This window comes from Roseovarius sp. SK2 (assembly GCF_028807495.1).
GTDB lineage: Bacteria > Pseudomonadota > Alphaproteobacteria > Rhodobacterales > Rhodobacteraceae > Roseovarius > Roseovarius confluentis.
This window is the reverse complement of record NZ_JARAMK010000005.1, coordinates 164,609-220,506: the sequence shown is the minus strand read 5'-3', so window position 1 is coordinate 220,506 and position 55,898 is coordinate 164,609. Positions and strand designations below refer to the sequence as shown.

Annotated in this window: 56 protein-coding genes and 1 riboswitch (2 of these 57 running past the window's edge); of the genes, 21 read left to right on the top strand and 35 right to left on the bottom strand. The window is 63.2% G+C overall.

Going from position 1 to position 55,898, the window contains the following annotated elements:
* From PVV74_RS12255 to PVV74_RS12240, 4 genes are all read right to left on the bottom strand, one after another.
* Positions 1-18 carry the start of a hypothetical protein gene (locus PVV74_RS12255; protein WP_170067231.1) on the bottom strand. Its footprint begins 129 nt before the window's first position, so only the first 18 of its 147 coding nucleotides appear in the window; its start codon is at positions 16-18; the stop codon falls past the left edge of the window.
* A gap of 214 nt (positions 19-232) precedes the next feature.
* On the bottom strand, positions 233-637 hold the full coding sequence (locus tag PVV74_RS12250) for a DUF6497 family protein (protein ID WP_103764087.1): 405 nt from the start codon (positions 635-637) through the stop codon (positions 233-235).
* Positions 634-966 (bottom strand): hypothetical protein, encoded by a 333-nt coding sequence (locus PVV74_RS12245; protein WP_274593396.1) that lies wholly within the window; start codon positions 964-966, stop codon positions 634-636. The genes PVV74_RS12250 and PVV74_RS12245 overlap by 4 nt, the downstream gene beginning before the upstream one ends.
* A gap of 87 nt (positions 967-1,053) precedes the next feature.
* Positions 1,054-2,586: an acyl-CoA carboxylase subunit beta gene (locus tag PVV74_RS12240; RefSeq protein ID WP_274593395.1), complete on the bottom strand. Its 1,533-nt coding sequence runs from the start codon at positions 2,584-2,586 to the stop codon at positions 1,054-1,056.
* 294 nt (positions 2,587-2,880) lie between these two features.
* Between PVV74_RS12240 and PVV74_RS12235 the strand changes: the two genes are divergently transcribed.
* From PVV74_RS12235 to PVV74_RS12225, 3 genes are all read left to right on the top strand, one after another.
* Positions 2,881-3,180 (top strand): hypothetical protein, encoded by a 300-nt coding sequence (locus tag PVV74_RS12235; protein WP_274593394.1) that lies wholly within the window; start codon positions 2,881-2,883, stop codon positions 3,178-3,180.
* A gap of 107 nt (positions 3,181-3,287) precedes the next feature.
* Positions 3,288-4,502 (top strand): multidrug effflux MFS transporter, encoded by a 1,215-nt coding sequence (locus tag PVV74_RS12230; protein WP_274593393.1) that lies wholly within the window; start codon positions 3,288-3,290, stop codon positions 4,500-4,502.
* Between the two features lie 71 nt (positions 4,503-4,573).
* On the top strand, positions 4,574-5,974 hold the full coding sequence (locus PVV74_RS12225) for a helix-turn-helix domain-containing protein (RefSeq protein WP_274593392.1): 1,401 nt from the start codon (positions 4,574-4,576) through the stop codon (positions 5,972-5,974).
* A 143-nt stretch (positions 5,975-6,117) separates the two neighbouring features.
* Here the strand turns inward: PVV74_RS12225 and PVV74_RS12220 are convergent, their stop codons facing one another.
* Positions 6,118-7,674 carry an ABC transporter substrate-binding protein gene (locus tag PVV74_RS12220; RefSeq protein WP_103764088.1) on the bottom strand — a complete coding sequence of 519 codons (1,557 nt, stop codon included), beginning with the start codon at positions 7,672-7,674 and terminating at the stop codon, positions 6,118-6,120.
* Positions 7,675-7,977: 303 nt separating this feature from the next.
* Between PVV74_RS12220 and betI the strand changes: the two genes are divergently transcribed.
* From betI to PVV74_RS12195, 5 genes are all read left to right on the top strand, one after another.
* Positions 7,978-8,568 carry a transcriptional regulator BetI gene (gene betI / locus PVV74_RS12215; protein ID WP_170067232.1) on the top strand — a complete coding sequence of 197 codons (591 nt, stop codon included), beginning with the start codon at positions 7,978-7,980 and terminating at the stop codon, positions 8,566-8,568.
* Complete coding sequence (betC, locus tag PVV74_RS12210; protein WP_274593391.1) at positions 8,565-10,079, top strand: choline-sulfatase; 1,515 nt, start codon at positions 8,565-8,567, stop codon at positions 10,077-10,079. The genes betI and betC overlap by 4 nt, the downstream gene beginning before the upstream one ends.
* Positions 10,076-10,726 (top strand): glutathione S-transferase family protein, encoded by a 651-nt coding sequence (locus PVV74_RS12205; protein WP_245890505.1) that lies wholly within the window; start codon positions 10,076-10,078, stop codon positions 10,724-10,726. Before betC ends, PVV74_RS12205 begins: the two co-directional genes overlap by 4 nt.
* 82 nt (positions 10,727-10,808) lie before the next feature.
* Positions 10,809-12,464, top strand: a complete 1,656-nt coding sequence (betA, locus tag PVV74_RS12200; RefSeq protein ID WP_103763953.1) for a choline dehydrogenase — start codon at positions 10,809-10,811, stop codon at positions 12,462-12,464.
* Between the two features lie 90 nt (positions 12,465-12,554).
* Complete coding sequence (locus tag PVV74_RS12195) at positions 12,555-12,791, top strand: YdcH family protein (protein ID WP_103763954.1); 237 nt, start codon at positions 12,555-12,557, stop codon at positions 12,789-12,791.
* Positions 12,792-12,938: 147 nt separating this feature from the next.
* Here PVV74_RS12195 and PVV74_RS12190 read toward each other — a convergent pair whose 3' ends face one another.
* From PVV74_RS12190 to PVV74_RS12170, 5 genes are all read right to left on the bottom strand, one after another.
* Positions 12,939-13,844 (bottom strand): DMT family transporter, encoded by a 906-nt coding sequence (locus PVV74_RS12190; RefSeq protein WP_274593390.1) that lies wholly within the window; start codon positions 13,842-13,844, stop codon positions 12,939-12,941.
* A gap of 158 nt (positions 13,845-14,002) precedes the next feature.
* Positions 14,003-15,232: an acyl-CoA dehydrogenase family protein gene (locus PVV74_RS12185; protein ID WP_274593389.1), complete on the bottom strand. Its 1,230-nt coding sequence runs from the start codon at positions 15,230-15,232 to the stop codon at positions 14,003-14,005.
* Between the two features lie 183 nt (positions 15,233-15,415).
* Positions 15,416-15,865 carry a CAP domain-containing protein gene (locus tag PVV74_RS12180; protein WP_103763957.1) on the bottom strand — a complete coding sequence of 150 codons (450 nt, stop codon included), beginning with the start codon at positions 15,863-15,865 and terminating at the stop codon, positions 15,416-15,418.
* A gap of 41 nt (positions 15,866-15,906) precedes the next feature.
* On the bottom strand, positions 15,907-16,707 hold the full coding sequence (hisN, locus tag PVV74_RS12175) for a histidinol-phosphatase (RefSeq protein WP_103763958.1): 801 nt from the start codon (positions 16,705-16,707) through the stop codon (positions 15,907-15,909).
* 52 nt (positions 16,708-16,759) lie between these two features.
* Positions 16,760-17,131 carry a helix-turn-helix domain-containing protein gene (locus PVV74_RS12170; protein ID WP_103763959.1) on the bottom strand — a complete coding sequence of 124 codons (372 nt, stop codon included), beginning with the start codon at positions 17,129-17,131 and terminating at the stop codon, positions 16,760-16,762.
* 302 nt (positions 17,132-17,433) lie between these two features.
* Between PVV74_RS12170 and PVV74_RS12165 the strand changes: the two genes are divergently transcribed.
* Positions 17,434-18,396 (top strand): NADPH:quinone oxidoreductase family protein, encoded by a 963-nt coding sequence (locus tag PVV74_RS12165; protein WP_274593388.1) that lies wholly within the window; start codon positions 17,434-17,436, stop codon positions 18,394-18,396.
* Positions 18,397-18,406: 10 nt separating this feature from the next.
* On the opposite strand, the gene PVV74_RS12160 is transcribed toward PVV74_RS12165, so the two are convergent.
* Positions 18,407-19,279, bottom strand: coding sequence for a LysR family transcriptional regulator (locus PVV74_RS12160; protein ID WP_103763961.1), 873 nt, complete (start codon positions 19,277-19,279; stop codon positions 18,407-18,409).
* 124 nt (positions 19,280-19,403) lie between these two features.
* On the opposite strand from PVV74_RS12160, the gene PVV74_RS12155 reads away from it, so the two are divergent.
* Together PVV74_RS12155 and PVV74_RS12150 are read left to right on the top strand one after the other, a co-directional pair.
* Complete coding sequence (locus tag PVV74_RS12155) at positions 19,404-19,601, top strand: DUF1127 domain-containing protein (protein WP_103763962.1); 198 nt, start codon at positions 19,404-19,406, stop codon at positions 19,599-19,601.
* Between the two features lie 123 nt (positions 19,602-19,724).
* The gene (locus PVV74_RS12150) at positions 19,725-20,444 is read left to right on the top strand and encodes a Bax inhibitor-1/YccA family protein (protein WP_103763963.1); all 720 of its coding nucleotides are present in this window, start codon (positions 19,725-19,727) and stop codon (positions 20,442-20,444) included.
* Positions 20,445-20,666: 222 nt separating this feature from the next.
* Here the strand turns inward: PVV74_RS12150 and rpmG are convergent, their stop codons facing one another.
* The 7 genes from rpmG to PVV74_RS12115 form a co-directional block, all read right to left on the bottom strand.
* Positions 20,667-20,834 (bottom strand): 50S ribosomal protein L33, encoded by a 168-nt coding sequence (gene rpmG, locus PVV74_RS12145; RefSeq protein ID WP_050927593.1) that lies wholly within the window; start codon positions 20,832-20,834, stop codon positions 20,667-20,669.
* Between the two features lie 102 nt (positions 20,835-20,936).
* On the bottom strand, positions 20,937-21,545 hold the full coding sequence (locus PVV74_RS12140; protein ID WP_245890507.1) for a cell wall hydrolase: 609 nt from the start codon (positions 21,543-21,545) through the stop codon (positions 20,937-20,939).
* 168 nt (positions 21,546-21,713) lie between these two features.
* Complete coding sequence (locus tag PVV74_RS12135) at positions 21,714-24,254, bottom strand: putative PEP-binding protein (protein ID WP_103763965.1); 2,541 nt, start codon at positions 24,252-24,254, stop codon at positions 21,714-21,716.
* Positions 24,255-24,339: 85 nt separating this feature from the next.
* Positions 24,340-26,592: a glycine--tRNA ligase subunit beta gene (glyS, locus tag PVV74_RS12130; RefSeq protein WP_274593387.1), complete on the bottom strand. Its 2,253-nt coding sequence runs from the start codon at positions 26,590-26,592 to the stop codon at positions 24,340-24,342.
* A 78-nt stretch (positions 26,593-26,670) separates the two neighbouring features.
* Entirely contained in the window at positions 26,671-27,543 is an 873-nt protein-coding gene (locus PVV74_RS12125; RefSeq protein WP_274593386.1) for a DUF1206 domain-containing protein, read from the bottom strand.
* A gap of 62 nt (positions 27,544-27,605) precedes the next feature.
* A complete protein-coding gene (locus PVV74_RS12120) occupies positions 27,606-28,136 on the bottom strand; it encodes a DUF6446 family protein (RefSeq protein ID WP_274593385.1) in 531 nt (176 codons plus the stop codon).
* A 22-nt stretch (positions 28,137-28,158) separates the two neighbouring features.
* Positions 28,159-29,088 (bottom strand): glycine--tRNA ligase subunit alpha, encoded by a 930-nt coding sequence (locus PVV74_RS12115; protein ID WP_103763968.1) that lies wholly within the window; start codon positions 29,086-29,088, stop codon positions 28,159-28,161.
* Between the two features lie 164 nt (positions 29,089-29,252).
* On the opposite strand from PVV74_RS12115, the gene PVV74_RS12110 reads away from it, so the two are divergent.
* Positions 29,253-31,025: a serine protease gene (locus PVV74_RS12110; protein WP_103763969.1), complete on the top strand. Its 1,773-nt coding sequence runs from the start codon at positions 29,253-29,255 to the stop codon at positions 31,023-31,025.
* A gap of 168 nt (positions 31,026-31,193) precedes the next feature.
* On the opposite strand, the gene PVV74_RS12105 is transcribed toward PVV74_RS12110, so the two are convergent.
* The 7 genes from PVV74_RS12105 to metZ all read right to left on the bottom strand — a co-directional run bounded on the left by PVV74_RS12105 (position 31,194) and on the right by metZ (position 38,524).
* Positions 31,194-32,777: a 5-guanidino-2-oxopentanoate decarboxylase gene (locus PVV74_RS12105; RefSeq protein ID WP_103763970.1), complete on the bottom strand. Its 1,584-nt coding sequence runs from the start codon at positions 32,775-32,777 to the stop codon at positions 31,194-31,196.
* On the bottom strand, positions 32,777-34,222 hold the full coding sequence (locus PVV74_RS12100; RefSeq protein ID WP_103763971.1) for a TrkH family potassium uptake protein: 1,446 nt from the start codon (positions 34,220-34,222) through the stop codon (positions 32,777-32,779). Before PVV74_RS12100 ends, PVV74_RS12105 begins: the two co-directional genes overlap by 1 nt.
* A gap of 90 nt (positions 34,223-34,312) precedes the next feature.
* Positions 34,313-34,525, bottom strand: a complete 213-nt coding sequence (locus tag PVV74_RS12095) for a hypothetical protein (RefSeq protein ID WP_103763972.1) — start codon at positions 34,523-34,525, stop codon at positions 34,313-34,315.
* A 456-nt stretch (positions 34,526-34,981) separates the two neighbouring features.
* Positions 34,982-35,110: a hypothetical protein gene (locus tag PVV74_RS12090; protein WP_274593384.1), complete on the bottom strand. Its 129-nt coding sequence runs from the start codon at positions 35,108-35,110 to the stop codon at positions 34,982-34,984.
* 237 nt (positions 35,111-35,347) lie between these two features.
* On the bottom strand, positions 35,348-35,965 hold the full coding sequence (locus tag PVV74_RS12085; RefSeq protein WP_274593383.1) for a hypothetical protein: 618 nt from the start codon (positions 35,963-35,965) through the stop codon (positions 35,348-35,350).
* Positions 35,966-36,135: 170 nt separating this feature from the next.
* On the bottom strand, positions 36,136-37,236 hold the full coding sequence (folE2, locus tag PVV74_RS12080) for a GTP cyclohydrolase FolE2 (protein WP_274593382.1): 1,101 nt from the start codon (positions 37,234-37,236) through the stop codon (positions 36,136-36,138).
* Between the two features lie 97 nt (positions 37,237-37,333).
* Positions 37,334-38,524, bottom strand: coding sequence for an O-succinylhomoserine sulfhydrylase (gene metZ, locus PVV74_RS12075; RefSeq protein WP_274593381.1), 1,191 nt, complete (start codon positions 38,522-38,524; stop codon positions 37,334-37,336).
* A 60-nt stretch (positions 38,525-38,584) separates the two neighbouring features.
* Positions 38,585-38,663, bottom strand: a riboswitch (SAM riboswitch).
* 150 nt (positions 38,664-38,813) lie between these two features.
* On the opposite strand from metZ, the gene PVV74_RS12070 reads away from it, so the two are divergent.
* Complete coding sequence (locus PVV74_RS12070; RefSeq protein ID WP_274593380.1) at positions 38,814-39,806, top strand: alpha/beta hydrolase; 993 nt, start codon at positions 38,814-38,816, stop codon at positions 39,804-39,806.
* Here PVV74_RS12070 and PVV74_RS12065 read toward each other — a convergent pair.
* The 4 genes from PVV74_RS12065 to PVV74_RS12050 all read right to left on the bottom strand — a co-directional run bounded on the left by PVV74_RS12065 (position 39,755) and on the right by PVV74_RS12050 (position 42,533).
* Entirely contained in the window at positions 39,755-40,357 is a 603-nt protein-coding gene (locus PVV74_RS12065; protein WP_103763975.1) for a hypothetical protein, read from the bottom strand. The genes PVV74_RS12070 and PVV74_RS12065 overlap by 52 nt on opposite strands.
* 86 nt (positions 40,358-40,443) lie before the next feature.
* Positions 40,444-41,049 carry an inner membrane-spanning protein YciB gene (locus PVV74_RS12060; protein ID WP_103763976.1) on the bottom strand — a complete coding sequence of 202 codons (606 nt, stop codon included), beginning with the start codon at positions 41,047-41,049 and terminating at the stop codon, positions 40,444-40,446.
* A gap of 17 nt (positions 41,050-41,066) precedes the next feature.
* Positions 41,067-41,969, bottom strand: coding sequence for a DMT family transporter (locus PVV74_RS12055; RefSeq protein WP_274593379.1), 903 nt, complete (start codon positions 41,967-41,969; stop codon positions 41,067-41,069).
* Between the two features lie 39 nt (positions 41,970-42,008).
* Positions 42,009-42,533, bottom strand: coding sequence for a peroxiredoxin-like family protein (locus tag PVV74_RS12050; protein WP_103763978.1), 525 nt, complete (start codon positions 42,531-42,533; stop codon positions 42,009-42,011).
* Between the two features lie 172 nt (positions 42,534-42,705).
* Here PVV74_RS12050 and PVV74_RS12045 point away from each other — a divergent pair, with 172 nt between their 5' ends.
* Positions 42,706-43,212, top strand: a complete 507-nt coding sequence (locus tag PVV74_RS12045; RefSeq protein ID WP_245890508.1) for an MgtC/SapB family protein — start codon at positions 42,706-42,708, stop codon at positions 43,210-43,212.
* 22 nt (positions 43,213-43,234) lie between these two features.
* Here the strand turns inward: PVV74_RS12045 and PVV74_RS12040 are convergent, their stop codons facing one another.
* Together PVV74_RS12040 and ftsY are read right to left on the bottom strand one after the other, a co-directional pair.
* Positions 43,235-43,819 carry a hypothetical protein gene (locus tag PVV74_RS12040; RefSeq protein WP_103763979.1) on the bottom strand — a complete coding sequence of 195 codons (585 nt, stop codon included), beginning with the start codon at positions 43,817-43,819 and terminating at the stop codon, positions 43,235-43,237.
* Positions 43,816-45,297 (bottom strand): signal recognition particle-docking protein FtsY, encoded by a 1,482-nt coding sequence (gene ftsY, locus PVV74_RS12035; RefSeq protein WP_274593378.1) that lies wholly within the window; start codon positions 45,295-45,297, stop codon positions 43,816-43,818. Before ftsY ends, PVV74_RS12040 begins: the two co-directional genes overlap by 4 nt.
* A gap of 97 nt (positions 45,298-45,394) precedes the next feature.
* Here ftsY and PVV74_RS12030 point away from each other — a divergent pair, with 97 nt between their 5' ends.
* From PVV74_RS12030 to PVV74_RS12020, 3 genes are all read left to right on the top strand, one after another.
* Complete coding sequence (locus tag PVV74_RS12030) at positions 45,395-46,282, top strand: lytic transglycosylase domain-containing protein (RefSeq protein WP_274593377.1); 888 nt, start codon at positions 45,395-45,397, stop codon at positions 46,280-46,282.
* Between the two features lie 225 nt (positions 46,283-46,507).
* Complete coding sequence (locus PVV74_RS12025) at positions 46,508-47,572, top strand: alkane 1-monooxygenase (protein ID WP_338020422.1); 1,065 nt, start codon at positions 46,508-46,510, stop codon at positions 47,570-47,572.
* 40 nt (positions 47,573-47,612) lie between these two features.
* A complete protein-coding gene (locus PVV74_RS12020) occupies positions 47,613-48,008 on the top strand; it encodes a hypothetical protein (protein ID WP_274593376.1) in 396 nt (131 codons plus the stop codon).
* Positions 48,009-48,015: 7 nt separating this feature from the next.
* Here PVV74_RS12020 and xseA read toward each other — a convergent pair whose 3' ends face one another.
* Both xseA and PVV74_RS12010 read right to left on the bottom strand, forming a co-directional pair.
* Complete coding sequence (gene xseA / locus PVV74_RS12015) at positions 48,016-49,539, bottom strand: exodeoxyribonuclease VII large subunit (RefSeq protein WP_274593375.1); 1,524 nt, start codon at positions 49,537-49,539, stop codon at positions 48,016-48,018.
* A gap of 38 nt (positions 49,540-49,577) precedes the next feature.
* Complete coding sequence (locus PVV74_RS12010; protein ID WP_103763984.1) at positions 49,578-50,138, bottom strand: type 1 glutamine amidotransferase domain-containing protein; 561 nt, start codon at positions 50,136-50,138, stop codon at positions 49,578-49,580.
* Positions 50,139-50,275: 137 nt separating this feature from the next.
* Between PVV74_RS12010 and purD the strand changes: the two genes are divergently transcribed.
* The gene (gene purD / locus PVV74_RS12005; RefSeq protein ID WP_274593374.1) at positions 50,276-51,541 is read left to right on the top strand and encodes a phosphoribosylamine--glycine ligase; all 1,266 of its coding nucleotides are present in this window, start codon (positions 50,276-50,278) and stop codon (positions 51,539-51,541) included.
* A gap of 117 nt (positions 51,542-51,658) precedes the next feature.
* Here purD and PVV74_RS12000 read toward each other — a convergent pair whose 3' ends face one another.
* On the bottom strand, positions 51,659-51,982 hold the full coding sequence (locus PVV74_RS12000) for a 2Fe-2S iron-sulfur cluster-binding protein (RefSeq protein WP_057793755.1): 324 nt from the start codon (positions 51,980-51,982) through the stop codon (positions 51,659-51,661).
* Between the two features lie 128 nt (positions 51,983-52,110).
* Here PVV74_RS12000 and PVV74_RS11995 point away from each other — a divergent pair, with 128 nt between their 5' ends.
* Genes PVV74_RS11995 through PVV74_RS11985 form a run of 3 tightly spaced genes read left to right on the top strand, consistent with a single transcriptional unit; the run spans position 52,111 to position 53,790 of the window.
* On the top strand, positions 52,111-52,506 hold the full coding sequence (locus PVV74_RS11995) for an OB-fold nucleic acid binding domain-containing protein (RefSeq protein WP_103763986.1): 396 nt from the start codon (positions 52,111-52,113) through the stop codon (positions 52,504-52,506).
* A 35-nt stretch (positions 52,507-52,541) separates the two neighbouring features.
* Positions 52,542-53,069, top strand: a complete 528-nt coding sequence (locus tag PVV74_RS11990) for a peptidoglycan-binding domain-containing protein (protein ID WP_274593373.1) — start codon at positions 52,542-52,544, stop codon at positions 53,067-53,069.
* A 58-nt stretch (positions 53,070-53,127) separates the two neighbouring features.
* Complete coding sequence (locus PVV74_RS11985; RefSeq protein WP_274593372.1) at positions 53,128-53,790, top strand: hypothetical protein; 663 nt, start codon at positions 53,128-53,130, stop codon at positions 53,788-53,790.
* 25 nt (positions 53,791-53,815) lie between these two features.
* Here the strand turns inward: PVV74_RS11985 and PVV74_RS11980 are convergent, their stop codons facing one another.
* On the bottom strand, positions 53,816-55,898 hold the 3' portion of the coding sequence (locus tag PVV74_RS11980) for a glycosyl hydrolase family 28-related protein (RefSeq protein WP_274593371.1). It continues 212 nt past the right edge of the window; 2,083 of the gene's 2,295 nt are visible here — the last part of the coding sequence; its start codon lies off the right edge, out of view — the gene reads right to left on this strand; the stop codon is at positions 53,816-53,818.

Genomic DNA, 55,898 nt, shown 5'->3' with positions numbered 1-55,898 from the left:
CTTGATGCTGTTCGACATTTTTGTCTCCTGTCTCTGTACTCCAACAGGTGACGCGCATAACGCCCCACCTGCCCCTCGTTCAAGGGATGGGTCACGGGTTTGTAACCGAGTGTGAACATAGCGGAATCCATCCGATTTTCATACGTGGCCGGCGCAATCCCGCCCGCCTGTGTCTGGAAAGCCTCAAACCGGCGAGGGCCTGCGCTTTGACCCGCAAGATATAGTGCTTCCATCAGAACAGCTCCAAGATACAGGCGGCGTCCGCGACCGAGAAGCTCTCGAAAATCTGCGCCACATCGGGGTCGAATTGCCCGAATTGCGAGGGCCTGTCGGCCAGCGAGATCACGATGCGATCCGGGGTCGTTTCGCTCATGTCGATCCGCTCCAGCGCATACCCGTTGCACAGGTATTCCAGGTCGGCGGCCTGGGTCTCGAAATCCTCCGTGCCGGTAAAGCCCTCGGCTATGAAGCGAAAGCGCACCGTCAGCCCCATCGCCGCCTCGCCGGTGATGACCTCCTGCAATTCCGCCTCCAGCCCCGACGGCAGGACAAGGCGCTCCTCCTCTTGCGCCTCGCCCTGCTCTGGGGCGGCCAGCGCGATCAGCGCGGCCAGCGTCCCTGCACATATCCCCTTCATCGCGCCCACCTCGTCCAGCGCGCCACATGGCGCGGATCGGCCAAAAGCGTCGCGATGCTCTCCTCCAGCCGGGCGCGGTCGTGCCGCCCCTCGACCTGCCCGCCCGCGGTCACGGTGACGCCACCGCCGGCCTCGGCAACCCGCACCACCGGCGCAAACCCCCGCACCTGCCGCAAGGCGCGCCACAGGTCCTGCCGCACCTGCTGCGCCAGCGCCAGCTTGCGCACAGGGCCAAAGCGCGCCTCGGCGCTCACGTCGAACCGCACCGGCACCCGCCGCGCCACGGTCACGGCATCCGCCTCACGCAGGATATGAAACCCCTTGCTCATTCTTGCTCGCACCCTCGACCGTCCTCGTAGGGTGGGTGAAAACCCACCATCCGCGCCGCGTGGGCTTTCGCCCACCCTACACCGCCCTCAAAGCGGAATATTGTCGTGCTTCTTCCACGGCAGCTTGCGCTTCTTGTGGCGCAGCGCGGCAAAGGCCCGGCTCACCCGCTTGCGCGTGCTGCGCGGCTGGATCACCTCGTCGATGAACCCCCGCTCGGCGGCCACGAAGGGGTTGGCGAAACGCGCCTCGTAATCCGCCGTGTGCTTGGCGATCTTCTCGTCATCGCCCAGGTCAGCGCGGTGGATGATCTCCGTCGCGCCCTTGGCGCCCATCACCGCGATCTCGGACGTGGGCCAGGCATAGTTGATGTCCCCCCGCAGGTGCTTGGAAGACATCACCACGTAAGCCCCGCCATAGGCCTTGCGCGTGATCACCGTCACCTTCGGCACCGTCGCCTCGCCATAGGCAAACAACAGCTTCGCGCCGTGCTTGATCACCCCGTTATGCTCCTGGCTTGTACCGGGCAAAAAGCCCGGCACATCCACGAAAGTCAGGATCGGGATCTCGAAACAATCGCAGAACCGCACGAACCGCGCCGCCTTGCGGCTGCTGTCGATGTCCAGACACCCGGCCAGCACCATCGGCTGGTTCGCCACGACTCCCACCGTGCGCCCTTCCAGACGAATGAACCCGGTGACCATGTTCTTCGCGAAATCCTCCTGGATCTCGTAGAAATCGCCCTCGTCGGCGATCTTCACGATCAACTCCTTCATGTCGTAGGGCATGTTGGGGTTGTCGGGGATCAGCGTATCCAGGCTGGTCTCGGCGCGGTTCACATCGTCGAAGAACGGGCGCACCGGCACAGGCTCACGGTTGTTCAGCGGCAGGAAGTCCACCAGCCGCCGCACCTCGGCCATCGCCTCCACGTCGTTCTCGAAGGCCGCATCGGCGACCGAGGACTTTTTCGTATGGGTCGAGGCCCCGCCCAGTTCCTCGGCCGTGACCTGCTCGTTGGTGACGGTCTTCACCACGTCGGGGCCGGTCACGAACATGTAGGAACTGTTGCGCACCATGAAGATGAAGTCGGTCATCGCGGGGCTATACACCGCCCCACCCGCGCAGGGCCCGGTGATCACGCTGATCTGCGGCACCACGCCCGACGCCTCGATATTGCGCTGGAACACCTCGCCATAGCCCGCAAGGCTGTCCACGCCTTCCTGGATCCGCGCACCGCCCGAGTCGTTGATGCCGATGACCGGCGCGCCATTCTGCATCGCCATGTCCATGATCTTGCAGATCTTCATTGCGTGCGTATGCGACACCGATCCGCCCAGCACGGTGAAATCCTGGCTGAAGACGTACACCTGACGCCCGTTGATCGTGCCCCAGCCGGTCACCACGCCATCGCCGTAGGGCCGGTTCTTCTCCATCCCGAAATCGGTACAGCGATGGGCGACGAACATGTCGAACTCTTCGAAACTGTCCTCGTCCAGCAGAAGGTCGATCCGCTCCCGCGCGGTCAGCTTGCCCTTCTCGTGCTGGCCGTCGATACGTTTCTGCCCGCCGCCCAGCCGCGCGTTGCCGCGGCGCGTGTCCAGTTCCTGCAGGATATCTTTCATGCTGTCCCCCTCGTTGACTGGCGCGACCCTACTGGTTGCGCGCGGGCCATCCAAGAAAATTTCCGCAAATTTGCCAAATCTGGCGAAGCGGTGCTTGCTAACTTGCAAATCTGCAAATTTACCCTCTTGGCGCCGCTCTCGGATGACACGAAGCCCTCCGAACAATCACCAGCCAACAGAAAACGGAAGGCCACTCCCCAACTGCAGGGCGCACCGACGCCGGACACGACCCGTATCACGCAAAGACCGGCGTACAGAACTGTGCTATACCTTGGATTAGCGGAGGACGAACCGATGAGTTTTGTTTCAATCACGACATGGAGAATGGTGGGGGAGACCGAGACCCTCGCGCATGTGAAGGATCTGATGGAGCGAAAATACTTTCCGGGGCTTCTTGCCCTGGGCGCCGAACATTCGATGCTCGTCGATACCGACCTGGACCGGTTCGCCATTCTGACGGTCTACCCCTCCCGCGAGGTGCGCGATCAGACCTTCGCACGCATATCGGCGCTTCGCAGTGAAGGCGCGGAAGAATTCGGCGCAGAACTGATGGATGCCTACGCCGGAGATATGCTGGCCGCGTCCGGGAACTGAAGCCATTCGCCTGAGGCCCGAGGCGTCAGCAAGGGGCAAAACGCCGACAGCATTCCGCTCACCGCCCCATCTGGACATCCCCCGCACTCCGGGATAGCGCCTTTGCCATGCCCACCGTCCGCTTCCTCGACCGCAGCACACCGCCGCATATCTTCACCCTGATCGTGCTGGCAGGGATCTCGACGCTGGCGCTCAACATCTTCCTGCCTTCCCTGCCCGGCATGACCGCCTATTTCGAGACCGATTACGGCGTGATGCAACTTGCCGTCGCGGGCTACCTCGGGATCAACGCCATCTTGCAACTGCTGATCGGCCCGATCTCCGACCGGGTCGGGCGCCGCCCGGTGATCCTTGGCGGGCTGGTGATCTTTCTGCTCGCAACGCTTGGCTGCCTGCTGTCGACTAACATCTGGATCTTCCTGATCTTCCGCATGTTCCAGGGCGGCATCGTCGCCGCGATGGTCCTGTCGCGCGCCGTGGTGCGCGACATGGTCCCGGCCGACCGGGCCGCCTCGATGATCGGCTATGTCACCATGGGCATGTCGGTCGTGCCCATGATCGGCCCCGCCATCGGCGGTGCGCTGGATGCCGCCTTCGGCTGGCACGGCAGCTTCTGGGCGCTTTTCGCCATGGCCGCGGCCGTCCTCTGGCTGGTCTGGAACGACCTCGGCGAAACCGCCCCGCTCGAAGGCCGCACGTTCCGCGACCAGTTCGTCGAATACCCCGAACTTTTCACTTCCTACCGCTTCTGGGGCTACGCGCTGGCCGCCGCGCTCTCCTCCGGCGCCTTCTTCGCCTACCTGGGCGGCGCGCCCTTCGTGGGCACAGAGGTTTTCGGACTCAGCCCGTCGGAACTCGGCCTCTTCTTCGGCGCCCCCGCCGTTGGCTATTTCACCGGCAACTTCCTGTCGGGCCGCTTCTCCACCCGGATCGGCATCAACCGCATGGTCTTCTACGGCGCGCTCGCCAACGCCATCGGCCACGGCATCAACCTCGCCACACTCTATGCCGGGATCAGCACGCCGGTCACCTTCTTCGGCCTGATGACATTGATGGGCCTCGGCAACGGCATGACCATTCCCAACGCCACCGCCGGCGCGCTGTCCGTCCGCCCCAGCCTCGCGGGCACCGCCAGCGGCCTTGCCGGCTTCCTGATGATCGGCGGCGGCGCCGGGCTTTCGGCTCTGGCCGGTGCCCTGCTGGGCCCCGGCACCGGGGCCTTCCCGCTGGTGTGGCTGATGCTGCTGACGGCCATTGGCGGCATCCTCGCCATTACACTCGTCATCCTGCGCGAACGGCAGTTGCGCGCGCCCTCTATCTGAACCCTGCCCTTGCGCACACGGCTTTGCAAATCTAAACCTTCGCTTACGCAAACCTGCAAAGCGAGCCCCCCATGGCCACCCAGAAACTCTATGCCGGCGCCAAGCTGCGCGAGACGCGCCAGCGCCTCGCCCTGACGCAAAAGGATTTCGCCGCCAAGCTCGGCGTCTCCCTGCCCTACCTGAACCAGATGGAGAACAACAATCGCCCGGTCTCCACCACGGTCATCCTCGCCCTGGCGCAGGAATTCGGCTTCGACGTCACGGAACTGGCGACCGGCGACGCAGAACGGCTGGTGACGGACATGCGCGAGGCGATGGCCGATGCCGTCTTCGCCGACGACACGCCCAGCCTCAGCGACCTGCGCCTGACCGCCTCCAACGCCCCCGCCATGGCCCGCGCCTTTCTCGAACTGCACCGCGCCTACCGCGACACCCACGAACGCCTCGCCTCCCTCGACGAGGCGCTGGGGCGCGAGGATGCCCGCCCCCAGACCTCTCCCTGGGATGAGGTGCGCGACTTCTTCCATTACTGCGACAACTACATCGACGCCGTCGACCGCGCAGCGGAACATTTCGCCGGCCCCGCCTCCGGTCCCCGCCGCATCACCGACCTGGCCGAGGCGCGGCTGGATGCGCTCGGCATCAAGGTCGTGGACAGCGACGACCCGAGGATGCGCCACTACGACCGCGACGCGCGCATCCTGTACCTCTCGAACCACGCCGAGCCCGAGACCCGCCGCTTTCAGATCCTCCTGCAAGTGGCTCTGCTGACACAGGAAAAGCTGATCGAGGCCACGCTCGACTTCGCCCGGTTCCAGTCCGACGCGGCGCGCGACATCGCCAAGATCGGCCTTGCGAACTACTTCGCCGGGGCGGCGCTGATGCCCTACACGGCGTTCCTTCAGGCGGCGCAAGACCACCGGCACGACCTCGAACGCCTCGCCACCCGCTTCGGCGCGTCCATCGAACAAGTCTGCCATCGCCTCTCGACCCTGCAACGCCCCGGCGCCAAGGGTGTGCCCTTCTTCTTCGTCCGGGTCGACCAGGCTGGTACGATCACCAAACGCCACTCCGCCACGCGGCTGCAATTCGCCCGCTTCGGCGGCGCCTGCCCGCTCTGGAACGTCCACCGCGCGTTCGAGACCCCCGGCCGCTTCCTGCGCCAGCTGGCCGAAACCCCCGACGGCGTGCGCTACATCAGCCTTGCCCGCGACGTCTCCAAGCGCGGCGGGCACTTTGGCGCCCCCGTCCGCCGCTTCGCCATCGCCCTCGGCTGCGAGGTGAAACACGCCGACGCCCTGGTCTACGCCGACGACCTCGACCTGACGCTCTCACAAGCCTACGAGCCCATCGGCATCTCCTGCCGCATCTGCGAGCGCACGCACTGTCACCAGCGCTCGGTCCCGCCCCTGGAACGCCGTCTGCAAGTCACCCCCGACGAACGCGGCGTTCTGCCCTACAAGGTAGGATAGCCGCGCGGCAGCCCTTGAACCCACCCGTCCCGGACTTGATCCGGGACCTCTTGCGTAGGGTGGGTTTCCAACCCACCACCCCCAAAAAAGAAAACCCCCGGCCAAACCGGGGGTCCTCCAATGCTCACGGATAAAGCCTGAAATCAGGCCATCCACCAGCGCTCCATCCAGCGCTCGCCGTCCATTTCCCAGTTCGACGCCATTTCGCCGTGCGCGACCTTGTCGCCGACCGCGAAGACATAGTTGGCAAACATCGGGATCACGACGCCGCCCTGGTTGGCCACCAGGTCCTGCATCTCGTAATACATCTCCCGGCGCTTGTCCTCGTCCAGCTCGGCGCGGGCCTTGACCAGCAGCTCCTCGAACCGGTCATTGCACCAGAAGCTGTCATTCCACGCCGCCCCGCACTGGTAGGCGGTGGCGAACATCTGGTCCTCGACCGGACGGCCGCCCCAGTAGACGGCGGTGAACGGCTTCTTCATCCACACGTCCGACCAGTAGCCGTCCTTGGGTTCGCGCACCACGTTGATGTTGATGCCCGCTTCCTTGGCCGAGGCCTGGTACAAAATTGCCGCATCCACCGCGCCGCTGAACGCCGCATCCGACGACGACAGGTTGATGTCGATGCTGTCCAGACCGGCTTCCTTGAGGTGGAACTTCGCCTTGTCGGGGTCGTACGTCTTCTGCTCCATCTCGGAGTTATGATAGCGCTGACCCTCGCCGATGGGATGGTCATTCCCGACCGAGCCATAACCGAACAGGATCTTCTCGACCATTTCCTCGCGGTTGATCCCCCATTTCAGGGCCTGACGGATGTTGTTGTCCGTGTAAGGATCGGTGTTGGTGGACATCGCGAAGGTGTAATGCTGCGTGCCCGCGACCGACTCGATGCTCACGCCGGGGTTGCGGCCCAGCAGGTTCGCGGCCTTCAGGTCGACCCGGTCGATCGCATGCACGTCGCCCGAGACCAGCGCCGTGGTCCGCGCGTTCTGGTCCACCACGCACAGCATCTCGATCGTGTCGAACCACGCCACGTCGTCGCGCCAGTGGTTCGGGTTGCGCTCGAACTGGCTGCTCACCCCGGCGTCGAAATTCTTCAGGATGTAGCTGCCGCAGCCATTGCCGGACTGCCAGTCGATACCGTCTTCCGTCGCCGGGCAGACCACCAGGTGATAATCCGACAGGATGAACGGGAAGTCGGCGTTGCCGCCATCCAGCGTGAAGACGACCGTGTCGTCGCCCTCGGTGGTGATGTCGGCGATCGGCGCCACGATCGGCCCCGCGGCCGAGGTCGAATTCTCGCCCCGGTGATGGTTGATCGACGCCACCACGTCCTCCACGGTCAGCGACTTGCCGTCATGGAACGTCACGCCCTGGCGGATCTTGAAGCGCCACTCGCTGGCATCCTCCGACGCTTCCCAGCTTTCGGCCAGTTCCGGCACCAGCGAGCCGTCGGGGGCAACTTCGGTCAGACGCCCGTGAACGCCAAAGCCCAGCGCCAGCATGTAACCGTTCTCCCACTGGCCCGGGTCCAGCGTATCCGTCGTCTGGCCGTGACCCTTGGCCACGCGCAGGTCACCGCCGCGTTTCGGCGTGCTCTGGGCGAAGGCGCCCATCGGCAGGGCCGCCGCGGCACCCGCCGCGACCGTGGTTTTCAGAAATCCGCGACGGTCCAGAAGTCCGCCTTTGATCAATGACATGTCATGTTCTCCCTTGTTGACACGATACTGTTTTATGCTCTGCGCATGACGCGCATATGTCTCGGATGGTCCGATGCGTCCCGGCGCGCGCTTGTCGTACACGCAGCGCCTCGCGTCGGTCCGGAATGTCCGGAAACGACATTGCGGCAACCTTAGACGCCACGCACGACCACGTGCAACGCGAAAGCTACGGACATCCCATCCTTACTCCCCAGCCTTCTGTTGGTGCCGACAATACGTTTATTGATTGACGAGTCAATCAAAACTCAATACCGACTCCCGTTATCACCTTCGGAGGACGAATTGCCCAAGATCGGAATGGAACCGCTTCGGCGCTCGGCGCTGGTCGAGGCCACGATCCACGAGATCGGCGCGCGCGGCTCGCTCGACGTGACCGTCAGCCAGATCGCCCGCCGCGCCGGCATGTCCTCGGCGCTGGCGCATCACTATTTCGGCTCCAAGGAACAGATCTTCGCCGCCGCCATGCGCCATATCCTCACCCTCTACGGGGCCGAGGTGCGCGGCGCGCTCATCATGGCCAGGACGCCCCGCCAGCGGCTCGAGGCCATCGTCCGCGCCAGCTTCGCCCCCGGCCAGTTCCGCGACGAGATGATCGCCGCCTGGCTCAACTTCTACGTCCAGGCCCAGAAATCCGACGAGGCGCGCCGCCTTCTGCATGTCTACCACCGCCGCCTGCGCTCCAATTTGCACCACGCCTTCCGCCAGCTTGCCCCGGCGGAGGAGGCCCGCACCCTCACGCGCGGTCTGGCCGCGATGATCGACGGTCTTTATATCCGGCAGGCGCTGCACAGCGCACCGCTCTCGGGCGAAACCGCCATCGGTGTGCTGCTGCACTACATCGACACCTCACTCCCGGAAGGCGCCCCCACATGACACGTCCCAATATCCTCATCTTCATGGTCGACCAGCTGAACGGAAAATTCTTTCCCGACGGCCCCGCCGACTGGCTGCACGCGCCCAACCTCAAGGCACTCGCCGCCCGCTCGACCCGGTTCAAGAACGCCTACACCGCGTCGCCGCTCTGCGCCCCGGGCCGCGCCAGCTACATGTCCGGCCTCCTGCCCTCGCGCTCCCGCGTCTATGACAACGCCGCCGAATTCTCCGCCGACATTCCCACCTACGCGCACCACCTGCGCCGCGCGGGCTACCAGACCTGCCTGTCGGGCAAGATGCACTTCGTCGGCCCCGACCAGCTTCACGGCTTCGAGGAACGCCTGACCACCGACATCTACCCCGCCGATTTCGGCTGGACGCCCGATTACCGCAAACCGGGCGAGCGGATCGACTGGTGGTACCACAACATGGGCTCGGTCACCGGCTCCGGCGTGGCCGAGATTTCCAACCAGATGGAATATGACGACGAGGTCGCCTATAACGCCACCCGCAAGGTCTATGATTACGGGCGCGGCAAGGACGACCGCCCGTGGTGCCTGACGGTCAGCTTCACCCACCCGCACGATCCATACGTCGCGCGCAAGAAATACTGGGACCTCTACGAAGACTGCGAGCACCTCCTGCCCGAAGTGCCCGCGATGGATTACGAGGATCACGACCCCCACTCCCAGCGCATCTTCGACGCCAACGACTGGCGCAGCTTCGATATCACCGAAGAGGACATCCGCCGCTCCCGCCGCGCCTATTTCGCCAACATCTCCTATCTCGACGACAAGATCGGCGAGGTGATGGAGGCCCTGCGCGGCACGCGGCAAGAGGACGACACGATCATCCTCTTCGTTTCCGACCACGGCGACATGCTGGGCGAGCGCGGCCTGTGGTTCAAGATGTCCTTCTTCGAGGGCTCGTCGCGGGTGCCACTCATGATCTCCGCCCCGTCGATGAAACCCGGCCTCGTCACCGAGCCGGTCAGCAACATCGACGTCTGCCCCACCCTGTGCGACCTCGCCGGCGTGGACATGTCCGAGGTCATGCCTTGGGTCGCCGGCGAAAGCCTCGTGCCGACGGGACAGGGCTCAGCCCGCAAAAGCCCCGTCGCCATGGAATACGCCGCCGAGGCCTCCTATTCGCCTCTCGTCGCCCTGCGGCACGGACGCTGGAAATACACCAACTGCGCGCTCGACCCCGAACAGCTCTTCGACCTGGACGCCGACCCGTACGAGCTCACCAACCTGGCCGAAGACCCCGCGCACAAGGCCACCCTCGAACGCTTCCGCGTCGAGGCCGCCGCCCGCTGGGACCTAGAGGCGTTCGATGCCCAGGTCCGCGAAAGCCAGGCCCGCCGCTGGGTCGTCTATGAGGCGCTGCGCCAGGGCGGCTACTACCCGTGGGACTACCAGCCGCTGCAAAAGGCCTCTGAGCGCTACATGCGCAACCACATGGACCTCAACGTGGTCGAGGAAAACGCCCGCTACCCGAGGGGCGAATGATGCTCACCGTCTATGGCCGCGCCACCTCCTCCAACGTGCAACTGGTCATGTGGACCCTCGCCGAGCTTGGCCTCGACTGCGAGCGGCTCGACTATGGCCACGCCCATGGCGGCCTCGACACGCCCGAATTCGGGTCGATGAACCCGCACCGCAAGGTCCCCGTCTTGCGCGACGGCGACCTCGTGGTCTGGGAAAGCACCGCCATCCTGCGCTACCTCGCGTCGCGCTACGGCGACGGCGGCGCCTTCTGGCCCGCCGATCCTGCCTTGCGCGCGCCCGTCGACATGTGGGCCGAATGGGCCAAGAGCACGCTGGTCGCAGGCTTCACCCACCCCATATTCTGGCCCCGCGTCCGCACACCCGCCGCCGACCGCGACGAGGCCCGCCTCGCCGCCGCCATCACCGCTTTCGACGGCCACCTCGCGCGCCTCGCCGACCAGCTCGACGCACAGCCCTACATCTGCGGCGACCACTTCACCGCCGCCGACATCGTCGCGGGTCACCTGCTTTTCCGCTGGTTCACCATCGACGTCCCCCGCGCCGCCAACCCGACGGTCGAGGCCTATTACAACCGCCTCACCCAGCGCCCCGCCTACCAGACCCACGTCATGGTCCCCTACGACGCGCTGCGGGTGGAGGGCGCCTGATGCGTCTTCCTCTGGCCATAAATATCCGCGGGGGTTGGGGGCTGCCCCCCAATCCGAGCCCACCATCCAAGCGAGGTTCCTGATGCAAGCCGATTACGTCATCGTCGGGGCCGGCAGCGCCGGGTGCGCCATGGCCTACCGCCTGTCCGAGGCGGGCCATTCCGTGCTCGTGATCGAACATGGCGGCACCGATGCCGGCCCCTTCATCCAGATGCCCGGCGCGCTCAGCTACCCGATGAACATGAAGATGTACGATTGGGGCTACCGTACCGAACCCGAACCGCATCTTGGGGGTCGCCGCCTCGCCGCCCCGCGCGGCAAGGTCATCGGCGGGTCCTCCTCGATCAACGGCATGGTCTACGTGCGCGGCCACGCCCGCGACTTCGACCACTGGCGCGACGAAGGCGCCACCGGCTGGGGCTATGCCGACGTCCTGCCCTACTACAAGCGCCTGGAAAACTGGACCGATGCCGGCCATGGCGGCGACCCCGACTGGCGCGGTTCCGACGGCCCGCTGCACGTCACCCGCGGCCAGATGGCCAACCCCCTCACCCGCGCCTTCATCGAGGCCGGCGAACAGGCCGGCTATCCCGTCACCCCCGACTATAACGGCGAACAGCAGGAAGGCTTTGCGCCCTTCGAGATGACCGTCCACAAGGGCCAGCGCTGGTCTGCCGCCAACGCCTACCTCAAGCCTGCCCTGAAGACCGGCAAATGTGACGTCGTCCGCGGCCTCGCCGCCCGCGTCGTGTTCGAGGACGGCCGCGCGGTTGGCGTCGAGGTCACCCGCAAGGGACGCCAGGAGATCATCCGCGCAAACGCCGAGGTGATCCTCTCGGCCTCCGCCTTCAACTCGCCCAAGCTTCTGATGCTCTCCGGCATCGGCCCGGGCGCACATCTCGCCGAACACGGTATCGACGTGATCGCCGACCGCCCCGGCGTCGGAGCGAATCTTCAGGACCATCTGGAGGTCTACGTCCAGATGGCCGCCTCCCAACCGGTCAGCCTCTACAAGTACTGGAACCTGCCCGGCAAGGCGCTCGTCGGCCTCACCTGGCTGCTGGGCAAGACCGGCCCCGGTGCCACGAACCAGTTCGAATCCTGCGGATTCATCCGCTCGGCGGCGGGCGTGGATTACCCCGACCTGCAATTCCACTTCCTGCCCATCGCCGTGCGCTATGACGGACAGGCGGCGGCCGAAGGCCACGGATACCAGGCCCATGTCGGCCCCATGCGTTCCGAGAGCCGCGGGCACGTCACCCTCAATTCCGCCGACCCCGCCGCGCCGCCGAAGATCTTCTTCAACTACATGAGCTGCGACAGCGACTGGCAGGATTTCCGCCGCGCCATCCGTCTCACGCGCGAGGTCTTCGCCCAGGACGCCTTTGCTCCGTTCTCAAAACACGAGATTCAGCCCGGCGCGGACGTGCAGTCCGACGACCAGATCGACGATTTCATCCGCGAACACGCCGAAAGCGCCTATCACCCCTGCGGCACCTGCCGCATGGGCCGGGCGGACGATCCGCGCAGCGTCGTGGACCCCGAGGGCCGCGTGATCGGCGTTTCGGGCCTGCGCGTCGCCGACAGCTCGGTCTTTCCGCGCATTCCCAACGGCAACCTCAACGCGCCCTCGATCATGGTAGGCGAGAAGATGGCCGATCTCGTCCTCGACCGCGCGCTTCCCGCAGACAACGCCCAGGCCTGGATTCACCCCGACTGGCAGACCGCGCAACGCTGATCCCCGCGCCGGTTTGATCCGCATCAAGGTGCGCGCCCCGGCGCGCGCCTAACCTCTCCTTCGACACGCGAACACCAAGGAGGACCCCGGATGTCACACACCCCGCACGAGCTGCACGAAGAATTCCCCGACATGGCCGACCGCATCACGGCGCTGAAAACCTCGGACGCGCATTTCGCCCGGCTGATGGACGACTACCACGCGGTCAACCGGCAGGTTCACGCGGCGGAAACCAACGTGACCCCGGTCGCGCCCGCCGCCGAGACGGACATGCGCAAGGAGCGCGCCCGGCTGAAGGACGAGCTCTACGCGATTCTCAGCGCCTGACACATCCGGGTCGACCGCCCCTTACCGCACCGCCCGGTGCGGTAAGGCCGCCGCGTGCGAAAAATCGCACCGTCGCGTTACCACCCAGATACCGACGCGATACCGACGTGCTATTTTTGAGGTTCCTGTCGAAATTAACCAAGTGATTCAATACTTGGTCTGATGCGCAGCGGGCGTCACCGCGCGCCGCTTCAGCACGGCCTCGCGCCAACTGATGAAGCTGACCGATCCCACGATCACCAGCCCGCCCAAAATGACCCACGGATCAAAGGGTTCGGCAAAGAACGTCACCCCCAACAGCACCGCCCAGACCAGCTGCAGGAACGTCACCGGCTGCGTCACCGCCAGCGGGGCCGCACGAAACGCCAGTGTCATGGTGTAATGCCCGCCCGTGGCAAAGGCCGCCACGCCCATCAAAATCACCAGTTCCCAAAGGGTTGGCGTCACCCAGTTGCTCAATGCGACAGGCGCCAGCCCGATCGTCACGGTGATCGACAGCATCGCCACGACCAGCCCCGGACTGCAGCGATCGGACAGCATCTTGGCCAGCAGGTACGACCCGCCAAAGGCAACCGCCGTGAACAGCATGGCGAAATGCCCCGATTGCAACTCGCGAAAGCCCGGGCGCAGGATGATCAGCGCCCCGCACAGCGCGACAAGGATCGCCACCACCCGCCGCAAGGCCAGCTTTTCGCCCAGGAACAAGGCCGCCCCCAGCGTCACGTAGATCGGCGAAAGGTAGTTCATCGCGGTCACATCCGCGATGGGAATGCGCGCCATGGCAAAGAACCACAAACCCACCCCGGCCGAATGCGCGATGCCCCGCGCCGCGATCAGGCCCCAGGTGCCGCGATCCAGTCGCAACCGGCTCAGCGTGCCCAGCATTGGCAACAGGAAGATCAGCCCCAGCACATAGCGCAGGAACGCCGCCTCGGGCGCGGGGATGCGGGTGCCCAAAAGCTTGACCATGGCGGTCACGCCGACGAACAGCACACCGGTCACGACCATCCAGAAAACACCCCAGCCGGGCCGTGCATTCAACTCTGAACTCATGGCCGCATAAAGCCTCCGCCGCTCCGGGATGTCGAGCGCAAAAGCACGGGTTTTTCAGAGGCCGTTAACCTCGTCCTGCCATGATTGCGCCAAGGCAAGCCTTGTCGCGGTGGCAAAATTTTTCGAAAAAATTTTGCGCCCGTCGGCGCGGCAGGCGCTCAGATCTTCTCTTGCGTGTACTTGCGCAGTTCCGCCCGCGCAACCTGCCGCCGATGCACCGCGTCCGGCCCGTCCGCCAGACGCAGGGTGCGCAGGTGCGTCCACATCGCCGCCAGCGGCGTGTCCTGGCTGATGCCCTGCGCGCCAAACATCTGGACGGCCTCGTCCACGACCTTCAGCGCCACCTTGGGCGCCACGACCTTGATCTGGCTGATCCACGGCGCCGCCGCCCGCGCGTCGCCCTGGTCCATCATCCATGCCGCCTTCAGGCACAAGAGCCGCGCCTGCTCGATCTCCATCCGGGCCTCGGCGATATAATCGAAATTCGCCCCCAGCTGCGCCAGCGGCTTGCCAAAGGCCTCACGCTGCAAGGCGCGGCGGCACATCAGCTCCAGCGCCGCCTCGGCCTGCCCGATGGCGCGCATGCAATGGTGGATGCGCCCCGGCCCCAGCCGCCCCTGCGCGATCTCGAAGCCGCGCCCTTCGCCAAGCAGCATGTTCTCGGCCGGAACCCGCACATCGGTAAAGCGGAAATGCATGTGCCCATGCGGCGCATCGTCCGCACCGTAAACCGTCATTGGTCTAAGTTTTTCAATGCCTTGCGTGTCGGCAGGCACCACGATCATCGAATGCCGCTGGTGCTTTGGCATGTCGTCATCGCCAGTCTTGGCCATCACGATATAGACCGCGCAGCGCGGGTCACCCGCCCCCGTCGCCCACCATTTCTCGCCGTTCAGGACATAGTCGTCCCCGTCCCGCACACAGCTCAGCGAGATGTTCGTCGCATCCGAACTCGCCACGTCGGGTTCCGTCATCAGGTAGGCCGACCGGATGTCCCCCTCCAGGAGCGGTTGAAGCCAGCGGGTCTTCATCTCGTCGGTGCCGTATTTCTGGAACACTTCCATGTTGCCGGTGTCGGGCGCGTTGCAATTGAACACCTCCGCCGCCATCGGAGTTTTGCCGATTTCCTCTGCAAAATAAGCGTATTCCACCGTGCTCAGTCCCGCGCCGTCCTCGCCATCGGTCAGCCAGAAATTCCACAGCCCCGCCGCCTTGGCCTGCTGCTTCAACCCTTCGAGGATCTCGGCCTGACGCTTGGTATACGTCCAGCGATCTCCCTTCCCGATCTCGTCGTGATAAGGGGCCTCCATCGGCATGATGACATCGCGGACCATGGTGCGCACCCGGTCAAGCAAGTCGGCAATATGCGGTCGGATCTCGAAATTCATGGCGGTCCCTCCCCGGTCGCGGCTGCATCGCCGTGATGCCACGCCGCCCCGTCATGGTCCAGCCTCGTCCGTCAAATGCGCACACATCCGGCACATATCTGGTGGATCAGGGCGACCGAGTGACCCCCTGATTTTACCTTGTTGCGTGTCCGGCCGGTCATGAGGTTCCCGGTGACGCCCACGCTAACACCCATCGCGACCCAACATCATCACCCAGATACGCCCCGGCGCCTCGACCAGCGCGACGCTTTCCGCCTCAGAGGCCAGCATATTCTTTCGATGCCCCGGCGACCTTGCCCAACCGGTCAGAACGCTATCGAGACCTGATTGACCCTTGGCGATGTTTTCCGCAATGAAACAAAAGCCGTAGCCGGCGCGGCGGGCGCGATCTGCGATGCTGCTGCCATCCGCTCCAGCGTGGCTGAAATACCCTTTTCGCGCCATGTCCGCCGCATGCGATGCGGCGGCACGCGTCAACGTACCCGACACCTCAAGCGGTGCACGCCCCTCGTTGGCGCGGAACGCGTTGATCCACCCCAGTGCGGCATGACCCCGGTCGACCACGTCCTGCGCCACCGCCGCAGGTGCACTCAGGGCGACAAGGCATGCAATTATGAACGCGCGCGTATCCATGGCTGGATCCTAGCGGACCGCGCCTGACAGGGCCAGAGCGGTCAGACAAACCCTTCGAGAATGTCCAGCGCCGCCCTGTGCTGTTCCCGCCCGGCAGCGGCCACCACGCGGCCGCCCGCATGCGCCACGCCACCGGACCAATCAGTGACGATCCCACCCGCAGCCTCGATCACGGCGATGGGGGCTTGTATGTCGTAGGCGTTCAGGCCCGCTTCGATGACGAGGTCCACCTGCCCGCTGGCGACGAGCGCATAGGCATAGCAATCCAGCCCGTACCGGGTCAGCCGGACCTGACTGGACACCGCACGAAACGCGGCTCCCTCGGCCTCTGTGCCGACTTCGGGAAAGGTCGTGAACAGCGTGCAGGCCGACAATGCACGGTCGCTTCGCGTCTTCAGAACGCGTTCACCCTGCGGCCCGCGCATCATCGCGCGACCAAACCCACCCTCGAACCGTTCGCCGATGTATGGCTGGTCGATCAGGCCGTAAATCGGGCCGCTCTCGTCGGACACCGCGATCAAAACGCCCCAGGTCGGCGCTCCCGCCACGAAGGCGCGCGTTCCGTCAATCGGGTCCATCACCCAAGTCAGACCACTGCTGCCGGGACGGGTTCCGAACTCCTCTCCCAGTATCGCGTCGTCTGGCCGGCGTTCGGCAAGGATCGCGCGCATCGCCTGCTCCGCCGCCTTGTCGGCGGCGGTAACAGGGTCAAAACCCGCAAGGGTCTGCGCCTTGTTTTCGACCCCGATTCCTTCGGTCCGGAACAACGGCAGGACCGCACGCCGCGCGGCATCTGCCAGCGCGTGCGCGGTGTCAACGATTTCGGAACTTTTACAAACCATCCTGCCCTCGCCACGTCTTACATGGCATGGATAGACGGCATGTCAGACAGGCTCAAGCGACGTCGCTCAGAACCCTGGCAAGGTCGAAAAGGCGGCGGCGTTGATTTTCGGGTATGGCATAGTAGGACCGAATGAGATCAAGCGCTTCCTTGTCCCCCAGAAGATCCGACGGGATCATGTCGGCGCAGTTCTTGTCACCGCTCTCCTGATCGAGTCCTTCGAAGAAAAAGCTGACTTCCACATCCAGCGCATCCGCAATGTCCCAAAGCCGCGATGCGCTGACGCGATTGGCGCCGGTTTCATATTTCTGAATCTGTTGAAATTTGATGCCCACGCTTTCGGCCAGCTGTTGCTGTGTCATTCCGACGAGCCAGCGACGGTGGCGAATACGTTTCCCGACATGCACGTCTACGGGGTGCGGCATGGGTGATCCTTTCTGTATGTACTGTGCCGGGCTTTAAACAGACATCCCGAGCAGGCGTTCAATAAAATTCGGCCGCGCATCCCAGCGACACTGACGAAAAAATAAGCGTCAGGAATCGGTATATCAAGAAGTATTGCACCCCGAATAAGGGATCGGTCCCTTATACCTACAATCTAAACGAGCAAATACTTCTTTAGCATAGTATGCCACAACCCAAGGGGGCAGTTTGACTTCTTTTCATGTAATCGTTTATTCGGTCGAAACGCCGGACATGCCGGATTTTTGGATGGAGGAGACTGGAGATGCGCGCGTTCCGGATCGATTCGCACGATACAACCGCAAGCCTGCAGGAAATTGCAGCTCCGGCCGCGGCTCCGGGTGAAATCGGCGTTCGCATCAAAGCCTGCGGCCTGAACTTCGCCGACCTTCTGATGCTGAAGGGCGACTATCAGGACACGCCCGAGCCGCCCTTTACCTTGGGGATGGAGGTAGCAGGCACTGTCGAGACGCTTGGCGAGGGCGTCAAGCGGCCGGCGGTCGGAAGCCGCGTCGCCGTCTTCGGCGGTCATGGCGGGCTGGCCGAGTTCGGCTGTTTTCCGGCAGACCGCTCGGTTGTCCTGCCCGACGAGATGAGCTTTACCGATGCCGCCGCGTTCCAGATTGCCTATGGCACCAGCCACGTCGCTCTGGATCACAAGGCGCGCCTCCAGCCAGGCGAGACGCTACTTGTGCTCGGCGCAGCCGGAGGTGTCGGCCTGACGGCGGTGGAAATCGGCAAGCTCATGGGAGCGACTGTCATCGCCTGCGCCCGGGGGGCGGACAAGCTTGATGTGGCGCGCAAGGCCGGGGCCGATCATCTGATAGATGCCGAAAATGACGATATCCGCGAGGCTTGCCGGGCCCTTGGCGGCGTCGACGTGGTTTACGACCCGGTCGGCGGGGATCAGTTCAAGGCCGCGATGCGGGCCTGCCGCCCCGAAGCGCGCATCCTTACGATCGGGTTCGCCAGCGGCGACGTGCCGAAAATTCCCGCCAATCACCTGTTGGTCAAGAACATCTCGGTGCTCGGGCTCTACTGGGGCGGCTATCTCGGCTTCAAACCAAAGGTCGTCACGGACAGTCTTGAACGTCTGATCGGCTGGTACACGGACGGCAAACTGAAACCGCATGTCAGCCATGTCCTGAACCTCGAGCAGGCGCAGGACGGGCTAGACCTGATGCGCGCGAGGAAATCCACCGGCAAGGTCGTCATCAAGATCGACTGAGTGCTTCGGATCATGCTTGCCGCAGCAGCGTCGGCGTCGCCGTTCGAAATCCCTGCCGCAACAGGTCCGCCAATTGCCGCGTGATGTCGTCGCGATTGGCGACGCCATACATATTGATCTGCTGAAACCCCAGGTCCGGCAGCGCGCCTTGCGCATTGATGGCCTCCTGGTGCGGCGGGATGCTCGTTTCCAGCAATGCGCCCACGGCCAAGTCCGCGCTGATCAGCGCCTCGACCGAGCGATCCTCGTCCGACTCGATCGCCAGTTCCCAGTCTATGCCCGCCGTATCCAAGCTGCGCAGCACCGTGGTCCGGAAAATGCAGAAGTTGCAGAATCCAAGGCGCAATGGTCGTTTGCGCCACGCCTGCCCACCCAACGCGCCGACCCATTTGAGCGGCATCTTCGTCAGTGTCTCGCCCCCCGGCGTCAGTGCCCTTTCGGTGGTCAGGATCAAGTCCACCTCACCCTTCTTGAGCGCCTCGTGCAGACGTATCGTGCTGGAGGATTTCAAGGCGATGTTCACGCGTGGAAAGAAACTGTTGAAAGTCTTCAGTACACGCGGCACCACGGGATAGACGATGTCATGCGGAACCCCCAATACTATTTGCCCTTCGTAAACCTCGTCCGACAGGCGCCCCACCGCTTCGTCGTTCAGGTCCACGATACGCCGCGCATAGGTCAGAAGCTGCTCGCCCGATGCCGTCAGTGCGATCCGCCGGTTGCTGCGATCCAGAAGGTCGATGCCCAACATTTCCTCCAGTCGCTTGAGTTGCATCGATACGGCGGATTGCGTCAGGTTCAGCACCTGCGCTGCCCGCGTGACGCCGCCCTGCTCGGCTACTTCAAGGAACGACCGCAGCGTGGTCATGTCCAGATTTCGCATTCATCACACTCCTTGATGGCTACGGGCTCAAACATTCATTTTAATTATCATACATGGCGTGGCACTTACATCAACAGAAAGAATGCCTCGACTTGTTTGATCACGAAAACGAAAGGAACGCCTCATGCCTATTCTCTCGCACAGCCGCTACGCACCTTTCCGCCGCTCCCGCCGCGTGTCGCTCCTCGACGTAATAGACATCTATCGTCAGCGCCGCGCACTCGACCGTCTTGATGACCACGCGTTGCAGGATATCGGCCTGACCCGAGAGGAGGCCCGGGCCGAGGCGCGCCGCCCGATCTGGGATGTTTCCAGTCGTTGAAATGTGAACTGACTGTTTTCGTACGATTTCCGTGCGGATTTGCTTGAAAAGAGGCGGCGCGCCACCGATATTACTGCCAAACCCCTCGTCGGGGTTTAATAGGGACACTTATCGGAGGCTTGAATGGCTGAATTCGAAACGATCCGGACGGGAACTGGTGCGCGTACCGCTGCGATCGACGAAGGCTTGCGCGCCCACATGAACAAGGTCTATGCGACCATGTCGATCGGCATGTTGCTGACCTTTGCGGCCGCTTGGGCCGTGGGCAACAATGCGGCGATGATGGAGACGCTGTTCACCGGCTTTACCCGATACATCGTCATGTTCGCTCCGCTGATCATGGTCTTCGCCTTCGGCGCAGTGATCAACAAGCTCTCTGCCGCCGCGGCACAATTTTTCTTCTACGCCTTCTCGGTCGTGATGGGCGTGTCGATCTCGTACATTTTCGTGGTGTTCACGGACTTCTCCATCGCGCAGATCTTTCTTGTGACGTCGATCGCTTTCGCTGGCCTGTCGCTCTGGGGCTACACCACCAAGAAGGACATCTCCGGCTGGGGCAGCTTCCTGATCATGGGTGTGATCGGCCTTATCGTGGCGTCGATCATCAACATCTTCATCGGGTCGCCCGCGATCATGTTCGCGATTTCGGCCATAGGTGTGCTGATCTTTGCGGGCCTGACGGCGTATGACACGCAGTCGATCAAGAATGAGTATCTGGCGCATGCACATCACGGCGACAGTGAGTGGTTGGGCAAGGCCGCCATTATGGGGGCTCTGCGGCTCTATCTGGACTTCATCAACATGTTCATGATGCTGCTGAACCTCCTGGGCCAGCGCGAGTAATCTTCGCCACATTCGATTGCCACGGGGCCGGTTGTATTGACCGGCCCTTTTCTTTTGCCCTGGTGGGAATGTCGCTGGAGATTTCCCGTCCCGGGCTTGCCCCCGGGACCTCACGGTCGGGATCAGTTCCCGCAAGCTGATAACGCGCCGCAGCCACGTTCTACTAAAGCAAAAGGCCGCGCCAGACGGCACGGCCCTTTCAGCTTTACGGTCGGGCGGATCTTACTTGATCTTACCTTCTTTGTATTCGACATGCTTGCGCGCGACGGGGTCGTATTTGCGCACCGACATCTTCTCGGTCATGGTGCGGGCGTTCTTCTTCGTCACATAGAAGTGACCCGTGCCGGCGGTCGAGTTCAGGCGGATCTTGATAGTGGTCGGCTTCGCCATGGGTATCTCTCCTGCGGCGAGGTGTCAGCCACCCCGCGAAATTCGTCATGAAGCCCGCCTTTTATACGGGCAGGCCTGCATGTCAACCGGATTCTCCGCGCCTCAGTTCGAGCTGATGCGCGTCGGCATGCGGTAGAAATGATGCACCCCGATCGTCGTGGTCCGGGCGAAGGTGCGCGACCATTTCGGACGCACCGCCTTGGTGTGGTAATGCGTCGCTCCATCGGTCAGTTGGCGCTTGGCGCCTTTGACCATCAGGTAGGCCACCTTGCCCGCCCGTTCGAAGGCGCGCTTCTCATTGATCCGGTCGCTGTAGCCGTCGCAGGTGTAAGTGAACTGGCATTGGTACTTCCGTCCCGTCCCCTGGTGCACAACGCCGCAGATCGAGTCGGGGAAACGGGCGCTGTCGACGCGGTTCAGAATGACCTCGGCCACTGCGAACTGGCCCTTCACGCTTTCGCCGCGCGCCTCGTGGTAAAGCGCCTCGGCAAGGCAACGCCACTGCTTGCCGCCGGTCTGGGCGGATTGTGCCGCCAGCCAGTCGCGTGAATAGGTGACGTCGACGCCCGGGCGCTCCATGTATCGCGCCACCATATCTTCGGGGATCGAGCTCAACACGCGGTTCTCGTGCGCGTACAAACGGTTGATGTCCTGCTCCGCCGCAGCAGCGGTTCCAAGCATTATCGTCAAAGCTATTGCGAGGTTTCTCAAGGATCGCCTCCTTCAAAAAAAGACCCTACGGGCCCGTCAAGTCGCGGGAGGTACATAAAAGGCCAACGCGAGTCCAGCCCAGCCCCATGCAACACAGCTATGCAGGCGCCACCCGCGGGTCATGGGTGAGCGGTTCCGCGGCAAATGTGGCGAAAATTTGCCGGGCCGCTACCCGATTTTGTCCTTAACGGCCAATTGTGCGGCAGCTAGTCGCGCCACCGGAACCCGGAACGGCGAACAGGACACATAGTCGAATCCCGCCGTCCGGCAGAAGGCTATCGATTCGGGATTGCCCCCGTGTTCGCCGCAGATCGACAAGGTCAGATCTGGGGCAACCTCACGGCCACGCCGTGCGCCGATCTCCAGCAACTCGCCCACCCCATCCACATCCAGCACGTGGAACGGGTCCTCGGGATAAACGCCCTGCTGCACGTAATGCGACATGAACCGCCCCGCGTCGTCACGGCTGAGACCATAGGTCATCTGCGTCAGGTCGTTTGTCCCGAAGCTGAGGAACGACACATGTGGCGCAATCTCGGCCGCCCGCAGCGCGGCGCGCGGGGTCTCGACCATTACACCCAATCTGTAAGTGAAGTCGCGTCCGGTCTCGCGGCGCACGGCATCGGCGACATTGTCGACATTCTCGCGCACAAGTTCGACCTCGCGCATCGCCGAAACCAGCGGAATCATGATTTCGGGCACAACCGGGTCGCTCTCGTGGCTGGCGGCCACAGTCGCCTCGAAGATCGCACGGGCCTGCATCTCGTAGATCTCGGGCACCGCGATGCCGAGCCGCACGCCCCGCATGCCCAGCATCGGGTTGTATTCCCCCATCGACTCGACCCGCTCGGTCACATCCGCGACCGGCAAGTCCAGCGCGTCCGCAAGCTCGCGTATGCCCTCGCGGTCCGCCGGCAGGTATTCGTGAAGCGGCGGGTCGAACAGGCGAATGCAAACCGGCATGCCGGACATGATACGGAAAAGGTCTATGAAATCCGCTCGTTGCATCGGCAGCAAGACTTCCAGGGCCGAGGCGCGGTCCTCGCTGGTATCGGCAAAGATCATCTCGCGCATCGCCACAAGGCGGCTGGGTTCGACGAACATGTGCTCGGTCCGGCACAGCCCGATCCCCTGCGCCTTGAAGGTCAGCGCCAGTTCGGCATCGGCCTGCGTGTCGGCATTGGCACGGACCTCTATATCGCGCACGTTGTCGGCCCAACTCATCAGCGTCTTGAACGACTCGTCTCGCGCAGCTTCCAGCAGGCGCGGTTCGCCGGCCAACACCTCGCCGCTGGTGCCGTCGATGGTAATCTGGTCCCCGGCCTGCAGGCTGCGCCCGTCCGGAAAGACCAGCCGCTTACGCTTGATTTGAAAGGTGATGGCAGAGGCGCCCACAACGCAGGGCTTGCCGATGCCACGCCCGATCACGGCGGCATGGCTGGTTATCCCGCCCCTCTCGGTCAGAACGCCTGCGGCGGCGTGCATCCCGCGAATGTCCTCGGGGCTGGTCTCGCGCCGCACAAGGATCGCGGCTTCGCCCCGAGAATCCGCCGCCTGCGCGTCCTCGGCGCTAAATACGATCTTACCTGTGGCTGCGCCGGGGCTGGCGGCGATTCCGCGCGCATAGACATCCCGTTGAACCTCTGGATCGATCTGCCGGTGCAGGAGTTCATTCAATGCCCGCGGCTCGATCCGCATCAACGCCTCCTCGCGGCTGATGATGCCGTCCTCGGCCAGTGACACCGCGATGGCAACCGCAGCGCGGGCATTGCGGGCCACGCGCACCCCGTCCAGCAGGTAGACTTCGCCATTCTCAATGGTGAACTCGGCCTGCATTTCCTCGCACAGCTTTTCGCGCATCAGCTTGGTGCACTGCTTCAGCCGCTCAAAGGCCTCAGGTGCCAACTCTTCCAACGACGGACCGCGTGGGTCCTTCTGCAGGTACAGCGCCTCCTTGCTGGCCTTCAGCGCCTCGCGCCCCTGACTCTGACTCAGGTAGCGCCCGGTGCAGCGCCGATCACCGGTGACGCTGTCCACCAGCTGCATGACGCCAGAGCCGCATTCACCCTCGCCCAGTCCCAGCGCCATTTCCTGCACCACGAGGCCCAGCCCGGCATCCGCAGGCGCCCCCTTGGCCTGCCGCAAGAGCCGCGCCGTGGTACCCTGCCACGCCCGCGCCATCGAACGCAGCACGCCCAACAGTTGCACCTTGGCATCCTGTGGGAATTCTTCCTCGACTTCTTCCTCGTAGGCAACCAATGCTTGGCCCACCGCCTTGACCGGATCGTCGTCCAGCGAGTCGAACATGTCCGGATCGGCGCGCGCCACGTGAACCGCGTAGGCCTGCACGAAGCGCAGGTACAGACGCGCCGCAGCCGGTTTACCGATCCTCTCGGACAAGTCGACGAACCGCGCGTCGTTCATCCCGATATTCAGTACTGCCCCTGGCCCGCCCCAGTCGGGGTCTTCGGACGAGGGCCGCACGCACAGCACAGGCAACTCGCCGAACGGGTCCAGCAAGGACGCCATGTCCGGCACTTCGCCATCCGCGACACACCTGACCGCGTCAAAAGACAAGGCAACGGTACGCGGCACCGGCAGGTCCAGCCGCACCAGCCGCTGAAGGCATTTCGCCCGCCCGCCATGCGTTGCTATGGCAATCGGCGCATCGGGTGTGATCGGCGTGATATGTTCAGGGCCCTGCTGCACTGCGGCAATCCTTTTCTGGCCCGCAGAATACGCAAGCCGATTTATTAGGCAAGACCTGTCGGGTGCCCCGCTACGGTTTGCCCTATTATCCTTCCAGCCGTCGTAAATCCGCCGCCTGGAGACAGATCTGGCGGATAGAGTGCAGCATGTTCAGACGGTTTCGGCGCAGGATCTCGTTGTCGGAATTGATCTGCACCGCCTCGAAGAATGCGTCGATCGGAGCGCGCAGCCCGGCCATGGCGCTCATGGCGCGGGCGAAATCCTCGTCCTTCTCCGCCTCGGCGATCGTTTTTTCCGCATCCTGCAAGGCCGCGAACAGGGCTTTTTCGGTGTTGTCCTCGGCAAACTTGGGATCGGCGCCGAATGAATACTCGACCCCGTCCTTCTCCTCGGCCTGAGTCAGGATGTTGTTCGCCCGTTTGAAGCCCTGCACAAGGTTCTCGCCGTCCTCGGTTCGGAGCACATTTTGCAGCGCGCGCGCACGGGCCACGATCAGCGTGAAGTCGTCCCCGCCGGCCAGCGTCAGGCAGGCATCGATCACATCATGCCGCAGCCCCTGATCGCGCAGGTAGACCTTCAGCCGATCATGGAAAAACGCAAGAAGGTCGGTGCTCAGGTCCGGCACCAGCGCCCCCACGGTGCGCAGAACACCGTCCTCCGGCAGGTCCTTGTGGTCTTTCGCCTTGACCCGGTCGATCACCGCGTGAAAGGCCGCGACGAAGACGCCGTGATCGGCGATCTCGTCCAGCACCTCCTCCAGCGTGTCGATCTCGTCGGCGCTGGCGTTTCCGGCATTCAGCTTGATCTTGTGACGCAGAAGCTGCGCATCAATGAACCGGTCCAGCCGGATGCGCAGGTTGTTGTCCAGCACCAACCGGATCACCCCCAAAGCCGCCCGCCGCAGCGCGAAAGGATCCTTCGAGCCTGTCGGCTTTTCATCGATCGCCCAGAACCCGGTCAGCGTATCCAGCTTGTCCGCAAGCGCGACCGTGACCGAAACGGCGCGCGACGGCACCGCGTCAGAGGGGCCGAGCGGTGCGTAGTGCTCTTCGCAGGCCGCCGCGACATCCTCGGGCAACCCGGCCTCGGCCGCGTAATACCGCCCCATGATCCCCTGCAATTCCGGGAACTCGTAAACCATCTCGGATGACAAATCCGCCTTCGCCACCTTCGCCGCCTGTTCCGCCAGATCAGGATCGGCTCCCACCGCCGGCGCGATTTCCCGCGCCAAGGCCGCGATCCGCGCGATCCGCTCGGCCTGGCTGCCCAGCTTGTTGTGGAAGGTCACGTTCGCCAGGCTTTCCAACCATGGTCCCATGCCCTCTTTCGCGATACGCAGATCGTTCTCCCAAAAGAACTTGGCATCCGCCAACCGCGCGGCCAGGACCTTTTGGTTGCCGGCAAGGATCGTTGCGCCATGATCCGCAGTCTCGCGGTTGGCCACGGTCACGAACTGCTCGATGCGGCCCGTCTTGGGGTTGCGCACCGAAAAGAACTTCTGATGCTCCTTCATCGACGATTGCAGCACCTCGGGCGGCAGGTCCAGGAACTCGGCCCCGATCTCGCCCATCAGCGGCACGGGCCATTCCACCAACCCCGCGACCTCCGCCAAAAGCCCCTTGTCCTCGACCACCTCAAGGCCGCGGGCAAAGGCCAGGTTCGTGGCCTCCTGCCAGATGTGGCCCGCCCGTTCCTCGGAGTTCAGAACGACCTTGGCACGCTTCAGCTTCGCCGCGTAATCCTCGTAAGACGCGACGGAAAATCGCCCCGGCGCCATGAACCTGTGCCCTTCGGTGCTGGCACCCGCCTTGATGCCGTCCACGTCCAGCGGCACGACCTGCGCCTCGCCCGCGTCGTCGGTCAGGATGCACAGGATCGAATGCAAGGGCCGAACCCAGCGCAAGCTGCCCGCGCCCCAGCGCATCGACTTGGGCCACGGGAAGTTGCGGATCGTGTCCTCCAGCACTTCGGCGACGATCTCTGCTGCCGGGCGGCCCGGCTTGGTGATGGTCGCGAAGTAGACCTGACCCTTCTTCTCGTCGCGCACCTCAAGATCGTCGCGCGCCACGCCCGCGCCGCGCAGGAAACCTTCAATGGCTTTCTCGGGCGCATCCACGCGCGGCCCCTTGCGCTCTTCGCGTAAGGTCGGGCTCTCCGACAGCAATCCTTCCAGCGCCAATGTCAGCCGCCGCGGGGTGGCGAAGGCCGCGGCCCCCGCGTAGGTCAGGCCCGCCTCGACCAGCCCGTCGGTCATCCGCTTTTTCAAGTCCTCACAAGCCCGGGCCTGCATCCGGGCCGGGATTTCCTCGGAGAAAAGTTCGATCAGAAGGTCGGGCATGATGTCACCGGAACGTCTTGGGTCAACGTCCCGGTGCTTAACGGGCCTGCCGCGGCGCGGCAAGCCGATAGAGAGCAATTAGCCGGCGCTGACGCTTCGCGCCTCCGTCTTGGCTTTTGCCTTGGCGGCTTGCGCCATGCTCCGTATGTCGCTGCTGTGGCCGACGCCTGGCACGATCCGGTACCGCGCCTCCACGAAATTCTCGATGCCGAAGCCGATGATCCCCAGCGCGGTCACACCCAGCAGGACCTGACCACCGGTCAGCCCACGGATGTATTCCAGCGCGCCGCCGACACCCATGGCCGAGGACGGATCGGAATTCATCGCCGCAAAACCCAGGAAAACGCCCACGATGGCCAGAACGATCCCGTAACTGACGAAGCCCCAGCGCAACAGCGGTTCAAGCTTTTGCGTCATTTCGTTGTTCTGGATGTACCGCTTGTACTTCTTCTTCCAACCCTTGATCACGTAATGGACACCCGCGCCCAGAATGCCGAGCGCGGCGATTCCCACGATCCACTTGCCACCGGGCATCTGCAAAACCTGTGCGGTCCAGTCCGACGCGCCACCGCCGCCCGAGCTGCCACCGACCCCCAGCGCCAGCGATGCCATCGCCACACCGAGACCAACGTGGATCAACCCCGTCACGACCAGCGCAAGCCGCTGAAACATGCCTTTTTCCTCGTCGCCACGATTTTCCAGATCGAAATAGGCCGCAATAAAGCGCCAGATACCGTAACAGACGAACCCGAAGGCTACGAGCCAAAGCAGGATCTGGCCGAACGGCGCATCGCGCAAGGTTTGAAGTGCACCCTTGGTGCCCTCGGTGTTGCCGCCCCAGAAGGCAGCCGACATCGTCAATCCGCCGAGAATGAGATAGACCAGCCCCCGTGCGGAATAGCCCGCCCGCATCATCGGAATGACCCAGTCGGGTGCTCTTTGATCGGCCATGACGCGTCCTCCGCTGCTTTTGGGCGTTGCTAGGACAGCGTGCGAGGCCGGTCTATAGTTCCTTAATTATCTGGATTATCTCCACGCGGCGGGCATTCCTCGCCTACGACAGTGCCGTCATAGGCCTTGTCACCGCATTCGTTCAGCTCGTGCCAGACATAGCCGCGCCCGTCCTCGGTGACGACCACGATGCGGTCTATCCCGTAACCGATATTCTTCTCTCCGAGAAAAGCCAGCGCGGTGCCTGTTTCAAGTTCATCGGCAATGACTTCCGCATCGAAACAGTCGAACCAACCCGGCGCTGTCAGGGGCTCGGCGCCTTGGTACATCTGGTAGGTCTCGGTCAGCATTGCCTGGCTCATCTCGGTGGTAAAACAGGCGCGATAGCGGATCGGGCTGCTGCTGGCGTCGATCGCCTCGAAATTGTCGTACAGAACCGGCTCGGGCTCCCCAGTTGCCAGGTTCACCATGCGCACGTCATCGATGCCGGTCGCCTCGACCGGCTCGTAGAAATGGTAGACCTGCAGGTAATACATGGCCGCCCCGGCCAAGAGTGCAATCATGACGATCCCGATCCCGATAACCTTGCCCATCAGCCTCTCTCCGCGCCCGTTCTTACGCAGCAAAACCGCCATCGGCGGTCAGCACGTAGGCATCGGCACATTTCTTGGCCAGCGCCCGGACACGCCCGATATATGCTTGACGCTCGGTGACGCTGATCACGCCCCGCGCGTCCAGCAGGTTGAAGATGTGACTGGCCTTGATGCACTGGTCGTACGCGGGCAAAGCCATGACGATCCGACGGCCGGTCTTGGGGTCTTGCTCCGGCTCACCCAGGATGCGGTCGCACTCGGCCTCTGCCTCGACGAAGTGGCGCAACAGCACATCCGTGTCCGCCACGTCGAAATTCCACCGCGCGAACTGCGCTTCGGCCTCCAGGAACACGTCACCATAGCTTAGCGCGATGGAGGCGTCGGGGTCGTTGAAGGGCATGTCCATCACATGGTCGACGCCCAGAACGTACATTGCCAGACGTTCCAGCCCGTAGGTCAGCTCGCCCGAGACCGGGTGACAATCATGCCCGCCCACCTGCTGGAAATAGGTGAACTGGCTCACTTCCATCCCGTCGCACCAGACTTCCCAGCCAAGGCCCCACGCGCCCAGCGTCGGGCTTTCCCAGTCATCCTCGACGAAGCGGATATCGTGCATCTCCATGTCGATGCCAATGGCTTCAAGACTGCCAAGGTACAGCGCCTGCAGGTCCGGCGGGCTGGGTTTGATCAGCACTTGATACTGGTAATAGTGCTGCAACCTGTTGGGGCTTTCGCCGTAGCGCCCGTCGGTGGGCCGACGTGACGGCTGCACATAGGCGGCTGCCCAGGCACGCGAGCCCAGAGACCGCAGCGTCGTGGCCGGGTGGAAGGTCCCTGCCCCCACTTCCATGTCATAGGGCTGCATCACGGCACAGCCTTGCGCAGCCCAGTAGGCCTGCAAACGCAGGATGATTTCCTGGAATGACCGCGGTTTACCGGTGCTGTCGCTCATGGAATGTCCTCCGGGTCGCCCCTCGTGATCTTCGGCTCTTCCCTACGGCGCTCTCACCCAAGGGTCAATTGCCCTGAAAGGCCATATTTTGGATGCATGCGCCCAAAGATTTGCTTAAAAGCGGGGAAGAGCAGAAACAACACCGAATTCGGCAAGGGACGTACATGTCGCGCATCTTTCTTACCCTCGCATTTCTGGCCGTCACCCTTGTGGCGCCGATCGCCGCCAAGGCGCAGGTTTTCATCCAGATCGAGGCGCAACCCAGCCTCTCGCGCGCCGAGGACAGTGCGCGCCGGTACGCGGGTCAGATGCAGGATGTTAACGGCTTTGCCCTGGGCGGCGGATGGTATGGTATCGCGCTCGGACCCTACACCGAAGAAGATGCCAACACGATCCTGCGCAACCTTCGATCGTCCCGCCTGATCCCGCGCGACAGCTACATTGCCGAAGGGGCCGAGTTCGGTCGCCAGTTCTGGCCAGTGGGGGCTAGCGTCCTGAACCGCCCGACACAGGATATCACCGAAGGCACCGGCACAAACAGCGCGACAGAGGGGGCCGAGCAGCAAACCACAACCGTCGATCCCCTGCCCCAGCCAGAGCCGGAGCCGGAGCCGTCCGACGAAACCGTGCGCGAGGCCCGCGCCAGTGAGGCGCTCTTGACCCGCGAAGAACGCGCTGCCTTGCAGGAAGCCCTGAAATGGGCCGGTTTTTACGGCGGCGCGATCGACGCCGCATTCGGTCGCGGCACACGCGGCTCGATGGCCCGCTGGCAGGAAGCAAACAATTTCGAAGCCACCGGCGTTCTGACCACCCGCCAACGCGCGGAGCTCTTCCGGCAGTATAACGCGGTCCTCGAAGGGCTGGACCTGCGGGTCGTGCGCGACACCGGGGCTGGCATATCGATGAAACTGCCAACCGGCGTCGTGGAATTCTCGAAATACGAGCCGCCCTTCGCTCATTACGAAGCCACCGGCGACATCGACGCAAAGGTCCTGCTTATCAGCCAAGCCGGCGACCGCGCCACGCTTGCCGGGCTTTACGATATCATGCAGACGCTGGAAATCGTGCCGCAGGACGGCCCGCGCAATCTGGACGGCGACTCCTTCACCCTGATCGGCGAGAACGCCTATACCATTTCACACACTCAAGCCTGGTTGCGTGACGGGCATATCAAGGGCTTCACCGTGGTCTGGCCCGCGGGCGACGAAGAGCGCCGCACCCGGATGCTTGGCGAAATGCAGGAAAGCTTCTCGCGCCTCGACACCGTGCTCGATCCAACCGCCGGCACCAACGACGTGCAAAGCATCGACCTTGTCGCGGGGCTGGAAATCCGCAAGCCCAAGATCTCTCGTTCGGGGTTCTACGTCGATCGTTCCGGAACGGTCGTCACCACGACCGAAGTGGTCGCATCCTGCGGGCGCATCACCCTTGACGAAACCATCGAAGCCGAAGTTCAGACAGCGAACGACGAAACCGGCATCGCAGTCCTGCGCCCGAGCACGCCGCTGGCTCCCTTGGGCGTTGCGGCCTTCCAGCAGAACATTCCCCGCCTGCAATCGGACGTGGCCGTCGCTGGCTATTCCTATGGAGGCGTTCTCGGCGCGCCGTCTGTCACCTTCGGACAGCTGGCCGATGTGCGGGGCCTGAACGGCGAACAAGAGATGAAGCGCCTTGCGCTGAACGCGCTGGATGGAGATGCCGGCGGGCCAGTCGTGGACGCGGGCGGTGCCGTTGTCGGGATGTTGCTGCCTGCCCGCGACAACAGTCGGCAATTGCCCGAAGGCGTCAGCTTTGCCGCCAATGCCGAGACGATCCGTCGGGTGCTGGAACAGGCTGGCATCACCCCTTCGGCCACCAACGGTAACGGCCAGATGCCGCCCGAAAGCCTCTCCGAGCGTGCTTCAGGAATGACCGTTCTGGTCAGCTGCTGGGAATAACCGAGGTAATACCGCCCGGCCCGGCTGCCCCAAATACATCGTCAGCTACAGCCCCTGCAACGATGTCAATTGAGTAAGGCAGCCAGGGTGCTTCGAGCATTTGCAGAATGATGCAAGCCAGCAGCCGCGCGTCGCTTTCATCGTTCGCGAAAGACTCGTGTCCTGCCCTCAGCCACCAATCCCGGCTTGAACGTGAATGAGCGTCGGTCGGTCCGCATCAAATGCCGCGCGCACCGCCGCACCCATGTCGTCAAGGCTACCGGGCTGGACAGCATGGGCGCCATAGGCTTTCGCCAGCGCACAGAAGTCCGGGTTTCGCGCGACCACCGCGTTGGGCGCGATCTGCGACCGGATCATCGCATCCTCGATCTCTTTCAGCTTGCCATTGTCCCACAGGATTATCGGCAACGGCAAGCCATGCTCGACGGCCGTTCCCAGCTCCTGCACGGTATACTGAAAGCCGCTGTCTCCGCAGATCGCGAGCGTCGGCTTTCCGTCCCGCGCGATGGCTCCACCGATCGCGGCGGGCATCCCGTATCCCAGCGTGCCGTATCCGAACGGGTGATGCCAATGGCCCGGCCGGTCCATCGGCCAGACTTCCTTGGCGGCATAGGCGAATTGCGTCATGTCGGAATAGATCATCGTCTCTGCCGGGCAGGCAGCGTGCAGCGCGTCGACCACCGGCACGATGCCGGGGCGTTCGGCTTCCACCTCGACCCTCCAGCGCGACTTTGTGGCCGCCACGACCGCCGCATCCCATTTCGGCTCGGCACGGTCAGGCAAGCTCTCTGCCAACGCCACCAGGAACGCATCTGCGTCGGACAGGATGCACAGCTCGGCCCGTGGATGCTCCAGCTCCACCGGATCGATATCCACTCGGATCATCCGTCCGGTATGGCCCAACTCGTCACGCCACAGGTCGATCTCGGACAGCTCGGACCCCACGACAAGCACCAGATCTGCCCGTGCCAATACCTCCGCGCTGTCCGGCCGCGCCAGGTAAGCCCCGAAATCGAGCGGCAGGTCGGCCCCGACGACACCGCGTCCCGCATAGGTTGTCATCGCCGCTGCGCCACTGCGCTCGACTACCGCCCGAGCCGCCGCGCCAGCCCCGACGCTGCCACCACCAAACAAGACCATCGGGCGTTTCGCCTCTTGCAAAGCCTCGGCCGCCGCCGCCACGTCCTCTTTCCGGGCCACGGGTCGCTTGGCGCGCGTCTCAACAGGGGCCGGCGCCGGGTCGGCCAGGCTGCCGCCCAAGGCGATCGGCACTTGCAGGTGCTTGGTGCGGGGCCGCGCGGTGGCGAACTCGTTGAACGCCCGCTCGACCAGGGCGTATGTAGCACCGGCCGACTTCGTCTCATGACTCCAGTCGCAGATGCAGCGCGCCGCGCCTTCCTGGTCGATCATCTGGTGCAACTGCCCGCGCCGCGCCGCCGTCTCGTCCAGGCAGCTTGAGATCACCAGCATCGGCACGCTGTCCGAATAGGCCTGCCCCATCGGCGTCATCGCATTGGTCAGGCCCGGGCCGGTAATGACGTAGGCCACACCCGGCTTGCCCGACGCACGAGCATAACCATCGGCCATGAACCCTGCGCCCTGTTCATGCCGGGCCAGCACATGACGGATGCCTGCTTCCTCGATGCCACGATACATCTCGACGTTATGCACCCCCGGAATGCCGAAGATCACGTCGACCCCACGGGCCTTCAGCATGTGCGAGATTTGTGCGCCAAGCGGTCGCTGAGTCATCAGGCCCTCCAGAAAGACAGTGTAAAAATTGCAAAGACGGCCAGAAGCTCCAGCCGTCCGACGAGCATCGCCGCGATAAGGATCCACTTCGCGGTGTCGTTGAGCGGCTGGAAGTTCCCCGAAGGCCCGATCACGTCCCCCAGCCCAGGGCCGATATTGGCCACCGCCGTCGCGGCCCCCGACACCGACGTGGTGAAATCCAGCCCCGTCATCCCAAGCGCCACGGCCACCAGCCCCAGCGTGACCACGAAGAACACGAAGAAGGACATGACCGACGTCAGAACGTCATCGGAAATCGGCCGACCGTCATAGCGCGGCGTGAACACGCCATGCGGCGAATAGATCCGCTGCAACTGCGCCCTTACCGAGGCGAACAGCAGCTGATACCGGAAGATCTTGATCGAACAGCTCGTCGACCCGGCGCAGCCTCCAATCAGGCCAATGAAAAAGAACAACGCGATCAGGAAGGTCCCCCACTCCATGTAATCCACGCTGGAATAGCCCGTGCCGCTGATGATCGAGGTGATGTTGAACGCCGCCTCACGCAGTGCCTGTTCTGGATTATGCGGAAAGATCGACATCAGGATGACGGCGGTGCCCACGATCAGGACACCGATGGTCATCAGGAAAGCCCTAATCTGGCTGTCCTTCAACAGCGCGTTGCTGCCGCTCAGCAATTGCACGTAACGCACGAAGGGCAGCGCCGCGAGGATCATGAACGCCGTCGCCACCCACTCCGCCGGCCCCTGAAAGGTACCGAAGGACGCGTCGTAGGACGAGAAGCCGCCTGTCGACACCGTCGTCAGCGCGTGCATGGTGGCGTCGAACGCGTTCATGCCCGTCATCATGTAGCAGGCCGTACAGGCCAGCGTCAGCCCGAGGTAGATCACGGAGATGCGCGAGGCGATCTCGGTCGCGCGCGGCAGGATTTTTCCCATCGTGTCGAACGCTTCCGAGCGGAAGATCTGCATCCCACCGACCCGCAATTCGGGCAGGAAAACCATCGCGACGATGACGATACCGATCCCGCCCAACCATTGCAGGATACCGCGCCACAGGTTCAGTCCCTTGGGCAGCGTATCCAGTCCCGACAAAACCGTCGAGCCAGTCGTCGTGAGGCCCGACATCGCCTCAAAAAATGCATCCACCAGGCTCGAATTGGTGGCCCCGAACATGAACGGTATCGCGCCGAAGATTGGCAGGATCACCCAGACCCCGGTCGTCAGAAGGAACGTCTGCTGGATGGTCAGGCCTTCGCGCACGCCGTTCTTGCACGACAGCGCCACAAGGCCACCGGTCAGGACAGTCAGGATTGCGCTTTCCGCGAAAACCTGCCAATGGCCGCGCCCTTCAGCGATATCCACCATCATGGGCAGGACCATCGCCAGGCCCAGCGCCATGACCGTCAGGCCAATCACATATCCAACCGGGCGAAAATCCACCATGGATCGAAGCCTTGGCTGCGGTTCTGGCCTATGTCAAGCCGCTCCGCGAGGACCCTGTAAGGAAGGGCCCTCGCGGGGCTGGAAAGGTCGTCAAGCGTAGAACAGATCTTGGAAGACGTGGCGCACGATATCTTCGCGCTTGATGCCCATCTCGGCCAGTTCTTCGTCGCTTTTTGCAGTCAGTTCCTCGATCAGGCCGCGGCGCGACATGATGCGCGCGTGCTGCTCAAACCGCTCCACGATGCCGTGGAACAAGCGGGTGAAAACGCCGCCGTGATCAAGATTGGTTGTGCTAGTCGCCATTTGGAAACCTCAAGAATGTTGCTTCGGTTTCCTCCCTGACACCAAGGTAGGCCAAACTATCGGTCAGCACCACTGCCATACCCGAAACCCCGGCTTGCAACTGATGCAACCCCGCAGGTTTCGACCCAACCGGCAGGACCACATCGGCCAACGTTGCATCCCGCGGGCTCAAGCCAAGTCCTTACTGCTATGTAGGAATTTCAGTAAAATAGCGTCTCGACGGACGGCAGTCGACACGTTTGGGCAACGTTGACGCCCCTTGCATCGATGGCCCGATGCCGCAAGAGCTTGGTTCCGACTCAAACCGCCCTCGGGAACAGATGCCCTTGCAGGCGTCCCGGAGGGCGGCTTCGTCGTCGGCCTGGGTTAAGGCCCTTACGTTCGCGATGGGTCAGTTCGCTTTGAAAGGCGCTGACAGGTGCTGGTCAGACATCCCGGTTCGGGAGCTTTTGGCGCTCAGGCCGCCCATTCGATCTGGGTCTTGCGCGTCATGGCCTGGGTCAGTTTTCTCAGTGTCTCGCGAACTTTGCGGAACAGGCGATTGAGACCATGTTGATAGTTAAGGTTGGTTGTGCTGGTAGCCATTTTGGAAACCTCGTGTGTTAATCTTTCAGTTTCCTCCCTGGTCAACAGGTATACCTGCAGACCAGAGGCAACCACTTTAAAAGTGGAAGCCCCGATTTGCATCCTGTGCAATGCTCCGCGATCCGGGCGCATTTTCGACGACCAAGGGAACACCGAAACAAGAAAGCGCGGCCACCGCTTCAGCAGTAGCCGCGCCTCTTCTGTCTTCGCGTCATTCGATCCGGCTGAAGCCGCGTCCTATGAATCCGCCGCCTTGTCGGGATTAGCGGAGCGTTCGGGCATCGCCGGCGGGGCCGAGGGCTTGCGCGGGCGCTTGGCGCCGCTGTTATTTTCTGTGCCAGTCTCGGGCTTCGGAAAGGTTGTCACGTTGCTCGCTTCGGGCTTTGCCGGGGCTTGGCTTGCTGTTTGCGAGTCTGGTGTCGCGGCCGGCGTCGGCTCAGATTTTGCTAGCGTGTCGACCGGCTTTGCTGGGGCCGGTTTGGTCGCCGGCTTCGAGGACGACCCGGCCACTGCCGGTTTTGCCGCCTTGGCAGCGGGTTTGGCAGCCGTCTTTGCGGCCGGTTTGGCCTCCGCCTTTGGCGCGGGCTTGGCCGTCGTCTTGGCCGCTGGTTTCGATGCGGTCTTCCTGGGTGCCGGCTTCGCCTTGGGTTTCGCCGCGGGTCGCGACTTGGCGGCCGGTTGCTCCCGCACCGGCCCCAGAGCCGGCAGATCAAATGCCAGACCCAGGAACTGGAGCTGCGATTCATAGGCGGCGCGTCCCAGCACCTGCATCACTCTCAGCTGCTTTTCCACGAAAATGCCGCTCAGCTGCAGGCCCATCAACGACGCCTTCAGCGGTGCCGAATACATATCCATTGCTCTATCCCGTTTTGGATCGCCCCCTGCGGGCAAGATTGCATAACAACCATACCAGCTTTGCACGCGCAGAAAAAGATATGCCGCACCGCAGCCAGCGTCGCGGCCGATTCCGGCGGGCTATTGCCAAAGGTTTCAGCACAAATTGCGCCGGATCGGCGCCGCGCGGGTTATCCGACGTGAAACAGCGTGGTGAACAGCTTAGGATCAAGGCTTTCGGACGCGAACGTGTCGCCTTGCGTCGTGATGCTGACCGCATCGTGGCTGTGCAGGCTTTCCTGGTGGCTGGCGATCACGCGAAAATCGCCAATCCGCGCGTCATTCAGAAACTGCTCGGAAAACAGCCGCGCCGCATCCTCCACGAAAATCGGGTTGGCCGCGTTCAGCTCGGCAAAGGCCTGCTCGTCCTCACGCTTGACCATCACCTGCGTCTCCGTCGCCACCGCCTTGCGGGCCAGCTCGATCAGGTCTTCGAACCACAGGCAATCCTCGCCGACCACCTCGACCGAAATTCGCGCCACCGACCGCTGGGAATGCGGCGTGGCCAGTTGCCCTCGCGCCTGTCGCGCGTGCTCGCTCAGTTCCAGTGAGCAGGGGCAGGTGGATGAGTATACATAATCCAGATGCATGAACTTGCGACGCACACCGTCATGCTCCACCAGCTCCATCGCGATGTCGTAATACTGGTAACCTTCCAGCCCCGACCGCAGCGACGTGATCTTCATCGGGAAGGAAAACCGCATCTGGATGCGCGCATCGATGCTGTCCAAGTCCGAAATGTAATCGTCGAGCGCCGTCTCGATCACCTCGAAACTGAAAGTCCGCTCGGCATGCTTGTAAAAGCTGCGCATGATGCGGGACATGTTGATGCCCTTCTTCTCGGCCTCCAGGCTGACCGAGCCGGTCACCGAGGTTTCGAGCGTCAGGTCACCGTCGTCACGGGTGTGGAAGCGGATCGGCAAACGGAAATTCGAAATTCCGACATGCTGCAATTGCTGCCGCGCCCCCTTGATCAGCGAGGACGGGCCGTTCTGCAAATCCGGCATGCTGGCCTTGTAGGCGGCGTCGGGTTTGAATTCTTCCGGATAGTCACGGCGCAACGTCGGATAGTTCGACACCTCGCCCTGCGGCAGAAGCCGGGCAATCGCCGGGTCGAGGTCGGCAACCTCCTCCGGCGTGGCCGTTTCCGCCCACGCACGCAATGTATCCAGCGCGGCCTTCGCCTCGGTGCGGTCCTTGACCTTCTTCATGTCAGAAGGGTGCACATTCATCGTCGGGTCCTCGCTCGCATCGGGCAGCATCATACTTATGCGTAAACACGGTAAATTACCACTAACACGTAAGATACGTCAGAAGCGCTGCCTTGGATCACTGTTCCGTCACTGCCTCCAGTGCCTGCATCACGTCGGCAATCAGGTCCTCAGCGTCCTCCAACCCGACGCTCAGCCGGATCAGACCCGGCGTAATGCCCAGTGCGTCCTTCTGCGCGTCCGACAGCCGCTGGTGCGTCGTCGTTGCCGGATGGGTGGCGATGGATTTCGCGTCGCCGAGGTTGTTCGAGATCACGACGATCTCCAGCGCGTTCAGAAATTGGAACGCCGCCGCCTGTCCGCCCTTGATCTCCAGCGCGAGAACCGTGCCGCCCTTGCCCATCTGGCGCTCGACCAGCTCATGCTGCGCGTGGCTGGCGTGCCCGGGATAGAGCACGCGCTCAAGCCTCGCATGTCCCTGCAGCGCATCGGCGATGGCCAATGCGTTGTCGGCCTGTGCTCGCACTCGCAGGTCGATCGTCTCCAACCCTTTCAGCATCAGCCACGCGGTAAACGGCGACATCGACCCGCCGGTATGCTTCATGTAAGGCTCGATCGTCTTGCGGATATACTCCTCGGTCCCGAGGATCACACCGCCCAGCGCACGGCCCTGCCCGTCGATATGCTTGGTCGCGGAATAGACCACCACGTCGGCACCCTGTTCCAGTGCCCTCGAAAAAACCGGCGTGGCAAAGACGTTGTCGGCTACCACCTTGGCGCCGACGGCATGGGCGATCTCGGCCACTGCCGACACGTCCACCACCTCCAGCGTCGGGTTTGCGATGGTCTCGAAGAACACCACCTTGGTGTCCTCACGCACTGCGGCCCGCCACGCGTCAAGGTCCGTGCCATCGACGAAAGTCACTTCGACACCATAGCGCGTCAGGATCTCTTCCAGCACATAGAGGCACGAGCCAAAAAGCGCCTGCGCCGAAACAACATGATCCCCGGCTTTCAGCATCGAAATCAGCGCGCCGCTCACCGCAGCCATGCCACTCGCTGTGGCAAAGGCGGCCTCTGCGCCTTCCAGCGCCGCGATTCGGTCCTCGAACATCGCCACGGTCGGGTTCCCGTAGCGGGCATAGATGAACTCGTCATCACCGGCCTGCACGAACCGCGCCTCCGCGGCCTCCGCGCTGTCATAGACGAAGCCCTGCGTCAGGAATATCGCCTCGCTCACCTCGCCGTACTGGCTGCGCCGCGTACCGCCATGCACCAGCTTGGTGCGTCTGTTCCAATCGTTTTTCATCATCGACCTCCGGGCGATCCGCCCCAAAAAAATAAAGTCCCCAAGCCGGTCAAGCGAAAGGGGACTTTCATCCTGACCTCTTTAGCGGAGATGTTTAACGTGGCCCGCAATCCGGTAACAAATCGCCACAAACAATGATGTATGCCCACCGGCGACTCGCGTCAACAGCTAGCTCTAACGCTGCGGTGTGCCCTCTGGGTACCGTCACGGTGCTGTAACTCAAACTTCAAGCAAGCGTCATATGGCTGGAGTACTGCCAGCCTACAAGATGTAGTTAAAAGGGTCGAAGATGCCGCTCTTGCAGATCGACGCCACGCCATTTGGTCCTTGCCTTCATGGTGCCTCGCAGCCGCTTCTGCCCACCCTGCGCCGCGCGCTCGTCCGTCCCGGCCCGGTCATCATCATGACACACGGGTTCAAATTTGAACCAGGCCATCCCAACGCCTGTCCGCACAACCATATCCTGTCGCTCGATCCGAAACACCGCACATGGAAAGCCAAAAGTTGGCCGCGCGGTCTGGGATACGGCGCAGGCGAGCGTGACGAAGGACTCGCGATCGGATTCGGCTGGTCCGGGCGCGGCACCATCTGGAACGCCTACAAGCAGGCCGAAGAGGCTGGCCTTTGCCTTGCCGACCTTGTGTCGATGATACGACAGGTCGCTCCCGACCGTCAGGTTCACCTTGTCGCGCATTCTCTGGGCGCGCGCGTGGTCCTTGGTGCCCTGCCCCACGTCCCAGCCCGCGCGGTCGCCCGCGTTCTTTTGCTGAACGGTGCCGAATACGGCGCCGCCGCACGGGCCGCAATCGAAAGCGCCGCAGGCTGTGCCGCCGAGATCATCAATGTCACGACTCGCGAGAACGACCTGTTCGATTTCCTGCTGGAACGGCTGATCTCGGCCCCCGAACACGGCGACCGCAGCCTGGCGCAGTCCCTGCCGCAGCGGCCCAACACGCTCACCGTACAACTCGATCATCCCAACACGCTGCCGTCGCTGGAGCAGGCCGGGTTCCATGTCGCGCCGGGACGGGCGCGCTTTTACTGTCACTGGTCAACCTATCTGCGCGACGGGCTGTTCGACTTCTACCGCGCCCTGCTGCGCCAGCCCGAACATCATAGCTTGGCCCGCTTGCGCACGTTGCTTCCCGATATTCAAGATCCGCGCTGGTCGCGCGTCCTGCCCTGGCCCAGACCGGGGATGGCAATTATCCCGTTTTTGTCCCGCCAGCCTCAGGCGAGGCTGTCTTCGGGCGGAATCACAAGCAGCACGATGAACCAGTAAGCCGCGTGGACGAGAAACGCCGCGATCATCATCGCCGACATCCACACCACCAGTGACCCGGTCGCGATCAAGGCTTCGTTCACACACAGGAAAACCAGTGCGAAACAGGCATTGACCCGCAAGAGCGAAACAGGCCGCCCCTCGGTCACGCTGTGCATCATCCGCGCCATGACCTCCCGCTCGCGCCGGACGCCCATCAGCATCACCAGAAGCACGAAAACGCAAGCACCGGACAACAGGCGCTGGCTGAACAGCGGATCGTTGATACCCAGTTGTAGCGCCGACAACGCGGTGACAATCAGCACAGGCCAGACCATCTTGGCGCGGTTCCCATCGTTCAGGTGACAGGCGGCGTTTGGCAGGCTGCGCCAGACCGCATGGGCTTGCGCCAACACGAGAACCAGAACGAAAACCCGGTCCTCCGGCATCCCCGTCGCGTTGAGCCCGATCCAGAGTATCAGCATGATCACGAGTGGAAGAAGCGTTTCTGCCCGCATCGGCGGAATAGAGGCGAAAGCGTCCCGGACGCGGGAAATCACGGCATATGTCATGGTCCTTGCGTGACGCACCATTGGGGCGAAAGTTTGACCCGTGCCGCGGATCGCACGCGGCACAGTCCCATAGGCAACAGAATCGGTCAGGGCTTACCGCTGTCGTCCGTTCCATGCTCGGCGATCAGCTTGCCCTGCATCATGAAAAACACGAACATCGCCGCCATCAGGCCGAAGGTCTTGAAATAAACCCAGGTTTCCTCGCTCTGCGTGCGCCAGACCAGTTCGTTCAGTGCCGCCATCGCGAAAAAGAAGATCGTGATCCGCTTGGTCAGGATCATCCAGCCCGTGCCCGTCAGCGGCATCAGCCCGTCCATCACGTATTGTAGATAGGACCGCCCGCGCAGAAGCCCGATGCCCAGAACCGTGCCGAAAAACAGGTAGATGATCGTCGGTTTCATCTGGAAGAACTTCGGATCGTTCAGCCACACGGTCAGCCCGCCGAACACGACGACCAGCACCGCCGTCAGGATTTGCATCTTCGACAGGTGCCCCGTCAACCTCCACATCAGCGCGGTACAGATCAGCAGCACGGGGATGAAGACCGCCGTGATGACGATGAACCCTTCGTATTCCGTGCCGCCGATGGTGAACAAACGGTCCTTCAGCAGCAGATATGCCACGAAGAATCCAAGCACCGGGCCAAATTCCAACACCGCCTTCAGTTTGCCATTCGTGTTCTTGTCATCCATCGACTCGCCCCTTCGCTTCAGCCGCCACTCTCAACTATGACCGCGCCGGCTGCAATCAATGCCATCAGCGCGATCCGCCGAGGCCCCACCGTTTCTTTCAGGATCAACCAACCTATGAGGGCGGCAAACACCGTTGAGGTTTCGCGCAGCACCGCCGCCTCGCCCACCTTGTCCAGCCGTGTGGCCATCATGATCGAGCCGAACGAGAAAAATGCGATTAACCCGCCCGCGACCCCGCGCACCAGCAGCGGACCGGGTTCGGGCGCATCCTCCATCCCGCGCCACCGGCGGTAGGCGATCACCGGAAAGATCAGCCCGTCGATCATGAAGAACCACGCAAGAAACGTGAACGGGTCGGCGGTGGCGCGAATGCCATAGGCGTCATACGTGGTGTAAAGCGCTACGAACAGTCCCGTAAGAACAGCCAGCCCCAAGGCCGCGGGCATGGTCTCACGATCCAGCTTGATCGTGCGCAGATTATAGATAGCCAACCCGTAAATGCCGGCCAGCAGAACGCCTACGCCCGTCCATTGCACGAGGTTGAACGTCTCGCCGAACAGCAGATAGGCCCCGATCACGGTGAAAAGCGGCCCCGTGCCGCGCACCACCGGGTAAACCACGGTGTAGGCGCCGCGCATATAGGCCATCGCCTGCAAGATCTTGTAAAGCGTGTGGATCAGCCACGCGGTCGCGAAGATCACCCACATATGCGGCTCGGGCCACGGCACGACGAACAGCGCAAAGGGCGCCGCCATCAGCGCATAAGCCCCGTCGATCGCGCCCCGCGTCAGCCACGGATCGTGCCGCCCTTTCTGCAACGCTCCGAACAACGCGTGCAGAACAGCGGCCAGCAAGGCCAGCCCCAGGGCAAGCTGGTGACCGGCCTCGGTCCCCTCCAAGGAAACGATCCATTCGCTCATGCGCCGGTGTCACACCCCCGGCACGGCCCGGTCCACTCGTCAGCTTTCATGCGTGCCGCGTATCGGATAATCGTTCTCAAGCACGTACTTGATCCGCGACGGCAGCTTCTCCAGCTCCGGGCGCAGGAACGGCGCGTTAGAGATATCCACCATGTGCAAGTTGCCCTCCGGGTTGACCAGGAACAGGCCGGGTTCCGCGAAGGGCCGGTCGGTTTCCTCGGGCGAGCGCGGGTCCGAGACATAAAGCCCCAGCGCCTGCATCTGCGCCACGTCCATCCCGTACCCCAGCGGTACCGAAAGGGAAAGGTCCGCCCGCAATTTCCGCGCCTTGGCCTCTGTATCGGCGGACACGGCCACCACTTCGATCCCCATATCCGAGAATTCTTCGAGCTTCGGCTCAAGGTCCTGCAGGTACTGGCGGCAGATCGGGCAGTGGATGCCGCGATACACGAAGATCAACTGCCACGGCTTTTCTTCGGGCTTGCCAAGGCGGATCGACCCGCCGTCGAGGCACTCGATCTCGGTCACGGGAAATGCGGTAGCGGATTGCAGGGCGTTGGGCATGGGAAAGCTCCTTTCTAGGGGGCGGATGCCGTCGTCAGCGGCACCGGGATCCGGAGTACCTAGTCACGAAGACCGCAAACCCAACCCCCTCGGGCCCAGCGACCGACAGGCAAACTCGACAAACAATCCGCAACGCAACGGAACCCACGCAGCATCACGCCGTTGATCCCTCATGCAACCCATGCTCGCCGCTTTCATGGATCAGATCGTGAACGAGGTGCAGGGCACCTTTTCAGTAGTGCCTGCCTCGGTCGCATTCGCGCGTCTCAGTGTTGCCGTGGTTCTAGGCGCGTTCATCGGCTTCGAACGTGAAATGCGAGACAAGCCGGCCGGACTGCGCACGCATATCCTCGTGGCCGTGGCCGCATGCCTTTTCGTCATCATCGGCCGCGAACTTGCCGCTCTCGATTTCGGCGGCGGCAACAGCGAACAGCGCAATGATCCCATACGCATGATCGAGGCGGTCACCGCCGGGGTCGCCTTCCTCGCCGCCGGGCTGATCTTCACCGCAGGCGACAAGGTGCGCAACGTCACCACGGGTGCTTCGCTCTGGCTGGCGGGCGCCGTGGGCCTCGGCTGCGGTGCCGGGCAGATCCCGCTCGCGGCAATGGCCGCCGCAATTGTCGTTATCGTGCTATTCGTACTGCGCCAGATCGAAAAACTGATTGGCACGCATTGAAGCCGCGCGGCATACGGCTGCCTCAGACGGGATAGATGAAATTGTTCACGTGCCCGTCGACAGTCTTTTCCTTGTCCAGTCGATCCAGCAGGAAGAAGATGCGATGCCGCTGCGGGTCCTGCGGCGCCAGCTTGGGCCGCTCTTTCGATGTCACGCCGGTGATCGTCTCATGCCCGTTCAGATAGTCTATGACAGGCTTGGGGTCGCCGGTGACTTCGACAAACAGCTTGAACTGCGTTCCCAGCCGTTTGTGCAACCGCAGCTTTACGCTGATCGGTGCCGACTTTGACGGCAGCGCCTCGGCAAGTTGAATCACTTTGTTACGCAGACGTCCGTGATGCCTTTCCTGATCGCTCGCAAGCGAACTCAGATAGGTGTCGTTCCCATAGCGGATCAGCAAAAGGTTCAGGCTGGTGATATTCTGCGGCACGCCGCTGTGCGGCTCCAGAATGAACTCGAATTCCCGCGTGCGAAGCGACAACTGAAAATAGGCCGCCTGGACCAAGCGATTGACCACGGTCCAGACCGCGCTCGCCACCGCAATGAAAAGTGTCGTGTCGAAGGCCAGCTCGAGCGTGCTGAACCGCGCAAGGATCTCTTCGATCATGCCGGCGCGCCCTGCTCCAGACCGGTCAGCGCCGCGGCGAAATCCTCAGGATCGAACGGTGCAAGATCGTCTATCTGCTCGCCGACGCCGATGGCGTGAATGGGCAGCCCGAACTTGTCCGCCAACGCCACCAGCACGCCGCCCTTCGCGGTACCGTCCAGCTTGGTCATCACCAGACCCGAGACATCGGCCAACTGCTGGAACGTCTTGACCTGGCTCAGTGCGTTCTGCCCCGTCGTGGCGTCCAGCACCAGCAGGGTGTTGTGCGGCGCATCCGGGTCCTTCTTGCGAATGACGCGCACGATCTTGGCCAGCTCTTCCATCAGGTCGGCGCGGTTCTGCAATCGCCCCGCCGTGTCGATCATCAAAAGGTCCGCGCCGTCTTTCTCGGCGCGGTCCATGGCATCGAAGGCAAGGCTTGCCGGGTCGCTGCCCTCGGGCGCCGTCAGAACCGGCACGCCCGCGCGATCGCCCCAGACCTGCAACTGCTCCACCGCGGCGGCGCGGAACGTGTCGCCCGCCGCGATCACCACCGACTTGCCCGCCGCCTTGAACTGGCTCGCCAGCTTGCCGATCGTCGTGGTCTTGCCCGACCCGTTGACACCAACCACCAGCACGACCTGCGGGCGTTTGGGGTAGAGCGGCATGGGCTTGGCCACAGGCTCCATGATCCGGGTGATCTCTCGCGCCAGCAGCTCCTTGATCTCCTGGCTCGACAGCTTGCGCCCCATGCGCCCCTCGGCCATGTTGGCGGTGACGCGCAGGGCGGTATCCACGCCCATGTCGGCGGTGATCAGCAGCTCCTCCAGCTGTTCCAACATGTCGTCATCGAGCACGCGGCGCACGACCGTTTTCGCCTCGCCACGCCCCAACAGACGGCCCAGAAGGCCCGACCGCGCTTGCGGGGCGGCCTCGCTCTTCGGTGTATCGGGCGGGATCTCGATCGGCGTCGGCATGGGTTGCGGATCAGGGGATCGCACCGGGTCTTCCAGGGGCGGCGTCTGCGGCACCTCCTGCGGCGCGGCGGGCGGTTGCTCGGACGGCGGCGCGGGAATTTCCTGCGGCGACGGCTCCGGTCGCGGCTCCGGCGGCGGGGTCGGACGCGGCTGGGGTTTCGGCTCGGGCTCTGGTTCGGGTTCCGGCTCCGGCTCGGGTTCGGGCTCCGGCTCGGGTTCGGGCTCCGGTGTCGGCTCGGGCTCCGGTGTCGGCTCGGGTTCAGGCTCCGGCGTGTGGCGCGGCTCCGGCTCCTCTACCGGTTCCGGCTCGGTCTCTGGTTCCCGTTCTGGCCTTGGGTCGGGTGCCGGTGTAGGTTCGGGCTTTGCCGTCGGCTCCGGAGACGCGTCTTGCGCCGGATCGGGCTCCGCTGCCTCGGTCACCTCCTCGGCTTCGCCACCGTCCTCGACAATCGCGTCCAGCCCCTCCTCCAGCTTCGAGGAAGACTTGAACAACCGATCCTTCAGCTTGCGGAAAAACGCCATTGAGACACCCTTGCTTTCTTGTCTATCCAGTTAAACCGCCCCGCCCGAGATGAAAACCCACCATTGACAAGCGTGGGCGACAGGCAACCATGCCAACATGCTTCTGCGCCTCGCCCTGATCCTGTTGATACTTGTCCCCGGTCGCGCATTCGCGACGCCGCCGGACACGATCTGCTCCACCGACAAATGGGGGCCGCCGGTCTGCATCCGCAAGGCGCATTTCGTCTACGACACCTGCAACGCGCTCCAGACCTTCGCCACCCGTCACGGGATCGACGCTCATTTCTTCACCCGTCTCATCTGGCAGGAAAGCCGCTTTGACCCCAACGCGCTCAGCCACGCCAATGCCCGCGGAATCGCCCAGTTCATCCCCTCAACCGCCAAGCTGCGCGGCCTCAAGGACCCCTACAACCCCGCCGAAGCTCTGGAGCATTCCGCCCAGTACCTGGCCGAAATGGCCCGCCGCTATGGCAATCTCGGGCTGGCCGCCATTGGTTACAACGGCGGCGAGCGTCGCGCGGAAGGCCTGATCGCGGGCACCGGCGGGCTGGCACGGGAAACCATCGACTACGTCCGCATCATCACCGGCGTCCCCTACTCCAACTGGACCGAAGAGCCGACGCCGACACCAGATCTGCGCCTGTCGCATGAACTGCCGTTCGACAAGGCCTGCTTCGACCTTGCCCGCAACCGCCGCATGACCGCCCTGAAATCCTATCTTCCGAAACTCAAGCCATGGGGCATTCAGATGGCGTTCGGGATCACGAAGAAGGCATCGCTCGCCAAATTCGCGGCGCAGACCCGTGCCTGCGCCGGGCTGATCGGCAAGCAAGAGCCGGATGTGGTCTTTCAGAAAAGCCGTGCAAGCCCGAAGGGCGGCTATTTCATGGCCCGTCTCGGGCGCGACAGTCGCGACGCCGCTTGGCGCGACTGCGCGAAATTCAAGAAAGCCGGCTGTATCTGCGCGGTCTACAGCAACAACTGAATACAATAGGCGCGCGAGGCCAGCAAACTCGAACACAAACATCGAGTGGTTCAAATTGAAGCTTTAAGCTGCGCACCCCGCACTCAATACATCCTATGCGCCCTTCCGCTTGCGACCTTTGCGCGGAAACAAGATGTTTCGACGATAAATCCAGCCGCGAAGCTTGAGCGAATCGAAATCCTGCCCATGGTAAAGTGCCGTGCAAGCACTAGAAAAAGGAACTTCATGCAGGGGCTGCGCCTTTTCACAATCGCGACCTGCCTTCCGGTCGCCTTTATCCTGCTCGCCGCCGCCCTCGGCGGTGCCTGGGCGTGGATCGCCTTGGGCTATCTTACCGTGCTCACCTTCCTGCTGGATCGCCTTATCGCGGCAGAGGCGGCCAATACCGACCCTGATGCGGAGTTTCCCGCAGCAGACAAACTTCTGACCGTACTTGGCGTGTCGCATTTCGCCCTTTACGGCGCGGCGCTATGGGCCATCGCCGGCCCCTCCGGCCTTGGCGGCCTGGAGCGGTTTCTCACCGGATTCGCAACCGGGCTATTCTTCGGCCATGTGTCTCACCCCGTCGCACATGAACTGATCCACCGCCCGAGCCGCGTAAGACGCTTTCTCGGCCGCCTGATCTACACGTCCCTGCTGGTCGGCCATCACGCCAGCGCCCATCTCCGCGTGCACCATGTCCACGTGGGCAGCGATGCGGACCCCAACAGCGCAAGACCCGGTGAAGGCTTCTATCGCTACGCAGTGCGGGCCAGCGCCGGATCATTTCGCGCCGGTCTCGCGGCCGAGAACCGCTTGCGCGCGGGCCGCAAACCGTTTTGGACCCACCCTTATGCGCTCTATCTCGGCGGGGCGGCGGCGCTGAGCATCGGCGCGCTCGTTTTCGGCGGATCCGATGCGCTTTTGGCGGTGCTGGCCCTGTCGCTTTACGCGCAGATGCAGATTCTGCTCTCGGACTATGTGCAGCACTACGGCCTGCGCCGCGCCGCTCTCCCCGACGGCCGCCTGGAGCCGGTGGGACCGCAGCACTCCTGGAATACGCCGCACTGGTTCTCCTCGGCGCTCATGCTCAACGCGCCGCGTCATTCCGACCACCATGTCACCCCGGCGCGCGGTTACCCGGCGCTGCAACTTGATCCCGAAACCATGCCGATGTTGCCGATGCCGTTGCCATTCATGGCTACGGTCGCACTCTTCCCAACGCTCTGGCGCCGGATGATGGACCGCCGTTGTGCAAAGTGGCGCGATCGTGCCGAGCGGCACGCATCTCGGCCGATGGCCTGCGAATAACGCGGTGGCGCGCCCGGCGCACATCTGTCAGGATCGAACCATGCGCCTGTTGCTTGTCCTTTCCTTGCTTGTCACCCCCTGCGCCGCCGTCACCCAAGACCAAATGACCGCGGCAGAGTTCGACTCTTACACTCGCGGCAAGACCTTCTATTACGGTGCGCAGGGTGCCCCCTACGGCGGCGAGGAGTATCTCGAGAACCGTCGCGTGCGCTGGTCTTTCCTCGACGGCCGCTGCCAGGAAGGTGAATGGTACGAGGACGATGGCCTGATCTGCTTCGTCTACGAGAACAAGCCCGAGCCGCAATGTTGGAGTTTCCAGCGCTCGGGCGGCGGCCTTGTGGCGCAATTCCAGAACGACCCCGCCCAGACCCAGCTTTACGAAATGGAACAGACCGGCGAGCCGCTGCACTGCCTCGGCCCCGAAATCGGCGTCTGAGCCGGCGTCAGAACAGGCTGCCCTGTTCGGGCGGCGGTTTCTTCGGCTTCGGACTCGGCCTCGCCTTCGATGTCTGCTCCACCGTTTGCGGTGCTTCGGCACCTGAGCTTCCCCCGACGGCAAGCGTGCCGTCGCTGAACTCGATCTCCAACAGTGTCGCCGCCTGCGCCGCGGCTTTCGTCGTCACCACCTCTGCATCGCCTCGAACCACGGCATAGCCGCGGCTCAGCGTCGCCTTGTAGCCCAGCGTCTCGCGCAGCCGCTCCTGCGCGTCCAGCCGGTCGCGCCAGTCCCGCACCTGCTGCCGGCTGACATCGGACAGCCGCTTGGTGACGCGTTCGAAGTCCGCCCGTTTCTGGCTGATATCGCGCTGCAATGTGCGCGTATTCATCCGCGCGGCAAGCGAGACGAACCCCTCACGGCGGTTTCGCACCCTTTCCCGCAGCATCCCGGGCCGCAACGCACCTGCCTTCTGCGAAAGCGCGACCTGCCGCACCTGGATAGACGCCCGCAGCGCGCCGGGCAGCTTGTCCCCCATCCCGTCCAGCCTCTGGCGCGGCCCGTCCAGCAAGGCCTCGCCCCGGGGCAAGGCGCGGCTCAGGTCGCGCAGTCTTTGCCGCCGCGCCGTCACTTGTCCCTGCAGGGCTTGCAACAACCTCCCCTCCTGACCATCAAGCCAGGCCAGAAGGTCCAGCCGCACCGGAACCGCCAGTTCCGCCGCCGCCGTGGGCGTCGGCGCCCGCTTGTCCGAGGCAAAATCGATCAGCGTCGTGTCCGTCTCATGCCCCACGGCCGAAATCAGCGGAATCTCCGATGCCGCGGCGGCCCGCACGACCGATTCCTCGTTGAACCCCCACAGGTCCTCGATACTGCCGCCGCCGCGCGCGACGATCAGGAGATCCGGGCGAGGCAAGGCCCCTCCGGGCGTCAGCGCGTTGAAACCCTGGATGGCGTTCGTCACTTCCGGCGCACATTTTTCGCCCTGAACTGCCACGGGCCAGATCAACACCTTGCGAGGGAACCTGTCGCGCAGACGATGCAGAATATCGCGGATGACGGCACCGGACGGAGAGGTCACGACCCCGATCACCTCCGGCAGGTAAGGCAATTGCTTCTTGCGCTCGGGCGCGAACAGCCCCTCGCCCGCCAGCGCCTTGCGCCGCGCCTCCAGCATCGCCATGAGCGCGCCCATTCCGGCAGGCTTGAGATCCTCGATGACGATCTGGTACCGCGATTGCCCCGGGAACGTTGTCAGCCGGCCAGTTGCGACAACCTCCATGCCCTCTTCGGGCTGCACAGCCAGACGCCCGGCCACGCCTTTCCAGATCACCCCGGCCAGCACCGAGCGATCGTCTTTCAGGTCCATGTAGAGATGACCAGAGCGAGGCCGGCTTACACGGCCCACCTCACCCTTGACGCGCACGTGGGAAAACTCCCCCTCGATCATGCGCTTGATTACCCCCGACAGATCGGAGACCGAAAATTCGGGGGCATTTTCGCCCGGGGCGGGATCATCAATGAGGTCGGACATGACCCCATCTTTGACGCATCCCGCCCCGGTTGGAAAGGTCAGGCGGCACGGCTTTCGTGACGGCCTTCGCAAATTTCCTCGATCACCTTGCCACAGAAGTTCGGCAGATCATCGGGATTGCGGCTGGTGACCACGCCTTGGTCGACCACCACCGGGCTGTCTTCCCATCTTGCACCGGCATTTTCCATGTCGGTGCGAATCGAATGGTACGACGTCAGGTGCAAACCTTTGGCGATGCCCGCCTCGGCCAACAGCCACGGCGCATGACAGATGGCGGCGATGGGTTTCTTGGCCTCAAAGATCGTCTTGATGAACCTAATGGCATCCTTGTCGGTACGCAGGATGTCCGGGTTGATCTGGCCGCCGGGAAGAACCAGCGCATCGTAGTCGCTAGGGCTGACAGCGTCGACGGTCTTGTCAACGTCGACGGACCGGCCCCAGTCGTTCTCATTCCAGCCGCGGATCTGGCCCGCCTTCAGCGAGACGATGTGGACCTCGGCACCTTCGCTCAGCAACGCATCGCGCGGCTTCTCCAACTCTGATTGTTCGTAGCCGTCGGTGGCCAGTATCGCGACTTTTCGATTCGACAGTTTGGTCATTTCATTACTCCTGCATTACTCGATTACCTTACGCTTTCCCAACGCCACGACCCCCGATCCGTTCCCGCGACAGGCGGTCGCTTGCCACCCGGCCACGCAACGCTTAAGCAAACGGCGAAATCCAACGGAGCGGTGCCATGAACATTCTCATTCTCGGCGGCGGCGGGCGCGAACACGCACTGGCCTGGGCGGTGATGCAGAACCCCAAATGCGACAAGCTGATCGTGGCGCCGGGCAATGCCGGGATCGCGCAGATCGCCGAATGCGCGTCGCTCGACATCGAGAACGGCGCGGCGGTGGTGAATTTCTGCGAGGCCAACGCCATTGACTTCATCATCATCGGTCCCGAGGCGCCACTGGCCGCAGGCGTCGGCGACAGGCTGCGCGACGCGGGCTTTCTCGTCTTCGGCCCCTCGCAGGCCGCGGCCCAGCTCGAGGCCTCCAAAAGCTTTACCAAGGAAATCTGCGACGCCGCGAACGCCCCCACGGCCGCCTATGGCCACTTCACCGACGCCGCGGCCGCCAAGGATTACGTGACCAGCCAAGGCGCGCCCATCGTGGTCAAGGCCGATGGCCTGGCCGCGGGAAAGGGCGTGATCATCGCCCAGACCGTCGAAGAGGCGCACGCCGCCATCGACGACATGTTCGGCGGCAGCTTCGGCAGCGCCGGCGCCGAGGTGGTGATCGAGGAGTTCATGGACGGCGAAGAAGCGTCGTTCTTCGTGCTGTGCGATGGCCAGACGGCCCTTCCCATGGGCACCGCTCAGGATCACAAGCGCGTGGGCGAAGGCGACACCGGCCCCAATACCGGCGGCATGGGCGCCTATTCCCCCGCCCCCATCCTGACCGATGCGGTGGCCGAAAAGGCGCTGGATCAGGTCATCCGACCCACCCTGCGCGTCATGGCCGAGCGCGAGATGCCCTACCAGGGCGTGCTCTATGCAGGGCTGATGATTAAGGACGGCCAGCCGCGCCTGGTGGAATACAACGTGCGTTTCGGCGACCCTGAATGCCAAGTCCTGATGCTGCGGCTAGGTGCCCAGGCGTTGGACCTGATGCAGGCCGCCGCCGAGGAACGCCTGCACCAGGTCGAGGCCAGCTGGGCCGACGATCATGCCCTGACGGTGGTGATGGCAGCCTCGGGGTATCCCGGCGCCTATCAGAAAGGCAGCATCATCAGCGGGTTGGACGACTGTCCTGAAGACAGCTTCCACATGGTGTTCCATGCCGGCACCGGCGAAAAGGACGGAAAGATCACCGCCACGGGCGGCCGGGTGCTCAACGTCACGGCTCGGGCCGATACCCTGCGCGAGGCCGCCGACCGCGCCTATGACATGATTGATCGAATCGACTGGCCCGACGGGTTTTGTCGGCGCGATATCGGGTGGCGGGCTCTGGACTGAGTTCCGGACCGCGCTGCGCGCGATCCGATAGATGCGGGGGCCAGCCCCCGCACGCAGGTTCAAGCGGGGACCAGCCCCTGCACCCCCGGGAAATTTATGGCCAGAAGAAGGGGCGGATCAGATCTGTTTCTCTGGCATTTGTACGACAAGGCCGTCCAGCGCGTCGCTGACCTTCAACTGACACGTCAGGCGCGAGCGCTCGGGATCGGGCTCGAACGCGAAGTCCAGCATGTCCTCTTCCATGTCGTCTTTCGCCGGCAGCTTCTCGACCCAGGCCGGATCCACATAGACATGGCAGGTCGAACAGGCGCAGGCGCCGCCGCAATCGGCCTCGATGCCGGGGATGTTGTTGTCGCGCGCGCCTTCCATCACGGTCAGGCCGTTGGCGACCTCGACCTCGTGCTTGGTGCCGTTATGTTCGATGTAGGTTATCTTCGCCATGTATTCGGGCTCCCGTCGCTTCATCTTACAAGGGTTCCTAGACGCGCCATTTAGCCGATGCCAGTCCCATTTGCGACATCACGCGGAAAAGAGTTGCGCAAAATTCGCGATGTTCTACTTATGTTCTCATGAGAGTTTTCTCCGAGAGCACGGCCCATGACTGGCCACGCCCGCCTTCCGCGCTGGTGGCCGCGCGCATGGACGACCCGCCGGACGGGGCGCGCATCACCGTCGCGGGCCTCGTCATCCTGCGCCAGCGCCCCGGCACGGCCAAGGGCGTGATCTTCATCACGCTCGAGGACGAAACCGGCGTGGTCAACATCGTGGTCTGGCGCGCACTTTACGAGAAATACCGCCGCGCGGTCATTGCCGGGCGGCTGCTGCGCGTCACCGGCCGTATCCAGCGGCAATCAGGCGTCGTGCACGTCATCGCCGAGGACGTCGAAGATATCTCGCACTTGCTGGATCGCCTGCTGGAGGACGCGGGCGACAGCACACTTCCCCAAGCGGATCAAACCGGGTAAGATACTGCAAAACACGCCTAAAAAGGCACGAGCGGATGATCCGACCAACCCTGATAGCCCCCTGCGCCCTTCTGGCGCTGGCCGCCTGTGGAGACATGTCCGACGCGGGTAACGACGCGGTGCAGCGGCTGGACACCCCCCCACCCGGCGCGGCCCCCGGCACCTGCTGGGCACAAGACACCTCGCCCGCCGTGGTGGAAACCGTGACCGAGCAGATCCTCGTCAGCCCCGCCGAGGTGGCCGATGACGGCACTGTCACGCGTCCTGCCAGCTACCGGACCGAAACCGCGCAGAAGATCGTGCAGGAACGGCGCGTAACCCGGTTCCAGGTTCCCTGCCGCACCCAACTGACGCCGGAATTCAACGCCTCGGTACAGCGCGCCCTCAAGGCCCGCGGGCTCTATCGCGGGCCGATCAACGGCCAGTTGGATCGCGGCACCCGCGCCGCCATCCGCCGCTTTCAAAAGCCGCAGGGATTTGATTCCGATATCCTGTCCATTGCCGGCGCGCGCCAGCTTGGATTGATCGCGGTCGCCCGCGACACGCCGGACAACCCGGAATAATCGGCTTTCGTTAACCAAAGGTTTACCAAATTTAACCAATCTGAACGCGTGAGGTGCAATGCTGCTCAAGCGCGTTATCATTCCCGTTTTGCTGATCGCCAGCGTCGCGCCGGCGCTGGCCGGTCCCTGGATGCGGACCGAGGGTGAAACCTTCTTGAGCTATTCAATCGAGACCGACTTCGAGAACGGCATTTCCGATGGCAGCGGTTTCTACGGCTCGTTTTATGCCGAGCATGGGCTGACGCACGGCTTGACCCTTGGCCTCGATGCGGGCGGCCACGAGGACGACATGTCCAAGGCCATCGCGTTCCTGCGCTGGCCCATCGGCGCCACCGACCGCAGCACGCGCATCGTCCCAGAATTCGGCCTTGGGATGGCTCGGGAAACTTTCGCGCTTCGGCCGGGTCTCAGCGTCGGACGCGGGTTTGAGCTTGGGGATAAACCCGGCTGGCTGAGTATCCACAGCCGGGCGGTGATCATCGGCAGTTTCGATGGCATTCTGGAAACCGATATCACCTTCGGCCTCAGCCCCCGCCCCGACGCCAAGATCATCCTGCAACTACAGACTGGCATCCCGACGCAAAGTGATCCTTACGCCAAGCTGGCTCCATCCTACATACGCCGCATCGCACCGGGCCGCCACGTCGAACTCGGGCTTGTCGCCGGCGTGGCAGAGGCCGATGATTTCAAGCTGAAATTCGGCCTCTGGCAACAGTTCTGATGCGTTGCGCGACACCTCCCGTGCATCAGATCAGATCGTCGATCCTGATGCGCATCGTGACCGTCCCGCTGACCGCCTTTTCCCAGCGCAGGTTGACGCTGTCCTTGTTCGGTCCTTCCTTTCCGTCGTAGTAAGGCACCCCGAAATAGGCCGTTCCATCGGCTTCGCGGATCGCCCGCTCTGCCACGATCGACTCGACCGTCTGCGCCCAAGCCTCGAAGGGCAGCTTGGGATGAGGCGACACGACCCATGTCTTCTGCGCGCTGGCCTCGGTATGTTGCATGACCAACGGGTTTTCCACCTGGATATTGACGTTGAAATAGGCGTTGTCCTCGAAGCGGATGTTGCGGAACCGCTCGAAGTTCATGGTCGCAAAGCTGGTGTCGATGCCCTCGAAGCGGTCAATCGGCCCGTCGATCAGGCGCACCGTGTTGCCCGTGACCGTCAGCCCGTTGATGAAGTGCCCCGGCCCATACGGTTTCACGGACAGGAAATTGAAAGAGGGCGCAGTGCTCTGGCTGAGGAAAACGTTACTGGTGATGGACAAAGCGCTGAACGAAAATTCGCTCGAGAAATCGGGCGCCTCGTCATACTCGTTGGTCCACTCGATCGAACCGTCGCAGATATAATTGCCGGTGAAGGTGCCCCGGTTGTTGGTCCGCGCCATAACGAAAATTGCGCTGCGCGGCCCCGGATCAGCACTGTCGCCCTGGAAACAGTGGTTGCCCATGATGATGCTGGACGATCCCGCCAAAATCGCGAAATGCTTGAAGAAATTGCACCGGCAATTGCGGATCTTGATGTCGTTGCCGTTGCAGTTCATCCCGATCGTTGTCCGGTCGGGCACCAGCAAAGGACTTTCCCGCGACAAAAACTGGCAGCGGTCGATCATCATGCCCTGGTCGCCCTCGCCGTGGCTGGTGATCCCCCGGTCGCGCGGCTGTGTGAAGAAACAATCCCGGAAATGTATGGCCGATCCCGCGGGGGGCAGCAGCACGGCACTGCAATCGCCGCCGCACTGGAACTCGACATTCGATACCGCGAATTTCGAGATCTGCGAGAAGCCGCTGAAATCCCACATATATTTGAACCGTTTGAACGTGTAGTTCTGCGTGCCTTCCGCATCAAAGAGCGGGTGACTGAGGGTGACGGTCTGGGCACCGACGTTTTTGGAACGCACATAGACCTCTCGGCCCACCCCGTTGCCCGTGACCAGCGAACCGACCTGGATATTGGCCACGTTCGCCACGTTGATCAGTCGCTTGTTGTCGTTGGCGTTGTACGTTGCCTGCGAGGTGACAGTATCGGTGTCCCAGTTCGCCCCCGGAAAAACCGAGAATTGCGCGTTCTTGATCACGTGTCGCGTCTTGTAGGTGGTCCGGTTCGGCACGGCGGCCTGCATGTCCACAGGTTCGCGCAGCGCCACCTTGCGGCCTTTCATGTCCAGCTCCACGTGGCCGGGGTTGTTCAGCAGCGCCTGGTAGGCCTTCTTGAACGCCATCTCGGTTTCACCGCCGAAAGCGTCCACGTATTTGGAAAAGTCGAAATCGTTGACCAGCTCGAAAATCTTGTCGACCGGCATGGTGACCTCGCCCTCGAACTCGACCTTGCTTTGCATGGCCAGGCTGTCGCCCAGAAAATACGTACCGGCGGACACCAGCACGGTCCGGCCATGCGCCGCGGCATCCGCGGCCTCGAACGCAGGCAGGTCATTGGTGCTGCCATCCCCTTTCGCGCCGTAATCGCGCACGTCCACCAGTCCGACCAGATCGCGCAGGAAGATGCTGGTTACATCCTCGATCCTAATGTCGTCGATCCGCACCACGCCGCTATTCGGCCCCGTCAGGTCGATGCCGAAATGGCCATACAGGGGCTCTGTGCCCCAGACCATGTCGACACCGCCGCGGTCGCCGCTGCCGACAATAGCCGTGACCTCGACCACCTCGCCATAGTTGGTCAGCGCCACGCTCGGGCCGGTCTCGACCAGGCCGTTGACATGGGCGCCGCCCGCACCGCCGGCCCAGGCCGCGATGCGCACGTTCGGCAGGTTCCCGGCAATTGCCTTAACCCGAGCGGTGATCTGCAGGTAACAGCCCGGCAGGATCGGC

Bases quoted from the DNA above. Each gene is read 5' to 3' on its own strand.
- PVV74_RS12050 (WP_103763978.1), bottom strand. From the start codon at position 42,533: ATGCCCAACGCCCTGCAATCCGCTACCGCATTTCCCGTGACCGAGATC.
- PVV74_RS12120 (WP_274593385.1), bottom strand. From the start codon at position 28,136: ATGGGCAAGGTTATCGGGATCGGGATCGTCATGATTGCACTCTTGGCC.
- PVV74_RS12195 (WP_103763954.1), top strand. From the start codon at position 12,555: ATGTCACACACCCCGCACGAGCTGCACGAAGAATTCCCCGACATGGCC.
- betC (WP_274593391.1), top strand. From the start codon at position 8,565: ATGACACGTCCCAATATCCTCATCTTCATGGTCGACCAGCTGAACGGA.
- PVV74_RS11995 (WP_103763986.1), top strand. From the start codon at position 52,111: ATGAGAGTTTTCTCCGAGAGCACGGCCCATGACTGGCCACGCCCGCCT.
- PVV74_RS12010 (WP_103763984.1), bottom strand. From the start codon at position 50,138: ATGACCAAACTGTCGAATCGAAAAGTCGCGATACTGGCCACCGACGGC.
- PVV74_RS12085 (WP_274593383.1), bottom strand. From the start codon at position 35,965: ATGGATATGTATTCGGCACCGCTGAAGGCGTCGTTGATGGGCCTGCAG.
- PVV74_RS12125 (WP_274593386.1), bottom strand. From the start codon at position 27,543: ATGGCCGATCAAAGAGCACCCGACTGGGTCATTCCGATGATGCGGGCG.
- PVV74_RS12240 (WP_274593395.1), bottom strand. From the start codon at position 2,586: ATGAAAGATATCCTGCAGGAACTGGACACGCGCCGCGGCAACGCGCGG.
- PVV74_RS12045 (WP_245890508.1), top strand. From the start codon at position 42,706: ATGCAACCCATGCTCGCCGCTTTCATGGATCAGATCGTGAACGAGGTG.
- PVV74_RS12110 (WP_103763969.1), top strand. From the start codon at position 29,253: ATGTCGCGCATCTTTCTTACCCTCGCATTTCTGGCCGTCACCCTTGTG.
- PVV74_RS12000 (WP_057793755.1), bottom strand. From the start codon at position 51,982: ATGGCGAAGATAACCTACATCGAACATAACGGCACCAAGCACGAGGTC.
- PVV74_RS12095 (WP_103763972.1), bottom strand. From the start codon at position 34,525: ATGGCGACTAGCACAACCAATCTTGATCACGGCGGCGTTTTCACCCGC.
- PVV74_RS12115 (WP_103763968.1), bottom strand. From the start codon at position 29,088: ATGAGCGACAGCACCGGTAAACCGCGGTCATTCCAGGAAATCATCCTG.
- PVV74_RS12020 (WP_274593376.1), top strand. From the start codon at position 47,613: ATGCGCCTGTTGCTTGTCCTTTCCTTGCTTGTCACCCCCTGCGCCGCC.
- PVV74_RS12170 (WP_103763959.1), bottom strand. From the start codon at position 17,131: ATGCCGCACCCCGTAGACGTGCATGTCGGGAAACGTATTCGCCACCGT.
- metZ (WP_274593381.1), bottom strand. From the start codon at position 38,524: ATGAAAAACGATTGGAACAGACGCACCAAGCTGGTGCATGGCGGTACG.
- betA (WP_103763953.1), top strand. From the start codon at position 10,809: ATGCAAGCCGATTACGTCATCGTCGGGGCCGGCAGCGCCGGGTGCGCC.
- PVV74_RS12025 (WP_338020422.1), top strand. From the start codon at position 46,508: ATGCAGGGGCTGCGCCTTTTCACAATCGCGACCTGCCTTCCGGTCGCC.
- hisN (WP_103763958.1), bottom strand. From the start codon at position 16,707: ATGGTTTGTAAAAGTTCCGAAATCGTTGACACCGCGCACGCGCTGGCA.
- xseA (WP_274593375.1), bottom strand. From the start codon at position 49,539: ATGTCCGACCTCATTGATGATCCCGCCCCGGGCGAAAATGCCCCCGAA.
- PVV74_RS12155 (WP_103763962.1), top strand. From the start codon at position 19,404: ATGCCTATTCTCTCGCACAGCCGCTACGCACCTTTCCGCCGCTCCCGC.
- PVV74_RS12205 (WP_245890505.1), top strand. From the start codon at position 10,076: ATGATGCTCACCGTCTATGGCCGCGCCACCTCCTCCAACGTGCAACTG.
- PVV74_RS12180 (WP_103763957.1), bottom strand. From the start codon at position 15,865: ATGGATACGCGCGCGTTCATAATTGCATGCCTTGTCGCCCTGAGTGCA.
- glyS (WP_274593387.1), bottom strand. From the start codon at position 26,592: ATGCCCGACCTTCTGATCGAACTTTTCTCCGAGGAAATCCCGGCCCGG.
- PVV74_RS12245 (WP_274593396.1), bottom strand. From the start codon at position 966: ATGAGCAAGGGGTTTCATATCCTGCGTGAGGCGGATGCCGTGACCGTG.
- PVV74_RS12185 (WP_274593389.1), bottom strand. From the start codon at position 15,232: ATGAATTTCGAGATCCGACCGCATATTGCCGACTTGCTTGACCGGGTG.
- PVV74_RS12065 (WP_103763975.1), bottom strand. From the start codon at position 40,357: ATGACATATGCCGTGATTTCCCGCGTCCGGGACGCTTTCGCCTCTATT.
- PVV74_RS12150 (WP_103763963.1), top strand. From the start codon at position 19,725: ATGGCTGAATTCGAAACGATCCGGACGGGAACTGGTGCGCGTACCGCT.
- folE2 (WP_274593382.1), bottom strand. From the start codon at position 37,236: ATGAATGTGCACCCTTCTGACATGAAGAAGGTCAAGGACCGCACCGAG.
- rpmG (WP_050927593.1), bottom strand. From the start codon at position 20,834: ATGGCGAAGCCGACCACTATCAAGATCCGCCTGAACTCGACCGCCGGC.
- PVV74_RS12250 (WP_103764087.1), bottom strand. From the start codon at position 637: ATGAAGGGGATATGTGCAGGGACGCTGGCCGCGCTGATCGCGCTGGCC.
- PVV74_RS12100 (WP_103763971.1), bottom strand. From the start codon at position 34,222: ATGGTGGATTTTCGCCCGGTTGGATATGTGATTGGCCTGACGGTCATG.
- PVV74_RS12235 (WP_274593394.1), top strand. From the start codon at position 2,881: ATGAGTTTTGTTTCAATCACGACATGGAGAATGGTGGGGGAGACCGAG.
- PVV74_RS12090 (WP_274593384.1), bottom strand. From the start codon at position 35,110: ATGGCTACCAGCACAACCAACCTTAACTATCAACATGGTCTCAATCGC.
- purD (WP_274593374.1), top strand. From the start codon at position 50,276: ATGAACATTCTCATTCTCGGCGGCGGCGGGCGCGAACACGCACTGGCC.
- PVV74_RS12070 (WP_274593380.1), top strand. From the start codon at position 38,814: ATGCCGCTCTTGCAGATCGACGCCACGCCATTTGGTCCTTGCCTTCAT.
- PVV74_RS11990 (WP_274593373.1), top strand. From the start codon at position 52,542: ATGATCCGACCAACCCTGATAGCCCCCTGCGCCCTTCTGGCGCTGGCC.
- PVV74_RS12060 (WP_103763976.1), bottom strand. From the start codon at position 41,049: ATGGATGACAAGAACACGAATGGCAAACTGAAGGCGGTGTTGGAATTT.
- PVV74_RS12165 (WP_274593388.1), top strand. From the start codon at position 17,434: ATGCGCGCGTTCCGGATCGATTCGCACGATACAACCGCAAGCCTGCAG.
- PVV74_RS12055 (WP_274593379.1), bottom strand. From the start codon at position 41,969: ATGAGCGAATGGATCGTTTCCTTGGAGGGGACCGAGGCCGGTCACCAG.
- PVV74_RS12105 (WP_103763970.1), bottom strand. From the start codon at position 32,777: ATGACTCAGCGACCGCTTGGCGCACAAATCTCGCACATGCTGAAGGCC.
- PVV74_RS12230 (WP_274593393.1), top strand. From the start codon at position 3,288: ATGCCCACCGTCCGCTTCCTCGACCGCAGCACACCGCCGCATATCTTC.
- ftsY (WP_274593378.1), bottom strand. From the start codon at position 45,297: ATGGCGTTTTTCCGCAAGCTGAAGGATCGGTTGTTCAAGTCTTCCTCG.
- PVV74_RS12220 (WP_103764088.1), bottom strand. From the start codon at position 7,674: ATGTCATTGATCAAAGGCGGACTTCTGGACCGTCGCGGATTTCTGAAA.
- PVV74_RS12030 (WP_274593377.1), top strand. From the start codon at position 45,395: ATGCTTCTGCGCCTCGCCCTGATCCTGTTGATACTTGTCCCCGGTCGC.
- PVV74_RS12160 (WP_103763961.1), bottom strand. From the start codon at position 19,279: ATGCGAAATCTGGACATGACCACGCTGCGGTCGTTCCTTGAAGTAGCC.
- PVV74_RS12190 (WP_274593390.1), bottom strand. From the start codon at position 13,844: ATGAGTTCAGAGTTGAATGCACGGCCCGGCTGGGGTGTTTTCTGGATG.
- PVV74_RS12225 (WP_274593392.1), top strand. From the start codon at position 4,574: ATGGCCACCCAGAAACTCTATGCCGGCGCCAAGCTGCGCGAGACGCGC.
- PVV74_RS12040 (WP_103763979.1), bottom strand. From the start codon at position 43,819: ATGATCGAAGAGATCCTTGCGCGGTTCAGCACGCTCGAGCTGGCCTTC.
- PVV74_RS11985 (WP_274593372.1), top strand. From the start codon at position 53,128: ATGCTGCTCAAGCGCGTTATCATTCCCGTTTTGCTGATCGCCAGCGTC.